Raw genomic sequence first — 57,671 nt, forward strand, 5'->3', positions numbered from 1 at the left:
CACAAATGGAAGACGTCCAAAGCCGTCGACGCCGCTTCTTCCCGTCCATTTATTAATGCCCGATCCGGCGCCGCCATTGAACTTGAGCTGGTGATCTTTGTTGATTCCAGTGTTGTTATTACCATTATTGTTGTTTATGTTGACGGACTTATCATTGTCACCGTTCACGACCCAATAGTCGAACAGATTTACCGTGGTGCCGGTGGGATTCACCGTCTGCACGGTGTGGTTGCTAAAGGGAACCGCTTGATCGGCCGACGCACTCGTCGCGCCAAACATGAGCGCGCACGCTGCCAGCGGGACAGTCAAAAACCTCAGGACACGCTTTGCGGTATTGGTTTTCTTGCCAAAAGGCTTTAGTATTTCTCGAACTCTCGCGCACACGCGATTCATGAAGGCCTCCCCAATCCATGAGGACGGCAAGAAGCGGCTCATTATATGTGTCGTCCTCCTCATCGATGTAAATATACGCCCCCCCCCCCGCGCAGAAACGCAAGGCGGGACATCGCTATACAGTTAAAATTGTAACAATTTAAGCGACCCGAAATCCAACATCAGGTTGCCACTTAAGCTCAAAACTAACCATTCGCGCCCCACAAGGTAGCTAATTTGGGACGGAGCTATTTTGGCTACTTGGCCAAACCGGGCTCCCGGGGCAGTCTTTTTGGGACGGAGCTGTGCCACGGAAAGGGCCCATCTACTACGTTTAGGTCGCAGGGGTCGACCATAGCCGACTTTTTCGAAAATCGGCAAGCTCTCTACCTGCGGTTTTCTTTTTGTAAATTCCGGGATGGTCGAGGGTGGCCGGTTTAACGTAGTAGACGGCCGCATTTCGTGGCGAACGGTCCGACCCAAAGCAGCCAACCTCGAATGGACATTCTCGAAGTTGCGGTGGAATACGGACTGAATTGGCCCCTTAAAGGCAAAAACACTCCGTATTTCACCGCAACTTATAGGGAGATAGGTTTTAGAGGCGGCCGAGGTCGTAGGCTCGAGCGGCTGCCTCGCCGGCACAGATGAGGTTGGTTGTGGCTTCCTGGGGGTCGAGCGCTTGGTCAAGGGGCATGGGCCTGCGGCAAACCGGCAGAACCAAGTCGATACCCTGTCCATACACCGCATCCAGGTTGTCGGCACGACCGCCCACGACGGCGACCACCGGCTTGCTATATCGCTTCGCACGACGGGCCACGCCCACCGGCGCCTTACCGGCGGCGGATTGCTCGTCCATATTGCCCTCGCCCGTTATGACCAGATCGGCATTGCGCACGCACTCGTCAAACCCAATCAAATCGAGCACCGTCTCCACGCCCGAGCGCAGCTCCGCACCGAGCGCCAGCAGCGCGGCACCCAAGCCACCCGCCGCGCCCGCGCCGGGCACGCCGAGCACCGAGCCAAATGCCCGTGCGCCCTCGGGTGTGCGCAACAACCCCTGAGCCCGCGCCCTAGCAATCGCCGCATCGAGCAGGCGGCCATAGCCGACCATCCATCCGTCGTACCCGCGCAGCGCCTCGACGTCACCCGTCGGCAGGCCTTTCTGCCCGCCAAACACCGTCAGGGCTCCTCGGCGCCCCACGAGCGGATTCTCAACATCGGAAAGCACCACGATACGCACGCCATTCAGCGCCCGAAGCGCTGGCGCCAAATCGATACTCACCACGTGTTCGAGACCCGCAAGACCGGGGGCGATATTGCAGCCACACTCGTCGACAAGATGCGCGCCCAGCGCCTGCAGCATACCGGCGCCGCCATCGTTGGTAGCGCTGCCGCCCAAGCCAATATAGATAGTCTTTGCCCCAGCACGGACCGCGCGAAGCATGAGCTCGCCCACGCCATAGGTCGAAGCCGCGATCGCCGCCGATTCCGTGCAGGGCGAATACCCAATACCCGCCGCCTCGGCCGTCTCAACTACAGCCGACTCGTGCTCGCCGTCCACCAGCATCCGGGCAGACACGCGATCGCCCAAGGGCCCTGCAACCTCGCAGGTCAAAAGCTCGCCGCCGCGCGCGGCGACGGCATCGAGCGTTCCCTCGCCACCATCTGCCAGCGGCAATGTGCACACATCGGCATCGGGCCAAGCGCGGCGTACACCCTCGACAACCGCCGACTCCGCCTGTGCACTCGAAACGCTGCCCTTAAAGGAGTCGATCGCCAGCAGCACACGGCGGGGCCGGCGGCACGCGACACCAAAATCGACCGCCTCAACGGCAATATCTTCGGCACACGTGAGTGCCTTGGCATGAGCGGCATGCGTCTCAAGATCGGCCCCACAACCGCAGACAGCACCATCGGTGTCACGCAGCCCACTAAAATAGCCGCTCAACACCTCACGACACTCGTCTGCCAGCACGCCGGCGGTCACATTAAACCGATGGTTCAGGCGCGAATCGGCATTGAGGTCATACAGCGAGCCCACCGCGCCCGCCTTGGCATCAGCCGCACCATACACGCAACGCCCCACGCGCGCGTTAACCATAAGCCCCGCGCACATGCAGCAGGGTTCGAGCGTCACGTAGACCGTACAATCGGAAAGGCGCCAACGCCCAAGCGTCTGAGCGGCGGCGCACAGGGCCAAAAACTCGGCATGTGCCGAAGGGTCCTGGTCGAGCTCACGGCGATTATGCGCCCTCGCGACAATCTCGCCCGCACGCACCACCACAGCACCAATCGGCACCTCGCCCACTGTCGCAGCGGCGCGCGCCTCCGCCAGCGCCTCGCGCATGAACTTCTCGTCGATTTCGGTGATCGTCATCGTTCGCCTTCCCTGTTGCAAATTCAAAACGATGCTATCATTACGACTCACGGAGAGATGGCAGAGCGGTTGAATGCGGCGGTCTTGAAAACCGTTGAGCGCGAGAGCGTTCCGGGGGTTCGAATCCCCCTCTCTCCGCCACCTTAGTGATTCACCGGCGTCATGGTGCGCTCAAACAGCGCATCGACCACGTCGGCCATCTCGGGTCGACGCTCAAGATCGTGGCCCGATTCCCACCAATTTGTGAACACTCGAATAATGCCACCGGCGATAAATTCCGATGTCGTCTCAAGCGAAACGGGCGCCAGGGCGTCTTCGGCAAGCGAGCTCATCACGCGCTCACGGATGGAATGCGCGATGCGGTCGCAAATCATGCCGGTCAGCATGCCCGACATGCTGCTCGCCAAAAGGTTATCCATGAGCTGCTCATGCGCCAGTACCATATTCATGGCATCGTCAAAGACCTCATGGCGAAGCGCCTGTACATCCACAAGCGGCTCCGCGTCCGCTGCGTCGGTCTGGTTTTGCGGCAAGCCCGTCATAAGCTCATCGATATAGAAGGCAAAATAATCGTTTTTATCGCGAAAATGCTTATAGAACGTCGTGCGGCGAATCAGGGCCCGGTCGCAAAGCATGGCAACCGTCAAATCCTCAAACCGATACTCTTCCAAAAGCTCGGTAAAGGCGTCGAACAGGGCACGATAGGTTTTCTTGATGCGAAGGTCCATCCGTATCGCCATCCTCAAGGCGTAGACAGCATTCCGTAATTTGTCGCATATCTTACACCTGTACCAACCGTTCGATATTGGCGCCCCCTCCCTGGTTGAAACAAAACGCTTACCGGAAAGTTCGGCACCGCCAAAGGTTGCGGGTATACTAGATACGTTATACCAACAACGGCCGGCGCAAAACGCCGCTGCCATTCGAAACGGAGACATCATGCTTCCCGTCATCATCGGTATCGTTGTTGTCGTTGTGATCGTCTGCGCCATCGCTGGCATCTACAACAACATGGTTACCAAGCGCAATCGTATCGATAACGCCTGGCAGAACATCGACACGCAGCTGCAGCGCCGCAACGACCTGATCCCCAACCTGGTCGAGACCGTCAAGGGCTACGCCAAGCACGAGCAGGACACGCTCGCCGCCGTGATCAACGCGCGCAACACCGCCGTAAGCGCCACCACCCCCGAGGCCAAAATGGAAGCCGACAACGTGCTGACCGGTGCGCTGCGCCAGCTCTTTGCCGTGGCCGAGGCCTACCCCGACCTTAAGGCGAACACCAACTTTATGCAGCTCCAGGCTACGCTCGAGGACACCGAGAACAAGGTGAGCTACGCGCGCCAGAGCTACAACGACTGCGTGCTCAGCTACAACAACGCCATCCAGACGTTCCCGGCCGTTATCTTTGCCGGCATCTTCCAGTTTAAGGAGCGCCAGGGCTTCGAGGCCGCCGAAGCTGCCCGCCAGGCACCGACCGTCAAGTTCTAACAGATCCGCAGCGTATCCTTAATCGGGTATATGCATAAACCGTCCCGTCGAATGCATACTTCGGCGGGACGGTTGCTTTTTGCCCACAGGTACCCCAGAGGGCGGCGTGCAAATTTTGGAGTTTTCAGCATCCTGGAGCCCAAAGGAACAGGAACGGGCCCACAAAACCGCGTTGAAAACCCTGATTCTGAGCCCTCAGCACCTCAGGGATCACTCATTTTCTACAGGATGCGGCTCACGGCGCCTGACTTTCGCCCAAAATCCCGTATGCATGCGCACCCGGCTGCTGAAAACTCCCAAAAATGTACGCCCCGTCCCACCCCAGGCGAGCGGCAACCGGAAAACCGCGCACGCACCTCTTCCTGGTGCGGGTTTTCCTACAGAACTGCGCGGGGTCACTAGGGCCAAGCTCCTTATGGAGCCCACACCCAGGCGCACTCCGCAGGATGAAAGAACCCCCGCCGCACGTAGTGCGCAGCGGGGGTTCTTTCATGTCCGAGGACGCGCCGGAAAGGAAGGTCGCCCTCGGGCCGAACATACAAGACAGCTTACGCGACGGTGTAAACCCAGTTGTGCTTATCCTCGACAGCACCAGACTGAATACCAGTCAGGGTCTCGCGAAGTTTCTTCATAACAGGGCCGATCTCGGTGCAGCCAGCCGGGAAGGTCACGGTCTCGTCGGCACCATAAACCTTGTTGTCAATCTCGCCGACCGGGGAGATAACAGCAGCGGTGCCGCACAGACCGCACTCGACAAAGGTGCCGGCCTTGACCTCGGCCCACTCGACGGGACGCTGATCAACGGTCATGCCCAGGTCCTGAGCGACCTGAACGAGCGAGCGACGGGTGATGGAGGGCAGGATCGAGTCGGTGTGCGACTGAGGAACAACGAGGGTGCCGTCCTCTTTCACGAACAGGACGTTGGCGCCACCGGTCTCCTCGACATAGGTGCGAGACTCGGAGTCAAGATACAGGTTCTCGGCATAGCCCTCGCGATGGGCCTCCATCGTGGGCTTAAGGGACATGGCGTAGTTCAGGCCGGCCTTGATGTTGCCGGTGCCATGCGGGGCTGCACGGTCATACTCGGAAACGCGCAGCTTAACGGGCTTAAGGCCGCCCTTAAAGTACGGACCGACCGGAGTCACGAGAATGCGGAACGTGTACTCAGGAGCAGGAGCCACGCCAATCACGTCACCAGAGCCAATCATAAACGGACGCACGTACAGGGTCGCACCGGAGCCGAAAGGCGGAACCCAGGCGGCGTTGGCAGAAACGACCTGCTTGACGGCCTCGACGAACTTGTCCTTGGGGAACGGCGGCATCTCGAGGCGCTGGGCAGAGTTATACATGCGCTCAGCGTTCATGTCGGGACGGAAGCAGACGATGCTGCCATCCTCGGCGGTGTAGGCCTTCAGGCCCTCAAAGACCTCCTGGCAGTAATGGAAGATGCCGCCGCACTCGGAGACATGCATGGTGTGGTCGGTGGTCAGGCCGCCCTCGTCCCACTCGCCATCCTTCCAATGAGCCTCGTAGCTGTAATCGGTCTTCATGTAGCCAAAGCCGAGGCTACCCCAATCGATATCCTTCTTCTCGACAGTCATATGTCGCTCCTTACATACACAGTTGCATACTCGCGAACCCGCACGCAAGGACCGAGGCCGACCGTGTCGCAACGTCGCACGCCCGGAGCGTAGAGCCGGACGGGACACGCGGGCAACATCGAAGCCGATGGCACGTCGATTCGCATGGACGAGATTGTACTCCGCACGCGCGTCGGATAAAACGTTTTTCTTTAACTAACTAAAGTATTTTCATTTGACCGAAACTAAAGAGGCCCGCCACCGTAAACGGTGACGGGCCTCAGCGACGCGATTTGTGCGCCAGCTCGAACTACGCGTTCTGTTTGCCCAGCTTAGCCTTAACCAGGCCGACTACAGTCGGGATGATCGAAACGGCTACGATGCCAATGATCAGCAACTCAAAGTGCTCCTGCACAAAGGGGATGCCACCAAAGAAGTAGCCCAGCAGTGTAAAGACCGTCGACCAGGTAATGCCGCCCAGCACGTTGTAGATGACAAAGTTGCGCCAGTGCATGCCGCCCATGCCGGCAATGAAGGGCACAAAGGTGCGGATAAACGGGAAGAAGCGGCCGAGGAAGATGGCCAGGTGACCCCACTTGTCCAAGAAGTCCTCGGACTTTTTGATACGCTCGGGCGTCATGGCCTTGACCTTGCCCGAAGCGATGATCTTTTTGCCAAAGAAGTGACCGATCATAAAGTTGCACTGGTCTCCCAGGATGGCAGCAGCCCATGCTACGGCCAGCAGGGCTACGATGTTAAAGCCACCGTTATGGGCAAAGAAGCCCGAAGCAAACAGCAGTGAATCGCCGGGAAGGAACGGGAAGAACACCACGCCTGTCTCAACGAAGATAATGAGGAACACGCAGCCGTAGGCCATAAGCGGGCCGGCGGCGATCCAGCTGGCAATCGCGGTGCGCGGGTCTTTGAGTAGCTCGGCGATAAAATTGATGAAACCCATGAAGTAAAACCTCTCAGTTGTGGGCGCGGATACGTCCAAGTTGACCAGTATACGGTTACGGTGCCCCCTCGTGCGCAACCCCACAAAAGCATGACTCCATTACCAGCAAGTTTGCATAACTGACACCTGTCATGCAAAGCCGCCAAGATTATTCTTCCTAATCCCTAGCGAATCGCTATACTTTATTGAATCGCATTGCCATGGCGCTAAGGGAGGGCGGCCGGTGAGCTTTATCAATACCATTCGCGAGGACATCAAGACCGTCCAGACGCAGGACCCCGCCGCGCAAAACGGTTTGGTCATCTTCCTTTCCTATCCTGGCCTGCACGCCAAGTGGAACCACGTGCCCGAGCACTGGCTGTGGGAGCACGGTCATCGCTCGCTCGCCCGTGTGCTCTCGCAAATCACCCGCCACATCACCGGGGTCGAGATTCATCCCGCTGCACAGATCGGCAAGCATTTCTTTATCGACCACGCCATGGGCGTCGTCATCGGCGAAACCACCATCGTGGGCGACAACTGCGTGCTCTACCAGGGCGTCACGCTTGGCGGCACCGGCAACGAAACCGGCAAGCGCCACCCCACCCTGGGCAACAACGTCACCGTGGGCACGGGCGCCAAGGTGCTCGGCAACATTCGCATCGGCAACAACGTCAAAATCGGCGGCAACTCGGTTGTCGTCAAGGACGTGCCCGACAACTGCACCGTCGTGGGCGTACCGGGACGCATCATCAAGCGCAACGGCTGCCGCGTGTTCGAGGAGAGCTTCGACGCCAAGCAGCACCGCGAGTACATGCCTGACGATGCCGCCGAGCAGTCCGCCCTCAACCGTCAGGGCATCACCGAGAACGCCCGCCGCGTCAAAGAACTCGAGCAAGAGGTAGCCGAGCTCAAAGCCCTCGTTGCCAAACTTGTGGACGAACGCTAGACGCGGACGGCCAATGACAACATTCACGCCAGCGCAAAGGCGCGCCAGGGAATCTATCCCCGGCGCGCCTTATTTCCGATGCGACAAGGGGGCCGTCCCCATGTCGCATTATGCGAACTGGCTCAGATAGAGGTCGGCGTAGGCGCCCTCGGCAGCCAGCAACTCCTTATGCGTGCCCTGCTCGATAATGTTGCCGTGATCCATGACCAAGATCAGGTCGGCGTCCACGATCGTCGACAGGCGATGCGCGATCACAAAACTCGTGCGCCCGCGCATAAGCGCATCCATAGCACGGCCGATGGCGAGCTCGGTACGCGTGTCCACGCTCGACGTCGCCTCGTCCAGGATGAGAATCGCCGGGTTGTTGAGCAGCACGCGTGCGATGGTCAGCAGTTGACGCTGCCCTTGGCTAATGCTCTCGGCATCGTTTGCCACCCGCGTGTCATAACCCTGCGGCATGGTGCGCACAAAGAAGTCGACCTGCGCGGCGCGCGCAGCCGCCACGATCTCGTCGCGCGTCGCCTCGGGACAGCCGTAGGCGATGTTTTCGGCAATCGTGCCATCGAATAGCCAGGCGTCCTGCAGCACCATGCCAAACTGCTGGCGCAGCTCGCCGCGGTCCATACAGCTCGTGTCCACGCCGTCGAGCGTAATGCGCCCGCCATCGATCTCGTAAAAACGCATGAGCAGGTTGATGAGCGTGGTCTTGCCCGCGCCCGTGGTTCCCACCACGGCGATCTTCTGGCCCGGCTCGGCGGTAAACGACACGTCACGCATAAGCGACTTGTCGGGCGAATAACCAAAACGCACGTGCTCAAAGGAGACACGGCCCTCAATGCGACCCGGCAGCCTGGCAGCATCACCCGGCAGCGGATCAGCTTCCATCTCGGGCTCATCGAGCAGGTCGAACACGCGCTCCGCACTCGCCAGCGCGCTCTGCAGCGAGTTGAAAGTGAACGACAGCTGCGTCATGGGTTCGGACGCCCCGTAGATAAACTGGAAGAACGCCTGGAACACGCCGACGGTCATGTGGCCGGCGACCAGCATGCTGCAGCCCACCAGCGCGATCACGATCTGCGCCAAACGGCCGATAAAGCGAACCGCAGGGCCGACGGCATTGATCATAAAGTCGGCCTTGGTACTCACGCGCGCTAGCTCCCTCGAGGCCTCGTGCACCTCGGCAGAGCTCTGATGCTCGCGGTTGAATGCGCGAATCACCAAACGGCCTGAATAGCCTTCCTCGACCGCGCTCGTGATTTTGGACACCCACTCCTGACGCTCGCCCGTCACATCATGCGTTCGGCGCGAAACCACCTTGGTCACCAGCAACGATACCGCCGTAAAGCCCAAAAAGACCAACGTGAGCTTGACGCTATAGACAAACATCATGATGATGGCACCCGTCACGGTACCGATCGATACCAGCAGCTGCAGCAATCCGCGCTGCATACTCTCGGACATCTTGTCCAAGTCATTGGTCGCGCGGCTGACCACTTCGCCGGGGCGATGCGCGTCAAAGTAGGCGAGCGGCAGGCGGCTGAGCTTCTGCGCGATGCGGTTGCGCAGACGCAGGTTGAGTCGCTCGGCGACGCTCGACATCAAAAAACTCTGCAGCGCATAGAACGATCCGGCGGCTGTCCAGATCAAAAAGTAGACAAAGATGGTCTTACCGCACTGATCCCAGGTGATGCTGAAGGTCGTTCCGCTGGCAAACGCCACCTGTATATGGCCCCACAGCTCGTCGATAACATGAGCGCTATATGCCGGCGCGGCGGTGTTAAAGATGACGTAGAACACAATGCTCGCGAATACAATATAGAAGCGCCAATGGTCGCCGGCGGCCTCGCTCCACAAGCGGCGCACCGTCGCCCAGGTATCCCGGGGCGTCTCGTCCTCTTCTTCGTCGTCCACGTCGCGCATACGCTCTGCCTCGGCACGGGCGCGCTCGTCCTCGGCACGCTCGTTTTCCTCGTACAGCGCCTGGCGACGAGCCTCGCGCTCGGCCGCGGCCCTGGCGGCGGCATTCAGCTCGGTCGACGCGGCAGACTGCTCGACCGCTTCCTCGGCCGCGTCCACAACGACGGCATCGATAGCGTCGCTGCGCTTCTTGAGCTCCTCGGTCATGCTACTCACCTCCCTTCATCTGCGATTCCGCGATGGCGCGGTACACCTCGCAGGTTTCCATAAGTTCCTCGTGCGCGCCCAGGCCCACGACCTCGCCATCCTTGAGCACGATAATCTGGTCGGCATGCAAAATCGTCGAGATGCGCTGCGCGATGATGAGCACCGCGGCGTCGCGCGTCTCGTCCTGCAGCGCATGGCGCAAGGCCGCATCGGTTTTAAAGTCCAGGGCCGAAAAACTGTCATCGAAGATATACAGATCGGCATGCTTCATGAGCGCACGGGCGATTGCCAGACGCTGGCGCTGGCCGCCCGAAAAGTTCGTACCGCCCTGGGCAACCGGAGTATCGAGCCCCTGCGGCTGATCGAGCACAAAGGTGCTCTGGGCAACCTGCAGCGCATGAAGCATGTCCGCCTCGGTCGCATCCTCGTTGCCAAAGCGCAGATTGCTTGCCACGGTGCCCGAGAACAGCCATGCCTTCTGCGGCACATAGGCGATGCGCCCGCGAATCTCATCTTGCGAAAGCTCGCGCAGGTCGATGCCGTCCAGGCGAATGGCGCCCTTGGTGGCATCGTGGAAGCGCAGCAGAAGCTTTGCCACCGTCGACTTGCCCGAGCCCGTCGAGCCCACAATCGCGGTCGTCTGACCGCGACGACAGGCAAAGCTCAGGTCGCACAGGGTGTCCTCGTCGGCGTCGTCAAAGCGAAACGACATGTGGTCGAACACGGCAACAGCATCCGCATCGTCCTCGGAGGCAGGCGTCCCGTCACCCAGCGTACGCTCGCCGTCCACGATGCTCGGCTCAATCTCCAACACCTGCTGCGCACGGTTCAGGCACGCGGCAGCACGCGGAAGCGTCAGCACCACCATCTGGGCCATCATCACAAAGAACAGGATCAGAATTGCATACTCCAGCACCGCCGAGATACTCGCGATCTGCATGGCGTGGGCGCCCACCCGGTTACCGCCCACCCACAGCACCGCCACCTCGGCGATGTTCATCAAAAAGAAGCTGGAGCTGTCAAGGCCCACAAACAGGTGGTTGACCTTTATGGCGTTGGCGGCGTAGTCGCTAAACACCTCGTCCAGGCGCCGCTCCTCGTGATGCTCTTTATTAAAAGCACGAATAACGCGCACGCCCACAATATTCTCGCGCAGCACCACGTTCATGCGGTCGATAAAGCCCTGTAGGCGCATAAAAATCGGTGCCGCATTGGCAACCGTAAAGACCGCCGCAACCAGCACGATCGCAACCACGACGCCCAGAAGCACGCCCATAGCCGGATCGATAAACCAGGCGAAGATGATGCCCGCCACCGCCAGGAACGGCACGGGCAGCACCAGCTGAATCGTCTGAAGGACAGCCTGTTGAATCACGTTGATGTCGTTGAGTGAGCGCGTGATCATCGATCCGGTGCCAAAGCGCTCAAAATCGCTGGCAGACAGCTCGAGTGATTTGTCGTAGACGGCATTGCGGATGTCGCAGGCCACGTTAGCCGCCAGACGCGCCGAAAGATAGCAGCCCAGCACCGTGCCGCCGCTAGCCATGCTCGTCGCGATAAACATGTATAGGCCGTTGCATAAGATGTAGTCGACATCGCCCGTGGTAATGCCGGTGTTGACCATGTTCGCCAGCATCGTGGGAACCAACAGCGTACCGACGTTATCCACCAGCAGCGCCAGCAGCGTCACTGCGACAAGCCCTCGATAGGGCTTCAAAAACCTCATTAACAGTCGCACGACTCACCCTCACCTTGATTCTCGGCAGCGATATGCTGCTTAAAGACATCGCACTCATCGCCGAGCGCATGGGAAAATTTTTCGATGAGGCGCATGATTTCGCGCTGTTCCCAGGGCTCGAGCACTTCGAAAGCCTGTTGCTCGGCTTCTTGCGCCGGCAGCGCATATTGCTCGGCAAACCGCATGCCCGCTTCGGTCAAACGCACAACCTTGTTCTTACGGCTGCCTTCGGCAAACTCCAACGTTGCGAAGCCCCGCGCCGTCAAGGTTTTAATTGCCGAGTTGATGGTCTGCTTGCTGTAGAACCATTCGCTTGTCAGACGGCTTACGGCAATACTGCCGCCTGCCGTGCTGGTATCGACGAGCATCCAGTAAGCGCAGTCCGAAAGGCCGCAGGCGCGCGAGAACTCCGAATAGATATGGTCGAGTCTATTGAGCAACCGGTCGAAGTCGACCGGCGTAACCGCACTATTCATCTATCCCACCATTCGATTGTCCGATTTTTGACCAATTTCGTGTCTCTAGATTAGTCCGAGCTTTGACTATCGTCAACAGGTTCTCCGCAAATGCCTACGCTTTTATGGCCTATCGGCAGAAAAAGACCGCCGGCGCGGGGGCGGCGCCAGCGGTCACGTGAAAATCGGATTTCATTGCCTGTTAAGCGGCGACAGCCTCGTAGACCGTAGCGCCCGAGAAGCTATCGTGCAGGCTTTTGCCGCAGATCCAAGGCAGCTCGACGACCTCGCAGAGCGTGTTGACCAGCTCGGAGCAGTCAGTAAAGTGGCCCTTATCGTTGAGGGCCTCGCAATCCTGAACACGCCAATAGCCATCGGTGTGCGTGATGTAGTACTCGTGACCGTCAATCGTCACAAAAGCGCGTGTCTTGGAACGCAGCAGCTTCAGAAATCCTTCGAAATCGGTCTCGACGACATCTCCAGCCTGGAACATGATAGTTACCTCCTGGCCCGGCGCCACCACGGCGCGTTGATAAACGTTGGTACTTCTTTAGTAAAACCTTTATCAGAGGCTATGCGTTCGTCATTTAGGCAAGTGGTAAAAACCGCAGGGCAGACGGGATAAAACGTTTAACCATCCCATTGGCTTGTCACATTTTAAAGGTACTTTTATGCAAACCAACTTACCCAATTGGAATCTATCCTTTTGCCGGGCAATTGACCGTCTATCGTTTGAGCCCGACGGGTATGAACGAGGCATCTGCAACGCCACCGCAAGGAGACACCATGGAGACTATCGAAGCACTCATTCACCGCCGCAGCTGCCGCAAATACAGCGATCGTCCCGTCGAGGCCGAAAAGCTTGCACGTATTATCGAAGCCGGCCAATATGCACCGAGCGGCATGGGCCGCCAGCCGGTGACGTTTGTCGCCGTCACCGACCCCGCGACCATCGAGCGTCTCTCACAGCTCAACGCCCAGGTCATGGGCAGCAACAGCGACCCCTTCTATGGCGCCAAGACCGTTGTGGTGGTGCTGGTTGACCGCAGCGTGCCCACACATCTGGAAGACGGCTCGCTCGCCATGGGCAACTTGCTCAACGCCGCCTATGCACTGGGTGTCGATTCGTGCTGGATTCACCGCGCGCATGAGGTCTTTGACTCGCCCGAGGGCCTGGAGCTGCTGGCCAGCTGGGGCCTGCCCGCCGACGGCAGCCTGCGCGGTGTCGGTAACTGCATTCTGGGCTATGCCGAGGACACGCTACCCGAGGCAAAGCCGCGCCGCGACAACGTGGTGTATGTTAGGTAATTTGTTCCGCCGTTCTACCGAACGGCGGAACAAATTAGTCGACCGGGTGGTAGAAGGTGTCGACGACCGTCTGTTTTACGTTGTCTTGGTCTAAGTAGAACTCGGCAAAGGTGTCGCCCTGCTGCATGGTTCCCTGCAGCGTCACAACATCAAACGAGGTCAGGCCGTGCTCGAGCATCGTGGTCGCCAGATAGCTAAACTCATCGAGGCCCAGATTGGTCCACGTATAGTCGCCCATCGTCTGGTACAAGTTAATCAGCACAGCCGGATTACTCTTGGCGCTGTTGAGCACCTTGGCCGCAAACGCCTGCACATAGCTCACCTGACGTGCCGTACGATCGAGCGACGAGGTCAACTCCGTGGTATCGCGCCACTGCACATACTTTTCGGCCGAGATTCCAAACAGCGTCGTCTCCTGCCCCTCAACCGCTGCCGTGCCCGGCACGGTCTGTGTCGGCACGAGCGTCACGCCGCCAATAGAATCATTGATAGGCGCCACGCCCTCAATGTTGAGCGTGTAGTAATAGTCGACTGGGATATTGTCGAGCACACGTGAAGCGGCTGCCGCCGTCAGCTGCGAGGAATTATCACCGTCGGTACCGTAGGCAAACTGCAGGCAGAGCTGCTCGGTCACCTGACCCGAAAACGAACCACCCGCATACGTATCGACGGCAACCATGCTGTCGCGCGGAATAACGATGCCGCGGGCCTCGCCTGTATCGGTATTAAGGGCTACAACCATAACGGTATCCGACTGGCCTTCTTTGGCGCCATCATCAGACGCGCGATTATCGAAGCCGATAAACGCCACCGTAGCCATATGCTTGTTGAGTGCATACTTCTTGCCGTTATAGGTGATGGTGTCACCTTTGGCCTTAATGACCTTTTCGGTCTTTTCCTCGATCTTCTTTTTGCCTTGGTTCACGCTGTGGTTCACAAAGCCCCAGCCGGCAGCAGCAATCGCGCCGATCACGAGCAACACAATCACGAGTGTGCGGATGCGGCGACGACGTTTGATGCGCTTAATCGACTCCTGGGAACGGCGACGGCGCTGCGGTGGCGCCTCATCGAGCGAAGGCCATTCGGTATCATCAGCAGGCTGCGGTATATCATCCGCAACCTGCGCCGAAGTCTCGGCCTGGCCCACGGTTTTGCTCGACGCCCCATTTTGTGTGTCAGATGCCGAATCGACATCGGCACCCTGCTGCGCGCTGGCAGGCTCCGCCACATCGGAAACCTGTTGCTGGGAAGTGTTCTCCTGGCTATTTTCGTCGGGATCCACCGCATCGATAAAGTGCTTGCCACGGGGGTTCATGACTATTTTGTCTCCTGGTCGTTTGTTAACACACCGCTCACAATATAGCGCGAGTTGCCCTGCGAGCTATCGAGCATGCAGGTGCTCAGTTGCACAACCTTGCTATCCGCATCAAGCGCAATACCTTCCCGTACGTTTTTGAGGAGCGCGTCGGGATTGCAGACGGTATTGAAATACTCCTGGCGCACAGCGGGATCGGCAAAGTTAAATGAGTTGAGGATATGGCGATCGTCGTACTGGTAGGCCGAAACGATCTGGTACGTCAGGATATGACCGGGCGTGTAGATGAAGAACTCGGTGTTCTCGTTAAAGAAGTCCGCATCCTCAAAATTATGCAAGTTATGGAACACGCCGCCGTTCACGTGGCCGTAGGTCACCGTCACGGGATCGCTAAAGTCACGCGCATTGGCCATCTGGCTAAACGCGGTGCCATACGGGTCGTACTTACCGTCCTTGTCGTGATCCAAATAGAACAGGTCGTCGGTTGCACTCTGCAGTAGAGGTGTGTTGATGTCGGCTCCCGGAATATAGAGCCAAGCGTAAATGTCAGCGTTTTCTTTGATAAGCGAGGCAAAGTCGATGGGATTGTCTGCCAGCTCCCTGTCCTTCGATTCGACCTTGGTAGCAGGCTTGCCCGTTGCACTCATCTCCTGCGCGCGCTGCTGCTCCAGATGGTTCATATAGAGTACGTAGCCGCCGCAGCCGACTGCGATCAGTAACAACACCACGAAAACGCCCTTGAGTATCGTGGCGCGACGCTTTTTGTCCGAGTCGTCCATATGCTGAACGTCCATATACTTGCCCTCTGGCTGCTGTGCCATGGTGTTCCCTTACCCTGTAAATCGGCTAAAAAAAGGACCCGCACAAGTACGGGTCCTCAAATCTTACGGTTGAAACCGTATGCGTACTAGTTGTTCTTGCGAAGAGCAACAAAAGCGCAAGCGGCACCAGCGGCGGCAAAAGCAGCCACGGCGGCAACGGCGGTGGTGTTCACGCCGGTGGCCGGGGACTTAGCGCCCTTGTCGGCAGTCACAGTCGTGCTAGCGGCAGCAGAGGCGCCACTCGTGGGCTGAGCAACCAGAGAGATGATGCAGAGCTCGTCCATCGTGAAGGAAACGTTGCCGTTGGCGTCGGCGGTAAGCTCCTTCACATCCTTGGAACCAGAATCATGCTGGATGTAGACGGTCACCTTGGCGCCAGCATACTGAGAACCAAGAGCAAAGGTGAAGTTGTACGGGCCGCTCGTGTTATGGTGGGTGACTTCAAAAGAAGCAACCACATTGGAACCAGAGGGGACGTTGTTGGCGGCAGTACCGGTACCGACAACATTAAGCCATGCATCGCTGCTGGTGACAACGCCGGTAGCATTTGCGGTCACGCCATTGGACGTGACAGGCTGGCTGCTAACCTTCTCGGGGCTGTTGGCGGCGAAAGCAGCCACGGGCAGAGCCAGGGCAAGAGCGAGCACGCTCAGTGCTGCCATGAATCTCTTCTTCATGTTGGGTACTCCTCAACTTGCAGCTTACGAATTTTCAAATTTATAGTAGTATATCCCTTTTCTGCAAATTGTAACTAAAGAGCTCTACATGAAACGATTTTGCAGATTTTTGTTCGCCTATAGCTCAAAACGGCACCTAGCCGTGACTATTTTATGTTCCGTCAGGTCTATGCCGTTTGATTTGGAGCCGAATTCGCCCCGCCATCACTCGCCTGTGCCGCTCCCTCTGCTTTTTGTTCGCCTTCATCCTTTTGAGCATCGGCAATGGTGGCAGCGGCTGCGACCATGCCGCGCTGGGGCGCGACGCCCGTCTGGGTCTGAACGCCCTCGACAACTTCTGTGCCTGCATGCGCGAGCTCGGGCGACTTAAACATTGCGTCCAGATTGGCCCCGCCGCCGGCGTAACCGAGCGCCGCGAGCGCGATGACAATCACCGCGACAACGACCGCGATCGGAACATAGCGATGCCAGCCTGCGGGATTGAGGCCGCTACGGCGAGCAGCGCCACGGCTAATGTAGCCGAGCGTTCCATCGTGCTTGAGCTTTGACCCCACCACACGTTTACGGCCCCACAGCGATGATTCGGCCTGCATGGCCAAGCGAGCGCTTGCCGAAGGATAACCATATTTAGTGCGTTTGAACGAGCCGTCGAACCCCGAGGCGCTTTTGCCCCACGTCCGTGAAGTCGTGCGACGGTTGACCGGCGCCGCGGGCTTTCGAACCCGATTTGTTTTTGAAGTCTCCGCCATACTCCCCGCACGCCGTAACACAGTCGAAACAATACTGCTTTGGACTGTATCACACGCGCCGCGCGCGGTCACGGGCGCCTCGCTTAACGGTCGTCGTCCTTCAGCAGGCGCCACAGGGTCGTACGGCTTATGCCTAGCACTTCGGCAGCTCGGGTCCTGTTGCCGTGAAGGTGACCTACGACCAGCCGCGCGATATCGCGCTCGGTATCGGCCAGTGGGCGCAAGATATACAGATCGCTATCGAGCGTCGGGGCACCAAAGGTCGCGGTCTTGATAACGTCCTCCTGAGCGAGCACCTCCTCCGCCACCGCCCGCTCGGCCGTACCCATCCTCACTAATATATAAAGTCGTTCCGAAACCTCACGAAGCTGTAGATAGTTACGGGGCCACCGATAGGCATCGAGTGTCTTTGCCGCCGCGGACGACAAGGCAGGTGTTGCCGTCTCAAACATATCTGCCAGATATTCCAGATAGCGCGCAACCTTTTCCGACGCGCCGCCCTGCTCGGCAATCGCCGGCGCCACACTCACTGCACAGGCCAGACGCTCGGTTACAAAAGCAGCCTGATCGCTTTCGCCGCCGCCTGGCATGTCGTTTGCCGTCAACACCACATGGCAACGAGTTGCGAGCGCCGTGTCGATCATTGCGGACACGAGCTCGCGCAGGCGTTGGGGGCCAACGGCATGCCAGCCGCCCATGCAAAGTGTCAGCCCCGTTTGGAATAGCGGCGATTCGGAACTTTTGAGCAGATGGCGCCAACCGCGATCCGTAAGCTCATCGAGCGCAACGGACACAAAGGGCTGGTCGGCATAGGGTCCATCCAGGTACAGGCGTTTTGCAATCTGATCCTGTCCCGCGCCCAGCTCGCCCTCGAGCATAAGGGGCACTCCGCGCGCATAGCTCTCCCGTACGGGGGCAGCGACCGCTGCCGCGTTTTCGACGATGCCGTACGCGCTCGATTCGTAGCGGGCCTCAACTTCGTCGGCGTTGAGCCACTCGATGCCCGCATGCGCCGCGGCGGCGCGCACCTCGCGGACCACGATGACCCAAAGGCCCCCGCCCTCTTTATCGGTGGGGCGAACGGTCAGGCTCAGGCGCGTACCCGCACACCCCATAACCAGACGCGCGCCGTCTCCTATGCGGTCGAGGCGCTCAGCGACAAAAGCCGCCACATCCCGCTCAAGCGCCGCGTCATTCATGGTCGATATCGCGACGTCCCCACGCGCATCGATTGCCAATGCCGAGGCCCCGGCAGCAGCTAGGGCATTGGTCAAGATCTTCAGCTTGGCATCGCTATCCATGATTTGCCCCTGTCCGCTGCGACGTACAACCGCCGACGGTCGCACGACCGAGTGTTTCAAAATTGAACGATATTGCTCACCAAACACTATAGGGCAGAAAGCGCCGTCCTGCGAGTATAGGTGTTGCCCCGCATCGCCATCCTGGCGGGGCGATAAGAGCTCTTCGGGATCTATTAACCTGCGGACAAGCCATACCCGCAAGAGCTCCTATCGCTCCACCGCGAGGATGCGGCCACCAGCAACCAGCACGTAAATGGGCTACTTCTCTACCAGATTCCCAGCACGTGCTGCATTCCCAAACCCATGCACGCAATGCCAATCCAGCAGCAAAAGCCCAATGCGATGGGCTTGCCGCCTTTTTTGACCAGCTCGACGATATCGGTATTAAAGCCAATAGCCGCCATGGCCATCACGATAAAGAACTTCGACAGCTCCTTGATGGGCGCCGTAACGGACGCGGGAAGCTGAAACACTGTGGTGACCACACTCGCCAGCACAAAGAACAGCACAAACATGGGAAACGCGCGCTTAAGGGAGAACGTGCTTTTGGCGTCGCCGCCGGCCTTGCGCGCCAGATGCATCTGCCAGCATGCGAGGACCAACGTGATGGGGATAATAGCCAGCGTCCTGGTGAGCTTGACTACCGTAGCGCTCTCGAGCACATTGGCGCCGGGATGCATACTGTCCCAGGCGCTCGCCGCAGCCGTTACAGACGAGGTGTCGTTGATAGCGGTACCGGCAAACAGGCCAAAGCCCTCGTTGGTCAGCCCAAGCATGCCTCCAAGCGTTGGAAACACGAGCGCCGCGATAACGTTAAACAGGAAGATGACCGAAATAGCCTGGGCAATCTCGCGATCGTCGGCATCGATGACGGGCGCGGTCGCGGCGATGGCGGAACCGCCGCAAATCGACGAACCCACACCCACAAGCGTCGCGATCTTGCCCGGCACGTTCATAACGCGGCAGAGCACAAAAGCGATGATGAGCGAGGTCAAGATCGTAGCCACGATAATCGGCAACGACTGGGCGCCTTTGGACAGAATCTGCGAGAGGTTCATGCCAAAGCCAAGCAGGATAACCGCGTACTGCAAGACTTTTTTAGACGTATAGGTGACGCCGGCGGCGAGCTGTTCGCGACGATTCTTGGGAAAGACGAGCGCCAGAACCATGCCAAAGAGGATGGCAAATACCGGCCCACCGACCACCTCAATCTGTTTGCCGAGCAACGACGCAGGGATGGCGATGATCAGGCAGAACAAGACACCCTTCCAGCGCTCGCGTACGATATTTACCAGTTGCATACGGGATTCCTTCTTTCTATTTCACGTTTGCGACGGCTTATGATACGGCAACATCGAGCACAGCCATACGCAAAAACAGACTAAGATGCCGCAATAGTTCTCGGGCAACAACCGAATTACCCAGCGCGGAGAGCTGATTCGCGGCATAATTAACAACTGACATATGAGTGTGATAGAACAGTTGCGAGGCACTATGGAAGAATCGATGCACGTCGGCGAGCAGGAAACGAGCCTACAGGACCAGTCCTACCACACCATTCGACGCAAAATAGTCTACCTGGACTACAAGCCGGGCGAAAAGCTGGGCGTCAAGCAGCTTTGTGACGACCTAGATATGGGGCGCACCCCTGTGCGCGAGGCACTGGTGCGTCTGGCGCAAGAGGGCTTAGTGCGCACCGTGCCCCAAAGCGGCACCTATGTCTCGCCCATCAACCTCACCCTTGCCGAGAGTGCCTGCTACATTCGCGAACACCTGGAAAAGCAGGTGATTGTGGAGTGCTGCGCCCGTGCCACCTCGGTAGCCATCGAGCAGCTCGACCGAGCCATCGCGCTGCAGGAAAAAGCCATGGCCGAAGAGGACCGCATCGGCTTCTTTTTAAGCGACAACCTCATGCACCGCATGATCTTTAGCATCGCGTGCCGCAGCACCGTGTGGTCGTGGCTCGAGGCGACCAATGCCGACCTGGAGCGCTTCCGCTGGCTGCGCGCCGCTACGCAGGCGCTCGACAATCAGGAGATTGTTAACGAGCACAAGCAAATCCGCCGCGCCATCGCCGGTCGCGATCCTATCGAGGCAAGCTTTTTGGTCAGCAAGCACCTGCATATGATGTTCCGCAACCAGACCGAAGTCCTGGACCAATATCCCGAGTACTTCGAGACCAGCAAGCTCCGCTAACCTGCCAAAAAGGGACAGGTTTATTTTGGCAGGTTTTATCTGGGCAAATGCAACAAGGCCCAGCTCCGCTGCAACGAAGCCGGGCCTTAGTTGTTAGGACGTAGGAACTCGATTACTCTACTGTGACACTCTTGGCCAGGTTGCGGGGCTGGTCAACGTCGCAACCGCGCAGGATGGCAACCTCGCGGGCGAGCAGCTGCAGCGGAACGCTCGCCGTGATGGGACTGAATACGTCACGGACGGCCGGCACGCGAATGATGCAGTCGGCGATCTTGTTGATTTCCTCGTCGCCCTCGGTAGCAACGACGATGACCTTGGCGCCGCGCGCCTTGCACTCCATGAGGTTCGACACCGTCTTGTCGTATGTTGCGCTTTTGGTTGCAACCGCGATGACGGGAAAACCCGGGTCGATCAGCGCGATAGGGCCGTGCTTCATCTCGCCGGCAGCATATGCCTCGGCATGCAGGTAGCTGACCTCCTTGAGCTTGAGCGCGCCCTCATAGGAAATGGCGGCGCCCATGCCGCGACCCACGAACAGTGCAGACTGCGCGTCCTTGCAGACAAGCGCGGCCTCGTGCACGGCCTCGGTCTGCGTATCCAGGATCCACTGGATCTGCTCGGCCGTATCGGAAAGCTCGCGGAACAGCATGCGCGCCTGCTTGGTGGTCAGACGGTACTTAACCTGCGCCAGCAGCAGGGCCAAAAGCGTAAGGCTCACGACCTGACCGATGAAGCTCTTGGTCGAGGCAACTGCAATCTCCTTGTTAGCCTTGGTGTAGATAACGCCGTCGCTCTCGCGCGCCACCGGGCTGCCCAGCACGTTGGTGATGCCAAAGACCTTGGCGCCCTTGATGCGCGCATCGCGAATGGCGGCAAGGGTGTCGGCCGTCTCGCCCGACTGGGACACGGCCACGACAAGCGTCGTCGGCGTGATGATGGGGTTGCGATAGCGGAACTCGCTTGCCGCCTCGACCTCGGTAGGAATACGAGCCCAACCCTCAATAAGGTTCTTGGCGATAAGTCCGGCATGGTAGCTGGTGCCGCAGGCAATCACATACACGCGGTCGATATCGTTGAGCTCCTCGAGCGAAAGGCCCAGCTCGTCGATATCGAGCTCACCGGCGGGAGTCATGCGGCCCACCAGGGTATCACGCACGACGCGAGGCTGCTCATGGATCTCCTTGAGCATGAAGTCGGGATAACCGCCCTTTTCGGCCATATCCAGGTCCCAGTCGATATGGGTAAGCTTGGGCTCAATCACGTTGCCAGCCTCGTCGGTATACTCGACGCCTGCGGGCGTAAGCTTGGCAAACTGACCGTCTTCGAGCACCACGACATCGCGGGTGGCATCGATAAGCGCAATCACGTCGGAGGCAACGTAGGAGCCGGTTTCGCCGACACCGACCACAATCGGGGAGTCCTTGCGGGCCACGGCGATCACGCCGGGCTCATCGGCAGAAACGGCGGCCAAACCATAGGCGCCCACCACGTGGGTGCAGGCCTCGCGCACAGAAGCCATCAGGTCGTGTGTCTCGGCATAGGCCTCTTCGATCAAGTGCGCAAAGACCTCGGTGTCGGTCTCGCTCTTAAAGTGATGGCCGCGGCCCTCCAGCTCCTCACGCAGCTCGGCGAAGTTCTCGATGATGCCGTTGTGGACGATGGCGATGCGACCGTCGCAGCTGGTGTGGGGATGGGCGTTGACAACGGAGGGCTTGCCGTGGGTAGCCCAGCGGGTGTGGCCGATGCCGCAGGTGGCGTCGCTGTCGACATTGGTAAGTTCGCTCTCCAGGCCCGCGACCTTGCCCACGCGGCGAATGACGTCGAGGTGAGCCGCCGTGCCCTCGCCCACCTCGAGCGCGACGCCCGAGGAGTCATAGCCGCGATATTCCATGCGCTTAAGGCCCGTGACAAGGATGTTCTTTGCAATATCAGAGCCGGTGTAGCCGACAATTCCGCACATAGGATAAATCCCTTCGCTCGCGTGACTGTAAAACGTCCACGCACAAGGGGCGCTGAGACGTATAACGTTCGAGTATTGTACTCACGCAAGCGCAAGCTGATATACCAGAAGTGGTATCTCAACTTAGATACCACCCGATGCACACACGTTCGGCCGGTCCAAACCGCCACAAAGGTGCCTGTCCCCTTCGTGGTGGTCGCGTTGGCAATAGCGTTTCCCCAGATAAAACCTGCCAAAATAAACCTGTCCCTAATTGGCAGGTTTTGACACCCTAGGGGCGGGCGATGCTACAATCTGGCTTGTACTTGAAACGCATCAAAGGGGCCGCTATGGCAAAGGTAAAAATCAGCGACGTCGCGCGCGAGGCAGGGGTCTCGCTGGGCACGGTATCCAACGCGCTCAACCATCCCGAAAAGCTGCGCCCCGAGACCCTCAAAATCATCAACGAGACCATCAATCGCCTTGGCTACCTGCCCAACCAAAGCGCCCGCCAGCTCGCAGGAGGCACCACTAAGTCCTTTGGCCTGGTCCTCCCCCGTCTCGACCACGGCTTCTCGCTCCAAATTGCCAGCGGTGCCCATAACGAGGCCCGCAAGCACGGTTACGACCTGCTTATCGCCAACGCCGATAACGACGATATTCTCGAAGACCATTACCTGCGCTACTTTATGGGCACGCAGATGTCCGGCGTCATGGTTCAGCCCATGGCATCCCCCGATTGGCACCCCGCCATGACCATGATGCCCGTGCCGATTGTCCATCTGGACATCCACTGTTCCGAGCCCGGTTACTACGTGGCCGCCGATAACGAGGCACAGGGGCGCATTATCGCCGAGCTCGCCATTGCCCGCGGCGCACGCCATATCACCGTTGTGGGCAGAGCGGCATTTATGCAGCTCACCCTGCGCGTGCTTGGCATTCACAAGGCCCTCGCCCTTCATCCCGACATCAAAATTGAGGTCATTGACGCCGGAGAATGGAATACCGCAGCCGACGGCTACAGTATCGGCACTCAAATTGCCGAGCGTTCCACCGATGAGCGTCCGGATTTTGTCATCGGCCTAACCGACGTATTGGCCTCGGGTGTTATCTCGGCGTTGATCGACAAAGGCATCTCCGTCCCCAAGCAGGTTCGCGTGGCCGGCTGCGACGGCAACCCGCTTGCATGGAGCGGGTCGGTCCCGCTCACCACCGTGGCACCGCCGGGTTACGAAATTGGCCGCAAGGGCGTGCAGCTGCTCGTGGAGCAAATCGAGAACAAGGCGCCGACAAAAACCAAACGCGTCCGTATCGGCTCCGCCGCACGCACCGTCACCGAGGTCACAGCCGCCGAGGACATCAACCGTCAGGAACTCGTGCGGCCGTTCCTCTTAGAGCGCGCCAGTACCCAGGCGAGCAGCCAAGCCGAAGCCACCGCCATCAACCTGGGCGCGTATCTATAGCACGTCGACCAGTATGCCAAAACGCAGCTTAAGCAAAAGAGGCCCGGCCATTGCCGGACCCCTTATGCTTAAGCGTAAATGTGGGCAATTGCCCGTTTCAACGCCGCAGCTGTCTAGCGCACAGCCTTGACCGCCGCCGTCAGGTCGAACAGCGTATCGAGCACGGCCTCGCAGCCATCCACCACGTCCTGCGGCAGCGGCACAATGTCGGGGACGGCAAAGACATGGCAGCCGGCCGTGATGCCAGAGACGCAGCCGTTGCGCGAATCCTCGACCACAGCGCATTCCTCGGGGGCAAAGCCCGCGCGCTCGCAGGCAAGCAGATACATCTCGGGGTCGGGCTTGCCGTGCACGACGTCCTCGCCGCAGGTCACCGTCTCAAACTTGTCAAAAAGACCGACCATCTTAAGGTTGCGCTCGGCCGTAACGAGGCGCGACGACGTCGCTAGACCCACGTGATAGCCCGCCGCTAGCAGCTCGTCTAGGCACTCAGCGGCGCCGGCCTTAAGCTCCAAATCGGTCTTGACCATCTCGTCGCGAATCTCCTTGTGGCGAACATAGATCGCCTCGGTGGTTTCATGGCTGCCGTAATGCTTATCAAGGATGTCCATGACATCGGGCAGCGTGCGGCCGATAAACTGATGGATCAGCGCATCATCAATCGCGACCCCCAGCTCGGCAGCGCCCGCCTTCCATGCCTTGATGCCCAAACGCTCGGTATCGACCAGCGTTCCGTCCATGTCAAAAATTACAGTCTTGATCATATCGGTCCCCTCACCGGATTGCATTACGGCCACTCTAGCTTACTTTACAAACTTGTATATGACGTATATAGCATATTGCACTATCGTTACATAGGCAGAAGTCATATGACGAGCAGTCCGATAGGATTATAGTTTTCGACCGAGTACTCAATGGTAAGGATTGTTTTATGCTTTCAGACACTACCGCACCTGCAAAGGAGCTTCAGGACAAACTCGCGGCGCTCGAACAGCTGCTTTTGGCATACGGACGCGTCGCCATCGGCTTTTCCGGTGGCGTCGACAGCAGCTTTTTGGCCGCGGTCTGCGCCCGCATCATGCCTGCCAGCACGCTTCTCGTTCACCTCACCACGCCGCTCATCGGCACGCCCGAACAGACCTCGTTTGAGCGATCCGTTGACAGGCAAACCAATGAGGGACCGCATTTTAAGCTCCCCGTGCTCAATCTTTCGGTCGATCAGCTGCAGCTCCCCCAAGTAGCCTGCAACGACGCCAACCGTTGCTACCACTGCAAACACGCCGGCTTTACCGCCATCGTCAACCACGCTAAGTCGCTCGGCTTTCCCACCGTCATCGATGGCAGCAATGCAAGCGATCGCGGTGACTACCGTCCCGGCATGCGTGCTGCCATAGAGCTCGGCGTACGCTCCCCTCTTATGGAGGTCGGCTTTACCAAGGACGAAGAGCGCGAGTTGTTGCGCGCATGGGGCTATCCCGTTTGGAACCTGCCGGCGGGAGCCTGTCTTGCCACGCGCGTCCCCACAGGCGAGGAGCTTACGCACGAGAAGATCGATTTAATCCGCGCCTGCGAGGACTACCTGCACAATCTTGGTCTGGCGCAGGTTCGCGCGCGCTTGGTCGGCGGCTGCATGCGTATCGAGGCCGCACCCTCAGATGTCGCCAAGATTGCCGCCCTCGGCGGTGCTACCGTCAATGCCGAGGGCAAGACCCCGCTGCCCGTCGCCATCGAGTCCGCGCTGCGCGAACTGGGCTGCAGCCACATCTCCCCCGAAGTCACCCCCTACATCCACGGCAACATGAATCAGTAACCTGCCAAAAAGGGACAGGTTTATTTTGGCAGGTTTTATCTGGGGAAACACAAACAGGGCCGCGACACCTCTATGGCGTCGCGGCCCAGGACATCTATGCCAGTACGTATTGATAAGTGTCTCCCATGGGCACAAAGGTGACCGGCAAGTCTGCACCAGCGTCTCCGAGCGCAGCGGGCAACCATGTCGACATGTATTCCATGCCCGGCTCTTCGCCGTTAAAGTGACCCATATGGATGGCACATTTCCCCTGACCGAGCATTGCGGCGTCGCGGATGTATTCACTCACCGTAAAGTCGATAAGCTCCATCGCCAAAATGCAATCGATGTCATCAGAGTCGATATGGGCAATCTCGTCGTTATCTCGGCCCATAATATGCATCGGAATCTCGACGTTACCCACCAAGGCATCGCCGTCGCCGATCAGGCGCGTTCCATTAAGACCGAGCTTGAGGACAAGCATTTTCGCCAAATCGCGCGCCGGCATTGGATCAATCCGATAACTCATAAACGACCCATCCGTCGCATATTCGAGCCAGCCCATTTTTGCTGCGAATCCGTAAAAGATGCCGTCGACCATCGAGCCGTCCGAGGCGAGCGGAACGCCCGAGTGGATATAGTCATGGCAACGCCAGACCGCTCCACCCCAATCGTCAAGCAAGGCGCACTTTGCCTCAAAGGTCTCGTTCCCCGCGACCACCTCACGGCTGTCTCCGTGGTTCCAGAACAGCGCCTCGTGCGGAACAATCAGGTTGGCGCCAAGCTCCTTGGCACGGCGAATTACCTCCGCCGTAGCCCAAATGCATGTAACGATTCCGGTACATTGCTGATCGATGTTGCCGTAAAGCACCCGATCGCGCGTCGTCGCAAGCTCGATGGGCTTACCGGTAAAAGCATCGATGCCGCCGCAATAGTCCTGGATAGCTTGAATAGCCTCACTGATAAGCATATGTAACAACCCCTTCGACATAATATGCAGGGCGGCAGCAAACATACCGCCCTGCGGAATCATCTATAGGCGGCATTTTTTGAGCTGAACCACCTATATGCGACCGCTTTTCTAGCGCTCGGAAATCGGACCGTTCTCAAGCTCATCCTCACTAAAGCCAAAGAACCAGGCAACGGCAAAGCTTACGATAAAGCCAGCTGCCGAAGCGATGGCGGCACAGATCAGGTTCTCATTGCCACCGCCGACAAACGTCATAATATTAAGCACGTTTGAAGCAGCACCAGCAAGATAGGCATTCACATGCAGAGCGATCGACCCGGCACCGGCGACAAATGAACCCGCCATGCAGGCAATGAACAGCTTACGATAGCGGAACAGCATGCCATAGATGAACGGCTCGCCGACGCCTCCAATGAGCTGGGCGACAAGATAGCCGGCACATTGTCTCTTTTCCTCCTTGTTACGGAGTTTGAGCCATGTCGCAATCTCCACTCCATAGGCAGCCCACAGCGCAACCGTAGCAGCGACCATAATAAAGCTGTCAGAGCCCGTCGACATGAAGTTTGCAATGGCAATCATAATGACCGCGACATGCATGCCCGTAATGACCATGGGCAACCAAATTGCTGCAAGCAAGCCGCCACCAATAATCGCCGCGATGCCACCCTCGGCGCCGAGGAACCCAAAGATTGCAGCCAGGCCGTTGCCGCACAAAGAGCCAAGAGGGGCAAGCAGGCAAAGCGCAAAGGGGACAGTCAGAGCAAGCGTGCAAAGCGGCGTAAACACCGTAGTAAGCGAATCAGGCATATGCTTGCGCAGGAACTTTTCGAAGACGGACATCAAGGCCACTGTGAGCAGAACGGGAATGACCGTCTGTGCATAGTTTTCAGGCACGCAGGGGATGCCGTAGACGCTAAAGGCTTTTCCCTCGGCTGCCATTTGCATAAACGTCGGTTCGATAAGCACACCGCCCATAAAAGCACCGTACATAGGCGTGGCGCCAATGTTCTTGGCGGCCGAAAAGCCCAAGAAGACTGGTATAAAGTAGAACGTCACGTTGTAGAGCATATTGAGCAGGATATATAGATCGCTCGTATCCGCAATGAGATTGAGCATCGTTGGCCCGAGTACGACGGCAACGGTTTTGAACATGCCCGAAGCGAGCAGCAATGGAATCATCGGAACCATGGAGCCCGAGAGGTAGTTAAGAATCGCATTGCCAACGGCTGCCGGAGTAAGCGGTGTTTTGACTCCACTTGCGTCGAGGTTCTCGTCGATACTCTCCTGCTTGGCCAAGCCGCTCATCGTGATGAGCTCGTCATATACCTTAGGCACGTTCTGCCCAATAATCACCTGGAACTGCCCGCCAGATATTTGAGCGCCGATGACGCCGTTTATTTTTTTAACAGCGTTAATATCGGGCAATTCCATATCCTTAAGGTTAAAACGCAGGCGCGTCATGCAGTGGGCTGCAAAGGTGATGTTGTCTTTGCCACCCAGCGCCTCGAGCACATCGGCTGCGATCTTCTTATTGTCAGCCATATCATCTTCCCTTTCGAACGATCCGGTTCCTTCCTCGCTGCGCGCGCGAGGAGACAAAGCGGACGGTGGCCTGCCGCCCACATGGAAATATTCGATTGTTGAGGGAAACGGCGTAAAGACAAAAAGCTCCAAAACGAGACATCGACAGGTCGCCCTGTCTTTACGTCACGCTTCGGAAGCTCAGCTCTCGAATAACACCTTATGTCGCGCCAAGGTTATCAGCTCCGCCATGAGGACGGCAGCCTCACGATGTTCAGAATACCGCGAACGGTAGATTTTCATCCTTAAGCGGTAAAGAAGCCATCTATTCGACCGTTAAGGACCCGTCTCTCATATTGCCGGCATAGACCCGATTGACATGAAGCATAAGGTACACCTTCTCTTCGGGCACGACGGAAGCTTGATAGGTCTCCTCAATGAGTCTGGCCATCTTCTCGACGCAAGCCGCCACGGCCGGATGCTCATCACAGAGGGGCTGATAGAGTGCCGCATTGTCGGTATTGAGCGGCTCACCGGTGCGAACACGCTCCAGCAAATATCTCACATGGGTGTCATAACGCGCATAGTCGAAGGCATCACGATCAACAGAGATATCCAGGTCTTTCTCAATAATCGTTACGAGTTTCTCAATCAGGCGCTCCTCGCGGCGCACGTCATTTGACTTTGCTTTGCTCGAACTTGCCATCACGCTGTTAACGATGCAGAGTGCGATACCTGCCCTCTCCCCGCGCGGCATAAACACGCCGAATTCGCGTTCTATGCCAGCGTGGGCGAACGTGGCGATTTTGAATTCAACGGGATATTGCTGCTGCACGTCGCAAGAAAGCGGCATCTGAACATACATGTGCTCACGACAGCGCTTAATGGCAAAGCTAATGTGATCGGCAAGCGTAAAAGGAAGGTTCGCCGACAACTCGCGCGAAATGTTGGCGCGCGCGACATCGGCAATCTGCGCACTAAATTCCATTACCTTGGGATCGATCTCGTTAAGAAGTGGCAGGTAGCGTGCATCAACGTTGTAAAACGTGCGCTCAATCTGCGCAAGTGAAACCTCATCGGGGCCGTCAGGGAAACCAATGCCTTTCCCCAGCGCCACAAGCTCGGTTCCCTTATCGTTGACAAGCAAGGCGGCATTGTGATTGATACGCTTAACGATCCTCATGATGCCTCCGAAAATAGGCGCAGCCGAAGGGCAAGCGCAATGAATTCCAGTTAAGATGGTTCGCCTCGATTATTCCACGCAACGTCACGCGAGACAAGCAAACCCGAGCCCCACAACCTGCCAAAAAGGGACAGGTTTATTTTGGCAGGTTTTATCTGGGGAAACGCAAACAGGGCCGCGACACCTCTATGGCGTCGCGGCCCTTTTCCTTGGAGAAGGATCGATTGATTGAACGGGATGACCGTTCTAGTCTTCGAGTCCGCTATTGATGAGCTCCGCAATCTCAACGGGATCGGTGCTCGCGCGCACCTTGTCACGGAGGCCGGCGTCCATCAGCATCACGGCAGCCTTGGAGAGCAAGCGCAGATGCGTGGTTCCAGCCTCGCCGGCAGGCACGTACAGCGCGAGCGCAACATCGACGGGCACCCCATCGAAGCTCGGCCATTCAACGGGCTCGGCCAGTTTAAGCACGGCAACGCCCGGCGTGTGGATCGCGTCGCTTTTGGCATGCGGAACGGCAAAACCGGCGACAAGGCCGGTCTCGGCCTCGTTCTCGCGAGCAATAAAGGCAGCCTCTACGGCAGATGCGTCATCGGCAAAACCGAGCTCGATGGCCTGCTCGGACAAATAATGCAGGGCGTCCTCGCGCGAGGCGGCGGTATACCCGATCGTCACTTGGTTGGCAGATACAAATCCCATGGAAACCTTCCTTACAACACAGACCTGACCGCAGCTTCGATACCGTCGGCGTCCAAACCGTACTCGTGCAGCAAATCGACCGCAGGGCCGGACTCGCCATACACATCGCGCACGCCGACGCGTCGCATCGGCACCGGATGCTGTTCCGCGAGTACCGAGGCCACGGCCTCGCCAAGACCGCCGATAATCGAGTGCTCCTCGGCGGTGACCACGCGACCGGTCTTCTTGGCGCTGGCAACCACCAGACGCTCATCAAGCGGCTTGATCGTGTGCATGTTGATGACCTCGGCGTCAATACCATCGGCAGCGAGCGCCTCGGCAGCTTCAAGCGCCTCGGCAACCATGAGGCCACAAGCGATGATGGTCACATCGGACCCCTCGCGCACGACCACGCCGCGACCAATCTTGAACTCATAGTCCTCGCGGTCGTTGATGACCGGTGTTGCCAGGCGGCCGAAACGCATGTAGACCGGCCCCTCAAATTCATACGCGGCGCGCACGCAAGCGCGAGCCTCGATGTCATCGGCGGGAACGATCACCGTCATACCCGGGATCGTGCGCATGAGCGCGATATCCTCGCAGCACTGATGCGTGGCGCCGTCTTCGCCGACCGAGATACCCGCATGTGTGGCGCCGATTTTGACGTTGAGGTGCGGATAGCCGATGGAATTACGAACTTGCTCGTACGCGCGGCCGGCGGCGAACATGGCAAAGGTGCTCGCAAAGGCGACGTGGCCCGTGGTTGCAATGCCGGCGGCAAGCCCCATCAAGTTGCTCTCGGCAATGCCGGCGTCGTAGAAGCGCTCAGGGTGCGCAGCCTTAAACTTGCCGGTCTGTGTGGCGGCGGCCAGGTCGGCATCGAGAACCACAAAGTCATCGTGCTCATTGCCCAGCTCGACAAGTGCCTCGCCATAGCTAACGCGCGTGGCGACTTTCTTGACGTCTGCCATTAGAGCTCCTCCCCTGCTGCTGCGAGCTCGGCCATGGCCTGCTCAAACTGTTCATCGTTGGGTGCCTTGCCGTGCCAGCCCACCTGGTTTTCCATAAAGGAAACGCCCTTGCCCTTCACCGTCTTGGCGATAATGGCCACAGGCGAGGCACTCACTTTGCGAGCCTCGGCAAAGGCCGCGGCAATCTGCGCCATGTCGTTACCGTCGGCGAGCTCAATCACATGCCACTTAAAGGCACGGAACTTGTCGGCAAGCGGCATAGCCGAGTTAACTTCGTCGATACTGCCGTCAATTTGCAGGCCATTGTGATCGACGATAGCGACGAGGTTATCCAGGTCGTGGTTGCCGGCGAACATGGCCGCCTCCCACACCTGCCCCTCCTCGCACTCGCCGTCGCCCAGCAGCGTGTAGACGCGGTAGCTGTCACCCCAGTGCTTTGCAGCGAGTGCCATTCCAACCGCGGCGGAGATACCCTGACCGAGCGATCCGGTAGACATGTCAACGCCCGGCGTGTCATTCATATTGGGATGGCCCTGCAGGCGGCTGCCGATATGACGGAGCGTCTCGAGCTCCTCCTTGGGAAAGAACCCGCGCTCGGCGAGCACGGCATAGAGTGCCGGAGCGCAATGTCCCTTGGAGAGCACAAAGCGGTCGCGCTCGGCGCGGCTCGGATTCGCCGGGTCGACATCCATTTCCTCAAAGTAGAGGTAGGTCATAATGTCGGCGGCGCCAAGCGACCCTCCCGGATGCCCCGACTTGGCGGCATGGACGCCCGTGACAATACCGCGGCGAACCTCATTGGCAATCTTGGCCAGTTCCTGATCGGTCATGGAGTTTCCTCTCTTGAGCACGCCGGCCCGGCATAACAAATGCTGGGCCGGCAGAACCATCGTTACTGTGCCTCGACGACCTTTTTCCAGTCGGCCTCGAACGAGGCAAGGCCCTGGTCGGTCAGCGGGTGATGCAGGCATTTCTTAAGAGCGGCCATGGGGACGGTCGCAATATCGGCACCGAGTAGCGCCGCCTGGGTCACGTGATTGGGCGTGCGGACGGATGCGGTGATGATCTCGACGGTGTCGTCGACGTTCTTACCGGTCCAGTCATAGTTCTTGATGCAGGTCACAACGTTGTCGAGCTGCGAGATACCGTCCTCGGCGATGTCATCGAAGCGTCCCACAAACGGGCTGATGTAGCGGGCGCCGGCGTTGGCGGCCATCAAGGCCTGCGTCGGCGAGAAGACGAGCGTCATGTTGACGCGCACGCCCGCATCGGCCAGCGCGCGGCAGGTGGCGAGGCCGGCCTCGCAGACGGGGAGCTTAACCACAATGTTGGGAGCCAGGGCGGCAAGACGCTTGCCCTCCTCGATCATGCCCTCGGCAGTAGTCGCGGTAGACTCGGCAGACACGGGCAGACCCTCGCAGAGCTCGGCAATCTTGAGCATATGGGGCTCAAAGTCGGCGAGCTTACCGCCGGTCTTGGCGTACAGGGACGGATTGGTGGTGACGCCGGCAAGGCAGCCCCAGCTCTTGGCCTCGGCGATCTCGTCAAGGTTGGCGGTATCGATAAAGAACTTCATGGTACAAACTCCTTCGAAGGAATCCAAACTCAAAAAATAGGACAAAGGGGATGTCCCTTTGTCCTATGTGCCGGGCCTGCAGCTGGGACATGCCCCAGGCCCGGCGTCGTGTAGGAAAAGCTACTTAGTCCTCGAGAGCCTTCTCGATGCGGCTCGTGACGCCCTTGAGGTTAAGACCGACGACGTACTGCTTAATCGGGCGCTTGATGTGCTCGATCACAAAGCGCTTGCCGTCGATGTCCTGGGCAGCGAGGTTGCGATAGAGCTTCTCGACCTGCTCCTTGACCTCGGGATCGTTGAACGCGTAGTGGCCGGAGACATCCAGAATCTTCAGGCTGAGCTCGTCGTCGGCCAGAATGTCGTCAACCTGCAGGTTGACATCATCGCCGGTCATCCACTTGCGCCAGCGCTCGGTCTTGATAGCCTTGACCAGCAGCGTGTGATACAGATCGGAGGGATCGTCGCACAGGCCGTTGTCGACCAGAATCTGCTCGGTAGCGCAGAGCTTGAGGTAGGCGCGGGTCTCCTCGGTGCCGTACTGAGGGGCGACATTGGAAGCCGTCACGTGAGCCGGAATGTGCTCGAGCAGCGTCGCGTCGTCCAGGTAGTCGGCGTTGTGCTCCTTCAGGCCCACGCCGTAGCGCTTTGCCATGTCGGCGAGCTCGCGGGCGTTCTTAAAGTTGTAATGGCCAACCTGCTCAGTCCAACGGGTAAGCGTGCCGGTCTGGCCGACGATAAAGGTGGGCATGGGGCAGCCGCGCTTCTCGAGCTCGGGCTGCAGCTGAGAAATGAACTCCTCGTACTTATCGGTAGAGGTCAAGCCGCCATTGGTCTCCTCGGTACCGACCTCATAGGCGACCTCGGGCAGGTTATGCTCGCGACGGTACTGCTCAAGGTAGTCGATAAGATCGATCGTGCGGCGAAGCACCACGTCGAGCGGAATAACCTTGCCGATCTGATAGGGATCCTTGGTGGGGTCGACCATCAGCAGGTCAAAGCCCGCCTCCATGTCGGCGACGAAGGACTTGCGGGCGAGCTCCATGGCCTCGTCCTCGGGCAGGTGGGCGTTACGCTCCTCGTCACGCTGCCACGGACCGCCGTGATCGCGGCACAGGTAGTACGGGCCGGTGTAACCCACCTCGTCGGCAACCTTCTTGATGTCGGCGGCAAAGCGCTTCTGGTCCCAACCGTTGACGTAGCCGGCGCCCATCTCGTCCATATCGACCTGGTTGCGGCTGGCGATAAACATGGGCGGGAAATCCTCGTCCTTGGCAAGCTCGAACACGGCCTGAATCAGGTTGGGGCTCATGGGGCCAATGCCGACCATGGTTGCGTGATCGCCGCTATCCTGCAGCTTGAGCATGCCCTGAACGGCCTGGCGGATGGTGAGGTTGGACATTTTGTTCTCCTTCTCCAGAGGATTTTTGACAAAAGTTCCCTGGGACCCAGATGCGGGCCCTATCAGTACGGATGGATTTTGTTGTGTAGGGGCGGTTGTGCGGAGTCAAATCCATCCCTCCGCACAACCGGAGTCCTTAAAGGTTTACTTGGCCTGCTTATCGAGCGTGGGCTTCATGGCAATCAGGATTGCAGCGGCGACCACGGAGCCAATCACGATGTCCAGGCAGAACAGCGCGACATTGTTGGTGGCAAGGGCGACAATAAAGCCACCGTGCGGGACGTAGCAGTCGATACCCTGGAAGGCGGCAAGCGCCGCACCCACGGCAGAACCGATGCAGATGCCGGGAAGGGTGTGACCGAGATCCTTGACCGCGAAGGGGATAGCGCCCTCGGTAATACCGATGCAGCCCATAAACAGTGCGGAGATACCCATCTGACGGTCAGCGTCATCGAACTTGTTCTTGGCGATGAGCGCAGCGAGGCCGCAAGCAATCGGGGGAATGGCGACAGCGACGCGGAACATACCGTTGGGGCCGTAGATGCCGGTTTTATTATGTAATGGCTTAGTGTTATTGAAGACTTATTTACTCACTGTAATCATGTTAGCACACCGACCAAGGGTTTCTATGAGTCCTTATTTGTTTGTCCGTGCTAGATATTTGACGGTGACTTTGATGGGACTTTCATCTTGGTGTCGAACTCCACGACTCTGTCATCACCTTTAAGCCACTTGCAACCACAGGATAACAATAGTCGCTGTCATCACGAGCAAACCGCTTGCGTCCACCCTTTGGCAATAGTCGCTGTCGTCACGAGCAAGCCGCTTGCGACTACCCACGCGGAGTTAAACAATAATTGCAAACTGAAGCTGCAAATCCACCCGACAAGGCTCTTTTATAAAACCCATTGTTTAGACGACCAGCAATCTCATCAGGCTCTCACCTTGAATAGTTTCCCAGCCAATCTGCGTGACTGCCTCCGACAGCTGTCTATCATGCGTAACCAACAGTAACGCGCCAGAGAAACCGCTCAGCATCTCCTGCAGCGCCTCAATAGAACCCACATCAAGATGATTCGTCGGCTCGTCGAGTACGAGGAGGTTGGGATTCGTAACAAGCTGTTCAGCAAGCATGAGTTTGCGGAGTTCGCCAGGACTCAAATCGTCGCCATCGAGCAGTTTGTCAGGGTCGGAGTTCAACCGCGCCACGATGGAGAGGATGCGACCTTTCGTCTCCTGGTCCTGGTCTCGGAGATGCCTCAGTGCTCGCTCGCGTTCCTCTGGCCCGACGTCCTGGGGAACGTACGCAACTTTGACATTATCAGGAACAGATTCGATGACGCTTCGTACCACCAGGCTCTTTCCCGTTCCGTTCGCACCGGTCAACACCACGTGATCCGTTGGCGAGATCCAGAGCTCCGGCACATCTATCGAGAACTCGCCAGCAGACAGTCGCGATGCCTCCAAGTGCGCCACGCAACTTGAGCGCGCAGCGACGCCGAACTCGCCGATACGATGGTCGTATCTTTTCGAGACGGTTTTCTCAGAAAGCTCTGCCTCGGCCTTTGCGAGCCGCCCGCTCATTTTGGACGAGAGCTTCCCTGCAACGCCGTCCTTTCCAGAGACTATGGCGCGTCCGATCTTCTCCCGAGCGTCGCTGTCTTTTTTGCTCAAGCCGCGCTTGCTTCGCTTGCCCTTCTGACGTGCCGCCTCTTCGCTCCTGCGCTGGGCTTCTGCCTTCAGGCGCTTAGCTTCACGAGAGGCTTGCTCGCGATCCCTCATCGCAGAGGCGCGTTCGCTCGCCGCCTGGTCGCTTGCCTTCGAGTACCCGCCGGGGCGCATGGTCCAACGCGCGCCCTCGCACATGAGGCTCTGGCCCACAAGGCCATCGAGCAGATCCCTATCGTGCGAGATGAGGATGCCGATGCCGCTGAAGGAGGCCAGCGCCTCCTTCACGATGTCGCGCGTGGCGGCATCGAGGTCGTTGGTCGGCTCATCCATGATGAGGACATCTGGCTGTGCATAGAGGGCGCACGCGATCTGGAACCGCTTCTGCTGACCGCCCGAGAGCGTGTCGTAGCGCCAGAACCAGTCGTCTTCGATGCGGAGCAGCGCCCTTGCCCGTTGCGCCTCCTTGCCCCAATCCGATGCGAGATCAAAGAGCTTGTCTGGCTCTTGGGTCGAGTCTTGCTCGCAATACGACGCGAACAGATTCGGGCTCACCGTCCCGGAATCGGGTGTAATAACGCGGGCGGCGATACGGGCGAGCGTGCTCTTCCCGCATCCGTTGTCGCCGATGATGCCCGTCCATCCCGATGGGAACGTGGCGCTGACGTCTTCGATGGCTGGCGATGCCGTACCGGGGTAGGTATAGCTGATGTGAGTGAGATTCAGTTGCATGGCGAGCTCCTTTGAGAGGAGGTCGCGCAGGGGCCAGGCACGCGATGTATGGATTTGGAACGAGAAGGCACTGAAGCGATGCGGCACCCTGAAGCGCGACCGGATGTACAGAATGGTCGTATGGGGTACCCGAAACGGGCATCGCTAGTTCTTCATCTAACCTGACCTAACTCGAAGCGGCGCTTGCCAAAGGCCCCGCTGGATGATTGATATCTAGGATTATAGCATGGTAATCAGGTGGCAACTCGCCGGCGCGCCCTTGGCTCGTCGCTTCACCCAAGTGCTGATTGGTGCTGAGAGCGGAGAGACTGCGTGGCACTGCTCCCTCTAGCTGGCGCCTGATGCTGGAAAGCATCACACAGAAACGCCTGCCCTTCCCGCAACCCGCCAGAGCATGGCCGAAGGCGGCGGTTGGCACTGCAGCCCCCTCCCGTGTTATCTTTATTGAAGATAATTAAGAAGGTGGTGCACGATGTGCAGAACATACCCGGGAACGGAAACGAAACACAGAACCAACTCATAACAGCGACGCAGCAGCCCTCGAGTCCCGTGGCCCTGAGCGCAGACGTCGAGATGCTGCTCGAGCGCTTTTTAGTCGAGGCCGAGCTGGCCGAGACCACGAAGGAGACCTACCGCAGGACCCTGAGGGGCTTCTTCGCGTGGAAGGAGGAGCGAGGGATCACAGACCTCGCCAGGGGAGACATCCTCGCCTACAAGCAGGACATGCTGGCGAGGGTGCGGCCCTCGACGGCGAGCACCTACCTCACCGCGGTCAAGAGCCTGTTCAAATGGCTCGAGTCCGTGAGAGCCTACCCGAACGTGGCCGCGGACATAAAGACGGTCAAGCTAGTGGGCAACATCCACCGCAAGGACGCGCTGACGCCGGCGCAGGCCAAGCGTGTGCTCCAGGTGCTGAAGGGCGACACGCTGCAGGCCAAGCGCGACTTCGCGCTGGTGAACCTGCTCATCAGAGTCGGCTTACGCTCGGTGGAGGTCACGCGAGGCCGTCTGGGTGATTTGCGCAACAGGGGCGATCAGACGATTCTGCTCGTCCAGGGCAAGGGCAGGGTCGAGAAGGACGCGCTCGTGGTGCTGACCGATGCGACTCTAGGACCCATTTACGACTACCTGGCAGCGCGCAGGTGCGAGGGGTGCGAGGTCGTCGGGGAGGACTCGCCGCTGTTCGCCAGCCTCTCCAACAAAACATATGGGAAGCCGCTGTCCACGCGCAGCATACGGCAGATTGCGAAGGAGGCCCTGCGCGCGGCGGGGCTCGACAGCGAGAGGCTCACGACCCACAGCTTCCGGCACAGCGCGGTGACGTTCGCGTTGCTGGGGGGCGCCAGCCTGCAGCAGGCCCAGGCGCTCGCAAGGCACACGAACCTGACGACCACGATGGTCTATGCCCACAACGTCGACCGCGTGAGCCAAGCTCCGGAGCGTTTTGTCGACGGCCTCCTCGACGACTAGGAGGCCGGGGCCGCGTCATGCGAGGGGAATGCCCGAGAGGTCGCTCCCCAGCACCTCCAGGTACTCCAGCAGCTGCTGGTACTTGCCTCGGAGCAGCAGGAGCTGTCGCTGGAGCTCCGCGTTCTCCTCCTTCAGCTTCCTCGATTGCTTCCTGCTCTTGTCGAGGGCGATATCGAGGTCCTGCAGGCGCGACTGCGCCCTCTGGAGCTCCCTTGACAGCCTGGTTATCTCGGCGTCCTTGTTCAGCTCGAGGTTCCCTTTCTGGCTTACCTTTGCGAGCGGCCTGAACTGGCAGACCTGGTTCTTCGCCAGGAGCTCCTTGACGTGCTGCTGGCTGAACGTCCCCGAGCTCAGCCCCGTTAGCGCCATGAGCTCCTTCTTGGTGACGATGCGGTGGTCCTCTTCGATTTCGTCGATGGCTCCCTGGATGAGGGCCAGCGTCTTCTCCCTCTTCGCCGCGTACATCCTCTGCATGTTCTCACTGGGCTGCTTCATCAGAGACCTCCAGGTCCTCGCCGCTAATCGCGTTCAGCACGCGCTGGATCAGCGTCTTGTATGCGTCTATCCAAACACCGCAGAGCTCCGCGAAGACATCGTTGCCACAACTTAGAGCCTTCTCCTGCTTGCTGCGCCAGTCGTCGAGCTCGCTTTGATAGTAGTCGAGGTCGCCGGCGTCGGGGACGAGGTAGCTGCAGCGGAGGCACCTCGACCTGTCGGCGCTGCAGCCCCTTGCGTCCGAGCACAGGCCGATCCTGTGGACCCTCTTGGCGAAGGGCTTCGACAGGATCCTGTCGAAGCGGGCAGGGTCGTCTGTGTTGATGATCCTGCCCCTGAACACGACGGGGTCGTCCTTGCGCAGGTCCTTGACGGAAGTGTGGGTATAGCTCTGCTCGATCATCTTGGTGTTGTGGTGGGCGGTGAGCGGCAGCAGGTCGATGGCGCGGAAGAGGCCCGAGTTCATGCGGTCGCTGACGGCGTTGTGGCGGAACTGGTGCGTCGTCGGGGAGTAGGGCTCGCCGTGCTCGTCGACGATTCCCCTGCACTTGCAGAGCCGCGAGAAGAAGCGGTTGCAGCTTCCAAGGTTCTTCGGCTTGAATGCCGACCCGTGAGTCCTATAGCATCTCTCCCCCGTCTTCGGGTCCCTTATGAGCCTGTAGGCCCGCGAGGTGAAAAGCCACCTTGCATTCTCGCCGAGGTGCGCCAGCACCTCGTCCCTCTGGGCTGCCACCAGGTCGACGAGGAGCTTCCCCATGCCCTCGTACCTGACCTCGATCAGCTTGATGTCGCTCGGGACGTAGGGTCCCGACTGCTTGAAGGACGGGATCGTCAGGGTGTAGGTGTCCGCGTCGAGCCGCTTCAGGCACCTGACCGTCATGCTGAGGACCTCGGTGGCGCGGTTGGGGATCAGGCGCAGCATCCAGTAGATGCACCTGTAGACCAGCGGGATGCCGTCTTTCATGAAGATGACGTCGAGCTGGCCGGCCACCTCGTCGGGGATGTACTTGTCCTCCTTCTTGACGTAGGCGGGGGCCCTCTCCAGCACGAACCTCTGCATGGCGGAGCTGATGTCGGTGAACCCCGACTCCCTCGCGAATGCCTCGAGAGCGTGCCAGTAATGCAGGCGCTTTCTCAGGGTGGTCTTCCGCTCTCCCGAGAAGAGGTAGGCATAGAAGGAGGCGAGCGCCTCCGGCGGGGCTTCTGCGAAGCTCTTGCAATCGTCGGGGATGAAGTCTGCGCAGTGCTTGATGGACATGCAGATGTCTGAGCTGATGGCAGCGGGGTCCCGCCCCTTCACGAGCCTCGTCAGCGCCCATCTCTTGGCCTCCTTCTTGAGGTGTTCGTTCGAGATACCCGTGAAATATATGTTGCGCGAGCTCGGTTTGACGTTCTTGTCGGGCTTCACCTTGTCGGCTTGCCAGACGTCGTCGCTGAAGCTCGAGGCAGAGCAGTAGTCTGAGAGCATCTTGGCCGCCTGCTCGTCGGTGACGGACACGGCGTTGGAGAGGACGACCGGCTCGAGGGCCGCGGACCCGGATGTGGGGAAGAGCAGGCTGTCAGGCATGTTGCGTTCCCTCCTCAATGGCGTCGAGCACGGCCCTGTAGCGCTCGTTCAAGGCCCTCTCCTGCGCGTACTCGGTGTAGCCCTCGTACTCGTCCATCGGGATGTCCAGCTCCGCGTACTTGGCCTCGAACTGCGCCAGCAGCCTCGACGAGTCCTCGCAGAGCTCTTCCCAGCGCCCCTGGAAGGCCCTTCCCGTGCACAGTTTGGGGCAGGACGCGCAGCTGATGTTGCCGAGGTCGGCGCACCTGCCCTCCGAGGGGTGTTTGGAGCACACGCCCAGCTCCACGTTGCGGCGGTTGGTGCAGAAGTCGACGTAGAGCCAGCGGCGCTCCTCCTCCGTGTACAGGTCGAGCCTGCCGCTCTCGATCAGGAGGTTGAACTTCTGCTGGAAGAACTCGCTGTTCAGCTCTGCGAGCCTCCTCATCCTCACCTCGGCGTAGACGCGCTCGGTGGTTCTGTGGTCGACGTGGCCGAGCTGCTTTTGCACGTCTGTAAGCGTGGCACCCGACGTGATGAGCTCGACGGCGACCGTCTTGCGCGTCTGCCTGGAGCAAAACGTGTCGTAACTCTCGTCGATCGACTGCATGCCGTACCGCTCGAGCAGCCTGTTGATCGCTCCGTTGAAGGTCGTCGCGGGGAACTCGGTCTTAACCCCGTTGGTGATGCAGAAGAAGAGCGTCTCGACCCCGTACATCTCCCTGAGGGCGGAGGTCTCCTCGATGTAGGCCTCGATCTCGCCGTGCAGCTCTGGCGAGATGACGGCGAAGATCTTGTCGCCGAGGCGCCGCTTGATCCTGGATGCCGCGGTCTTGGGGGACCTCGCCCTCACCTGCGGCATGCCGCTGGCGGGGTCCTCGGCCGTGATGTCCTCGACGCGGATGCTCTTGATATCGGAGAGGCGCCACCCGGTCTCCATCGCGAGCTTGAGCATCAGCTTGCAGGCGCTCGACCCAAGCTCGTCGACGTGCTCCTCGAGGAACACCAGGATGTCCTCGGGGATATCCGGGGTCGCCCTCGAGTAGTCAGAGCCGCTCCTGACCGTCAGGTTCGCGGTCGGGTCCGTGTCAAGGCGCCCGCGAGCGACGAGGTGCCGGAAGAACCTCCTGCAGCTGGTCAGATGATGCTTGAGCGTGCCGGGTGCATAGCCATCCTTGCTCATATGCGAGAGCGCGGCGAGGACATGCAGCTCGCCCACGTCCTCTGGGCAGGTGATGCCGTATTCGCCGACGAGGAAGGAGAGCACGGTTAGCAGATCGGCCATCGCAGCCGGGATGCGCGCCAACGCGCGATGGTCAGAGCTCGCGCGCTGGCATGCATCCTGGTAGAGGAACCTCAGATACTCCCTCGCATCCTGCTGGAACAAACCCGTCCCGTCCAGCACGGAGAAGTCGAGCCGCCTGCCTGAGAACGTCTCCCCCTTGGGGAAGTAGAACCACACCTCCGACTTGTCGCTGGCCACCTCGTCGGCGTTGCCGTCGAACATGAACCTGCGCAGGCCGGCGATCTTGTTCTCCAGGTGCTCGTCAAAAGCGTTTGCGAGGGTGGGGGTCTGCCGCACCTTCTTGAACGCCGCGAACTTCCTCACGTCCTCGTCTTCCAAATGCTCCTTGAAGTCGCGACGGAATCTGTGGAGGGGCAAGATCGGCCCCCTCGGAGAGTCGGGGGCCAGGTACCTGCCGGCGAAGAACGCATCGTATGCGCCCAGGAGCTCCTCGAAGCTGACGCCGCCTGGCAGTTCCGGTGCCGGCAACTGGGAGTCACCTGCGACAAGCAGTCCAGCAGGGACGGAGCTCTTGTCAACCCGCACAGCTTTCTCGTCGTAATAGGCGCGTTCCTCCGCGCTGAGATCTAGGAATTCATATACGGCGGTCCGGTTAGAGGTCGTAGCGTACGCAGCGTACGTGTAGGGCAACATCTCCCTAGCGATTACTTCATGCAGCCTGCGATAGTCCCACCGCTTGCCGTGCCCCCTCGCTTTGCGCTTTCGGCACCTCCCGACAGGGCGCCAGGAGAACCCGAAGATGTACGCGGTCAGGCGCGGGTAGGTGAAGTGTCGGTAGTTGCGATCGGACAGCCCCGAGGCATACTTCTCTGCCATGTCGCGCACATACGCCGCGAACTCCTCCTCGCCGACCTCTTCGACAACGCAGTTGTCAAACCACTGCAAGAAGTTATTGCGGGAAAGGCTGCAGTACTTCTCGATAAACTCCCTGCGGATTTCGACGAGGGGTTCACGTCGTCTGACGGCCTCGACGGCGCGGTCCCCGATCTGCACCGGGAAGCGGTGATAGGTGTAGAAGCGCTCCATGTACGTCTCGCCAAAGATACGTATCAGGGGGTTAACGCAGTCCCTGACCTGGTAGGTCAACCCGGTTATCACCTTGCAGAGCTTCTTTATGCCGGGCTTTTCCCAGGCTTCCTCGTCCTCGTGCATGGAGACGAGCACGTCGAGGAAGTAGTCGCTCAGCTCCTCCTCCGAGAACATGGAGGTCAGGGCAAGACGACACAGGGTCCCATAGCTATATGTCCCCTTCAGCGACTCCTCCAAGCCCTCGCAGGAGGGCAGCGGCGTGCGCGACTCCACGCAGGCGGCCAAGGCAGCAAAGTCGCTCACCGTCGCCGTGTCTGCGACATGGGTGTAGTTGTTGCTGCGCTTCGCACCCCCGGAGTTGTCCCTGATGTGCTCGAGCGCCTCCTCAGGTTGCCTGATCATCGGCGCGCCTCTGTTCCTTGGCTGCTTCGAGCCTCTTCCAGTTCTCGACGGCGGTCACCCTGTCCTGCCTGTTCTTGTAGGGCTCGGCAGACTCCATGCTCTTCCAGCCCATGATGTCGAGTATCTGGTTGTCGGTAAGGGAGGCGGGGTCGAGGGCCTGCTGCCTGAGGAGCTCCTCCATCTTCGTGCTCCTGCCGGAGTGGGTGCGCACCTTGGCGGGGTCGAGGCCGGCGCGCTTGGCGGCGCGCTTGATGATCTCGAGCGCGTTGTGGTAGGCCATCGGCTTGCCGAAGCTGCCCTCGCGCTCGCGCAGGTTGAGGAAGATCTCGGTCGGTATGAGCGACCCCGAATCGATCAGCTTCCCCTCGACGGCGCTGCGCTCGTTGTAGAGGTACTCCTCCAGCAGTCGCCGCGAGCGCTCCGACAAGACGCAGACGCGCCCCTCGCCCTCGCGCCTTCCCTTGCTGCGGAAAAGCTTCAAGGTGCCCTCGTCTGCGCGGTAGAGGTCGATCTGGGCGGAGAGGATCTCGTCGATGCGAAGGCCGTCGAGCGAGAGGGAGAAGACCGCCTTGTCGCGGTAGGTGCGGAAGTTGCTGAGGATTGCGTCGACCTGCTCGTCCGTGTACCACTTCTCGTAGTCCACAGGAGGCTTTCCGCTGGCGAAGGACGTCTCGGCGACATAGCGCGGCGACGTGGTCATGATTCCCTGGCCGTAGAGGAAGGAGTGCGGGTTCTCCCCGCTTCGCTCCTCTGCGACCTCCATCTTGATGTCTTTGCCCTGGGAGCGCAGGAAGGTGTAGAAGCTGGCCACGACCGTGTAGTAGCCCCTGACGGTGAAGCCGGACCTCTTTCCCTCCACTGCGCCGACGAACGGGATGACGTTTCCGAACTGCAGGAAGCGCAAGAAGCCGGCGAGGTGCTTGGCGGTCGCGTCGGCGTAGCCGATGTGCCAGCAGTCCTGCAGGTAGTTGAGGTACTTGCACAGCTTGTAGGCGTACTGCCTCGCCGTCTGGGGCGAGCCCATGCTCATCTTGTGGAGGAACTTGTTGGCCCAGAAGGGGTAGGCGTCCGGATGGTTGATGATCCAGCCGTCCATCGTTCCCCCGTCGGCCTTCGGGTAGAGGCATTTTTCAACGGCAAACTTTTTTTGTCACCTGAACAAACATCAATTCACTGGATAACGCTTAGTTAAACATCACAATAAGTGCTCGACCTATCAACGACTAAAAATAAATCTTAGTATCTGAAATACATAATAAAACTTGGCAGGCCATGATGGCCATGGTAAAGGTCGAAGCGGTCTTGTTGACGGGACCACCCATATCGAAGGCGGTCATAACGCCAATGACCAGGCCCAGGACGACGGCGGAGCCGCCCTGCAGGCTACCGAGCACGCTGGTGAGCCAATCCATCACAAAGCCAAGCGGCGTGGCCAGGATGTAGATGTAGGCCATGCCCAGGACGAGCGAGGTCAGAATCGGGATGATCAGGATCGGCATGATGGTCTGGATGGTGTTGTTGACCTTCCAGGTCTTCATCCAGCGGACAAAGTAACCGCAGATGACAGCCATGATCATGGCGCCCAAGAAGCCGGTCGAAACGCTGTTGCCACTCGGGGTGACGACGGCGTTGTTGACCAAGTAGCCCAGGACAAAACCGGGGGCAAGCGCGGGCTTGCCGGCCATCGAGTACGCGATGTATGCCGCAAGCACCGGAATCATCATAGAGATGCCGGCCATACCGATGGTGTTAAGGCTCACCATCAACGGGTTGGTGACCTCCATGCCGTTAGCACCGGCAGTACCGGATGCCAACGAGAAGGCGAGGAACACGCCACCGATAACGACAATGGGGATAAAATAGGAAACGCCGGTATTGAATGCATTGAGCAGCGTCTTGCCAGGATCGGCAAAGATAGACTGCTTGGACGCCGGTGTCGGGGCCTGCGGGGCAGCGGAGACGGCCTTCTTCTCTGCCTTGGCCTCGGCCTTGGGCGCGTCAACGGCGCCACCCGTCGCCTTGATAATCTCAACAGCCTGGTCGATGATCTTGGCCGGATCGGCGATCACATCGGAAGTACCGACCTTGAGGAACTTGCCCTCGGCCATCTTCTGCTCAAAACGGTCCTCGTTCTCGACACCCACGTCGACGGACTCCAGGACCAGGTCGGCGGAGTCCACGTCTTCCTGCGTGAGCTCATTCTCGATACCCAGGCCACCCTGAGCCTCGACCTTGCACTCGATGCCACGGGCGGCGCATTCATCCTGAATCGCCTTCTGGGCCATATACGTGTGGGCGATACCCACGGTACAGGCGGCAACGCCTACGATCTTCATTGCTTCCCTCTTTTCATAGAGTTGCGTGCGCAAGACACCGTTTGCGGAGGCCTCCGGAGCATCCCCTGCCGTTTGGACTTGCTGTCTTTTCGACAAGACCAATATAAGTGCTCATTTTTCTTAATACCAGCTTATTTCGGTAAACGCGCAGGTCAGAGCGTTGGTTATGCAATTTAGTTATGCGTTTAACCAAAAATGAATCCTGCGTTTTTGATCTCTTTTTTAAAAGTCAAGAAGTATTTAGATTTCTCGGTAGACGGCAGGCTTGCATAACCGCCACGAATTTCGGACCCCACGGATACGGTATTGTTGCATACTCATAAAAGGGCGAAAGGACAGGCAGAATCGTGTGCCCGCAACCCGAACGTGAACCACCGCGCCAAACAACGCAATTTGTCGGAAGGAGTCGCTGTGACCAAACAGCGCGTTACGATCGCAGACGTCGCCCGCGAGGCGGGAACTTCAACAGCCAGCGTCTCGTATTACCTCAACGACAAACGAGACAAGCTCAGCGACAAAACGCAGGCAAAGATCGCGCGCGTTATAAAGGAGCTGGGATACGTCCCCAACGCCCAGGCGCAAACACTCACCGGCAAACAGACCCGCGTCATCGCCATCATCATCTTGGATAACACCAACAAATGGGCGGGCCTCGTCCTCAACGGTATGGAGCAGGTCATGCTCCCCGCGGGCTACCAGACGGTTGTTTGCACGAGCAACTTTAACCCCGAGACCGAGCTCATGTATGTCGACAAAATGCTCTCGCTGGGCGTCGATGGCTTTATCATCCAGCCCACGGCAAACTTCAAAGCCGTGCACGACCGCATTAGACGCGCCGGCAAGCCGGTCGTCTTTTTCGATGCGGCCATCTATAGCCCAGGTACCAGCTGGATCAAGACCAACCTTTACGACGGTGTGTACAACGCCACGCAGGTACTCCTCGACGCCGGTTACGAAGATTTCTTTTCCATTGCCGCCAACATGACCGAAATGCGCACCCGCATGGAGCGTTTTCAGGGGTATGCCGAGGCGCTGGCAGCGAACGGACAGCTCTACAAAGCGATTTCCATCGACCACAACAAGCCGTCGGTCAGTGAGCTTACCGAGTACTTTAAATACAAGCTCAACCCCGCCAAGCGAACCCTTATCTTCGTGCAAAATCAGTGGGCACTTCCCCGTGTCTACAAGGCCCTCCAGCCCATGGCCCATCTGCTTCCGCAGCAAATCGGCCTTTTGGGACTCAACTGCGAAGACTGGACCAACCTCACCACGCCGACCGTCTCCACCATCATCGAGCCCGTCGACCAGGAAGGCAGAGAGGCGGCCGAGATGCTCCTCGCGCTACTCGATGGCAGCAGCACGCCCGGTGAGCAGCGTATTCTCGAATGCAAGCTCAACTGGCTCGGTTCTACCTCGATCTAGCCATACGTCAAAAATGAGGCAAATGAATCCGTAGCGTTTGTCCCAAATCTTAAGTATTTGTTCGATAGAACGCCCCTCGGCGGCTCCTGCTAGACTGGTAGACTCCCAACCGTCCGTCCAGGAGTCACCATGTCGCGCAAGTCCGCCTACAAGCAAGCACTTTCTATCGGCACCGCTGTGGTGCTGGGGTTTGCGCTGTTTACGGGATCGCTCGACGGGGCGCCCAGACTGCTCTCGCCGCAAAGTGATGAGCAGGCGGTAGCCCTGGCCGAGAAGCAAGACGAGAGTCCCAGCCGCACCGACGACGAGGCAGACCTGGTTGCCCGACTCGAATCGGGAACAGCGAGCTCCTCGGACTCTCAAAAAAGCCAGGACGCTGGCGATGGCTCCGATTCCGCCGCAACCGGCACCGGTGACGACACTTCCACAGATAGCCCCGCCACCCCCATCGACGAGGTCGAAAACCCCAATCTCGACCGCGCCCGCGGCGTATACCTCAGCAGCATTCCCGACTACGCGGGTAACCCCTATGTTGCCCTGCGAGCCGACAGCACGCACCCGTTGGGCACACCATCATTCACGCTCGATGAATACGAGCGCGCTACAGAAGAAGGTTGCTTTAAGAAGTTCTCCAAGCTCGACAGCCTGGGCCGCACCCGCAAAGCGCTCGCTTGCGTGGGCCCCGAATCGCTCGGTCAAGGCGAGCGCGGCGATATCTCGCGTATCCATCCCGCCGGATGGCGCCAGCAGCGCTACGACTTTATTCCGGGCCAGAGCCTCTACAACCGCTGTCACCTCATCGCCTGGTCGCTCTGCGGCGAAAACGCCAACCGCAAGAATCTCCTCACCGGCACGCGTTATCTCAACGAAACGGGCATGCTGCCATTTGAGGAGCAGATTCTCGGCTACATCCGCGAGACGGGCAACCATGTGCTCTACCGTGTCACGCCCATGTACAACGAAGAGGAACTCGTCTGCCGTGGCGTGCGTCTTGAGGCGCAATCGGTCGAGGACCACGGCAAGACCCTCTGCTTCCACGTGTACTGCTACAACCTGCAGCCGCATGTGCAGATCGACTACGCTACCGGCCGCAATCAGGCCTCGGGAGACTAGCCCCGAGCCACGACAAGAACCGGTTTGCAACCCCCCAGGGATCAAAAAGGGCCGCCTGGATTGCCCAGAGCGGCCCTTGCATCGGCATGTATGTTACAGGCAACGCCCAACGCTACTTGGCACGGCCCTCCTCATAGCGCTCGACCAGCTTGGCCTGAACGTCATAAGGCACCTGCTCATAGCCCGCAGGCTTCATGGTAAAGTCGCCCGTGCCGCGCGTGATGGAGCGCAGACGCGTCGAGTAATCCGTCAGCTCGGCGAGAGGCGCCTGAGCGATGACCACGGTGTCTCCGCGCTCATCGGTCTCCATACCCGTCACGCGACCGCGCGAGGCCGAGATGTCGCCCATCACGGCGCCGGCGTAGCTCTCGGGAATAGTCACCGTGATTTCCTCGATGGGCTCCAGCACCACCGGGTCGGCGTCGGCGCATGCCTTGCGCAGGCCGATGCGAGCCGCCGCGCGGAACGCCATCTCGTTGGAGTCGACGCTGTGATACGAGCCGTCGTACACAGCCACGCGAATGCCCGTAAGCGGGTAGCCGGCAATGATGCCGTCCTTCATGGTCTCCTGAACGCCCTTGTCCACGGCGGGAATGAGCGAGCGCGGAATGCGGCCGCCTACGACCTCGTCCACAAACTCATAGCCGTCGCTCGTACCGTCGGGCCCAATGAGCGGCTCTACGCGCAGCCAGCAGTCACCATACTGGCCGGCGCCGCCGGTCTGCTTCTTGTGGCGGCCCTGGGCAGTTGCCGTGCGGCGAATGGTCTCGCGATACGGGATGCGAATCGGCACGCTCTTGGCCGCGACCTTGGTACGGTCCTCAAGACGATTGAGCAGGACCGAAACCTGCGCCTCGCCCACCGCCGAAATGATGGTCTGGCCGGTCTCCTCGTCGCGGTCGATGCTCATGGTTGGATCGGCCTTGCATGCCTTCTCGATAAACGTGTAGAGCTTCTCTTCGTCGCCGCGATTCTCGGCCTCGATGGCGATGCGGTACTGCGAGTTGGGGAACTTAAACGCCGCAGCCTCGACCTTGCCGGTAATCGAGAGCGTATCGCCCGTCTCGGCCGCCAGCTTGGGCGCCACGATGATATCGCCGGCATAGGCGTGACCGACCTCGGTCATGTCGCGGCCGCACATCACATACAGGTGAGCCAGACGATCGCTCTTGCGGGTGCGCGCGTTGATCAGCTCAAGGCCCGGCTCAAGCGTACCCGTCAGCACCTTGATGAAGCTGATGCGACCCTGCTGAGGATCGGCCAGGGTCTTAAACACAAACGCCACCGGGCGGTCATCGTCGCTCGAGATCTTGAGCGAATCACCGTCGATGAGCGGCATTTCACCATAGTCGGTCGGCGCCGGGAAGTACGTGGCGATGTCGTCCATCAGCGAGTTGACGCCCTGCTCCTTAATGCAATCGCCCGCAAAGACCGGCACAAAGATGCGCTCGGCGATCGCCTTCGACAGCAGGCCTTCAAGCTCCTCCTGCGTCAGCGTCTCCTCGCCTTCCAAGTACTTCATCATCAGTTCGTCGTCAGCCTCGGACACCAGCTCGCACAGATGGTCATGGGCCTCCTCGGCCTGGGCACGATACTCCTCGGGAATCTCCGACTCAACGGCTTCGGCGCCGTTGCAATGGCGCGCCTTCATGCACACCAGGTCGATGATACCGTCAAAGTCCTCGCCCTCGCCCCAGGGAAGGGTCACGGCGCCCAGGCGCGTGCCAAAGCGCTCCTGCAGCAGGTCCATCGTGGTCGCAAAGCTGGCCTCGGAGCGCGACAGGCGGTTTACGAACACCGCACGCGCCAGACGCAGGTCCTCGGCGGCATACCAGAGCTTAACCGTCGTAGGCTGCGGGCCGGCCTCGGCGTCGACCACAAACAGAGCCGTCTCGCAGACGCTCATCGCGGCAAAGGCGTCGCCGATAAAATCGGGGTAGCACGGGGCATCGAGCACATTGATGCGCGCACCCTTCCAGTCGATCGGCGCAATGGTCGTCGAGATGGAAAACGCACGCTTGACCTCTTCGGGGTCATAGTCGAGCGTGGGCTTGGTGCCGTCGTGGCCGCCCAGGCGGGCGGTCTTGCCGGAAAGGTGGAGCATGGCCTCGGCGAGTGAAGTCTTGCCCACCCCACCTTGGCCTACGAGCACCACGTTCCTTACATTACCGGTCTTGGGAGCACCCATGATGACCTCCTTGCAGGGCCGCGCGCAATGCGCGATGCCAACGGGGAGAGTTCGCGGTCGATGCCGTCCCGGGAGCAGCATGGTCGGCAGCCGATCCGGCTCACCCTCCAAATGTCCTATGCCACCACCCTACCCTCGCGGGCGACTGTCCATGCACACCTTTCGGCGCACGTATGAATACGGGCGGCGAGAGGAGGGGGCAAACGCCTGAGGCGGTTATTAAGCCCCATAGGCGCAAATAAAAATCGCCGCAGGCCATAAGACCTGCAGCGGTTTCGCCTCAATGTCTACTTGAGCCTATCCCTCGATACGGCTCAGGAACTCGCGTGTGCGCCGTTCGCGCGGATGACCGATAACCTGCTCGGCAGGACCCTCCTCGACAATGCGACCGCCGTCCATAAAGACCACGCGATCGGCAACATCGCGCGCAAACTGCATCGCATGGGTCACGATCACCATCGTCATATTCTGCGCGGCAAGGTCTTTAATGACACGCAGCACCTCGGCCGTTAGCTCGGGATCGAGTGCCGAGGTCGGCTCATCGAAGAACAAGATCTCTGGATCGAGCGCCAAGGCGCGCGCAATACTCACACGTTGCTGCTGACCGCCCGAAAGCTCGCATGGCACCTTGTTCTCGTTGCCCTTAAGCCCCATCTGCGCGATCAACTCACGCGCACGTGCTTCGACCTGCCCGCGCGGGCGCTTGAGCACGCGGATCGGAGCGTCGGTAATGTTTTTCATCACGGTATAATGCGGGAACAAATTGTAGTTCTGAAACACCAGGCCAAAGCGCGAGCGCGCCTGCTTGGGCACATCGCCTTTCGCATACACCGTACCCGATCCCGCATCCGTCGCAACGGCTAGATCACCAAACGAAAGCGAGCCGCCGTCAAGCGTCTCGAGCAGCGTGGCGCAGCGCAACAGCGTTGACTTACCGCCGCCCGAAGGTCCGATAATCGCCACGACCTCGCCGCGCTTTACCTCGAGCGAGATATCCTTGAGCACCTCATTGCCACCAAACGCCTTGCGCGCGCTCGTTATATTCATTACCGTTCCGGACACGGGAACCTCCATGTGTTTGAAAAGCACGACGGAACAGGCTAGTCGTGGTAGTAGTCAAGTCGCTTTTCGGCGGCGCCCAGCAGCATCTCGACCACAAAGTTAAAGACCCAGTAGATCAGTGCCGCAATCGCAAACGGCACCATGCTCACTTGAGAGGCAACCAGTGCCTTGGCCGTCGAGAACATCTCCCCCACGCCGATGGCAAACGCCAGCGACGTGTCCTTGACCAGCGTGATGATTTCGTTGCCCATCGCCGGCAAAATGCGCTTGGCGACCTGCGGCATCACAATGTACAAAAACGTCTGCAGGCGTGAGTAACCCAGCACCTCGGCGGCCTCATATTGACCACGCGGGATAGACTGCAAACCCGAGCGATAGATCTCGGCAAAGTAGCCGGCATAGTTGATGATGAATGCCACGACGCACGCCGTCCACTTGGAATCGGGCGTGAGCGAAATACCAAAGACATAATACGGAGCAAAGTAGATGGCAAACATCTGCAGCATGAGCGGCGTACCGCGCATGACCGAAATGTAGATGCGCGCAATCCAACGCAGCGGCGCGATTTTGCTCATGCGCATAAACGCCACGGGAATTCCCAAGGGAATCGAGCCCAACAGCGTGAGCACAAACAACTGCAAACTGACCAAGAAACCCTGGCCAAGCATCTGCATCATGACCTGAATAGACAACCCAAGCTCTCTTTCACAGCAACAGAACAGCAGGTGTTAATTGAAATAGGCACAGTGCCCAAGATTGCGAGCGACAAGCCCGACGAAGCGTACTTTGGTACGCGAGGAGGGTTGGAGCCGCAAGGTTGGGTGCTGTGGCTATTTCAAAACCCAGTTGTCGAAGGATAGACCGTAGCTCGCATACTTGTCGCACAGGTCCTTGACTGTACCGTCCTCATAGAGCGCCTTAAGCGACTCGGTCACGGCGTCGGCCGACTTGGTGTCGCCCTTTTTAAAGCCAACGGCGTAGTGCTCGCTGGACAGCGGCTTGTCAAGTTGCGTATAGGCATCGGGCTTGGCGGCAAGCTGATACTGGGCGATCGAAAGGTCGCAAGCCACCGCATCGACCGCGCCGCTCTCGAGCTGCATAAAAGCCGTGTTGTACTCGCCGATGGTATCGAGCGTGGCAAACGTCGCCGCCAGATCCTTCTGGTCACCCTCTAGCACATCCTGCGCGGCAGAATCGGTCTGGGTAATCACGGTCTTGCCGGCAAGGTCGTCCCAACTCTTGATGCCCGCATCCTTCTTGACCACCAGCACCTGCTCATTGAGCATGTACGGCTCGGAGAACGTGTAGTCGTCCTCGCGGCCCTCCATGGTAAAGCCGTTCCAGATGCAGTTGATGGCGCCCGAGTTGAGCAGCGTATCCTTGGCGTCCCAGTCGATGGCCTCGTACTTGACCTCCCAGCCCTGCTTATCGGCAACTGCCTTGGCCAAATCGAGATCAAAGCCGGTGTACTCGCCATCGTCGCCCACAAAGCCATACGGAGGATAGGACTTGTCAAAGCCCACCACGAGCTTCTTAGACTCCACAGCGCCCTTGGCGTCCTTTGCCGCAGCAGAGCCGGCAGTGGAACCCTTGTCGGCACCACCGCCGCAGCCGACAAGACCAAGGCCAAGCACCGTGGCGAGCGAGCCGGCTAGACCAACAAACTGACGACGAGACATATCGGTATTCATGGTATTCCCCCTTGATGGCGCTTTAGTTAAGTAAAGTGATTCATGTAACGCCCAGAATCATACACTTTACCTTGATAGAGTACAAGGGAGAAGTTGCCCGGCGCGGGCGGGGAGCGGCGCGTAATTAAGTTTCCTGCTCTACAGTCCTGCGCAAGACGGAAAGCACATTAAGTGCTTTCCTTTGCGTGCGGAACTCGCGATAAACTTAATTACGCGCCGCTCCCCGCCCGCGCCGGGCAAACGTCGTTGGACTTATCACTAACGTGAAGTGGACGCTTGTATATCGTCTGCTAGCTTGGCACGGTACAATGCTTTCAGATTTCAATTTATAAATTAGTGGGGTTACTTCATGGCAGAATCTCGTGCGGAGCGTAAGGCTCGTCGTGCTTTGATCGAGGCGGCTGAGGGGTCGGAGGAGAAAAAATCTTCCAAGAAATCCAAGTCGTCTCAGGATGCGAAGGGTAAGTCGGCCAAGGGCAAGGCTAAGACCAAGCGCCCCAGCTTTCGTCGGAGCGAGGATAAGGCGCCTCAAGCTCGTTCCAAGCGCTCGCATAATGAGTCGTCCCGGTCCGCTCATAAGGCCGTTGATCCCAAGTCGCCTTGTTCCATCATGAAAGCTTGCGGTGGATGCACGGCGCTCAACAGGCCTTATAAGAAGCAGCTGGCGACCAAGCAGGCTGCCATGGAAGAACTTTTTGCTGCTCTTTGCGAGCGTGAGGGCATAACCGTCGATCCCATTCGCGGTATGGACGTTACTCTGGGCGACCCGGGCAAATATCCTGCGCCGCGTGGTTTTCGCCATAAGGCCGCCACTCCCTTTGCCCCCGGCAAAGGGGGCGCTGTCCGCTGCGGCTTTTTTGAGCGCGGCACGCACAGAATCGTCGCTGTTCCCGAATGCCCCGTCGAGGCACCGGGAGCCCGTCAGATTCTTAACGGCATTGCGCGTGAGGCCGAGCGCCTGCACATTCCCGCCTTTAACGAGGACAAGCATCTGGGCCTGCTTCGCTATGCCGTCGTTCGCTGCGGCTGGCGCACCGACCAGATCATGATCACCCTCGTTACCGCCCAGCGCGACCTGCCGCATGCGCAGGAATTCTTTGAGGCCATCGCCGCACTCGATCCGCGTATCGTCACCGTCGCCCAAAACATCAACGGACGCCCTGGCAACGCCATCCTGGGTGAGGAAACCCACATCGTGTATGGCGCTGAATGCATGCGCGACCAGCTACTCGGCTGCGAGTTCGATATCTCCCCCACCGCGTTCTACCAGACCAACCCGCAGCAGACCGAGCTGCTCTACCAGCTCGCTATCGACGGTATGGATCTGCACCAGGGCGATGTTCTCATGGATGCCTACTGCGGCAGCGGCACCATCGGTCTTTGCGCAGCTAAAGAAGCTCAGAACAAGGGCATCGGCATCATGTTACTTGGCGTGGAGCGCAACCCGGCGGGCATTGCCGACGCACGCCGCAACGCCGAGCTCAACGGTCTTACCCGCAGCGCCTGGTTTATGGCCGACGATGCCACCGACTACATCCTAGATGCCGCCGACAACAACGAGCGCGTCACCGTCCTTTCCATCGATCCGCCGCGTGCCGGCTCTACCCCCGAGTTCCTCGAAGCCGCCTGCGCGCTTAGACCTCGCCGCATCACCTATATCAGCTGCAACCCTGTGACCCAAGAGCGTGACCTGCACCAGCTCCTCGACGGTGGCTATCGCCTGCTCAAGATCACGCCCGTCGACATGTTCCCCCATACCGACCACACCGAAACTGTAGCGGTCCTCGAGCGCCGCTAATCCACCGGTACAAGAAGGGGGCGCCCCGTCTGGGCCGCCCCCTTACTTGGTTTATGAACTCCGCTACATCCTCTTGCGCAGGTCACACACGCCGGCTGCCGCCATCTCGCGCAGTAGCGTCTCGCGGTCGCGCGTCACGATCAAATCCAGCGGAAAGTGAATCTCGTCGAGCATCTTGCGCGCTTGGTCGAGCTTACCAATTGCCATACCAATGTGCGCATCGGTCGAGACGCCAATCCCCACGCCCAGCTCGGCGCACCGCTCGGCAATCTTGCGGCACACGTCCCAATGCTCGGCATCCGCGCCATGCTCAAGACTGTGATTGTTGATCTCGATGATCTTATGCTTAGCCTTAGCAGCAAGCAACACCTCGTCGATATCGAACGGCACGCCCGATCGACCCGTATGCCCCAGCATAAACACCTTGGGGTGCTCCAGAGCATTGATATACATCTCGGTCGTCTGGGCCAGCGTCGCGCCTTCAGCGAACTGCGGATTATGCACGCTTGCAACCAAATAATCCAAATTACGCGTAACCCGATCGAACAGCGAATGCTGACGGCTGTACGAATCGCCGGCAATATCGAGCGTGACAGGAGTGTCCTCGCCAAACAGGCTTCCGTCCAGCGAAACGATATCGGCCTCGGCGCCACGCAGCACCAACACGCCGCTCCAAATGCGCGGCCATATATCCTGGTTGATAAAGAACTGGTAACTGCGCAGGTCATTGGGGCAAGCCGTAACCATAGAGCTCAGATGGTCGGCAGATCCAAGCACCTGCAGGCCACGCTCTGCCGCCCAGTACACATTCTCCTCAATGGTCGAATATGCATGCGCAGAGAACATCGTATGGGTATGAATGTCACAGGAAAGCAGGTAGGGCATCAGGTCTCCTTATCTGGTATGGCCGTCGCGTATATTCATTGTACGCATAGCCTTCGATAGTCGTAAAACCGCTCCATCCCAAAGACACAACGTCCACGACAACGGGGTCCGGTTTAACACCAAACCCCGTTTCACGTAAAACATTGTAGGCAGAGCGCTCTGCTTTTAACGATACTCGTCCGCCAACTGTTTCCAAGCTGGTAGCGAATTGATAATCGTTTCGTAACTCACGCAATAACCCAAGCGGAACCAACCCGGCATGCCAAAGCTATCCGAAGGCACCGCGAGCAACTCGTACTTCTTTGCACGCTCGCAAAAAGCGTTTGCGTCGGGCTCGAGCGCCTTCACCCACAGATAGAAAGCGCCGTCCGGCTCAACGTAGGTGTAGCCGTACTCCGCCAATGCGTCGGTGAGCGCCGTTCGGTTGCGAGCATAGGCTTCGACATCACTCGGCTCATCGATGCAGTCGATAATCACGCGCTGGAAGAGCGCCGGTGCGCACACAAAACCCAGTGTACGGGCGGCACCGGCGACGGCCGGCATAAGGCGAGCAGCCTGCGGATTGGTGTTGGGAACCAAAATCCAACCCACACGCTCACCCGGCAGCGACAGCGACTTGGAATACGAATAGCACACGACGGTGTTCTCGTAGATTGAGGGTACCCAGGGCACCTCGGCACCGTACACGATCTCGCGGTACGGCTCATCCGAGATGAGCATAATCGGATTCTCGGGATCACGCTTGGCATTGACCTCGCGCAGAACATTGGCCAGTCGCGTCAGCGTGTCGCGCGTATATACGGCACCGGTCGGGTTGTTGGGCGAGTCGATAATGACGGCCGCCGTCTTATCAGTAATCGCCTTGAGCACGTTGCCCACGCTCAGCTGGAACGTGTCTTCATCGGCGGGTGCCTCGACACACGTACAGCCGGCCTTCTCAATCCACACGCGATACTCCGGAAAGTACGGGGCGATAACAATGACCTCGTCACCGGGATTGGTAACAGCGTTGAGCGTGCAGGTGAGCGAAGCCGCCGCACCCACGGTCATAAAGACATCTTTACCCTCATAGCTCGTGCCAAAACGACGGTTGAGCGACTCGGCCACAGCGACACGACATTGCGGCAGGCCTGGTGCGGGCGTGTATCCGTGCAGTTGGTCGCTCGGCAGCTCCAAGGCCTTTTTGATGGACTCCGCCACGGCAGCGGGCGCCGGAACACTCGGGTTGCCCAGCGAAAAATCGAATACGTTCTCCGCACCGATCTGTGCCTTGCGTTCAAGTCCATAGCTAAAGATCTCGCGGATGATAGAGCTTTCCGCGCCGCGAGCAAACATGGTTTCGTTGATCATCTGTTCCCCTTTCGCATAGGCGGTATTGTACGCTTTAGTCAAGCAAAGTACCGCAGCAATGTTAATTGGGGACAGACTTAAATGCGTGAAAACGCTCATTTAAGTCTGTCCCCAATCAACAGATGGCCCCATATCGCTCAAAAAGCCTCCGCAGGTTTCCCCGCGGAGGCTCTCACGACAAAGACTACTCGTCGGCCTCGGTGTCGCCATCGGCCTTTTTTGTGTCAGCAGCCTCGACATCGTCAGCGCTATCGGATGCGACTTCGGCATCTTCCTGCATGGCCGCCTGCGCAAAAGCTGCGGCATCAGCTGCCAGCTCCTCCTCGCTCATACGAGGCGTGCGCTTTTTGGTCGGCACGCCGCCCGCCTTGGCGTTGCGCTCCTCCTTGGCTGCCAGAATGTCGCCCTCGCGCTCAAGGTAGGCATCCCAATCGTTGTCGAGCAGGGCGTTCACGGCGTCGCCTTCGACGGTCTCGCGCTCAAGCAGCACCTTCGCCATCAGATCGAGCTGATCGCGACGGGCATCCAAAATCTCAACAGCACGGCGATGGGCCTCACGCATGATGCGCTGAACCTCGATATCGATGCGGCGCGCCGTCTCCTCGGAGTAATCCTGGTGATCGGCATAATCGCGACCAAGGAACACCTGATGCTGCGCCTCGCCAAACACTTGCGTGCCCAGCTCCTCGCTCATGCCCAAACGCGTAACCATCTCGCGCGCCATCTTGGTCGCGCGCTCCAGATCGTTGCTCGCGCCCGATGTAATGTCATCGCACATGAGCTCCTCGGCAACGCGACCGCCCAAGAACACGGCAAGCTCGTCGAGCATCTCGTTCTTGGTCTTGAGGAAGTGATCCTCCTGCGGAAGCTGCAGCGTATAGCCCAGAGCCTGACCGCGGCTGACAATCGAAATCTTGTGAACCGGATCGGAGTGCTCCAGGATGTGACCCACCAGAGCATGACCGCTCTCGTGGTAGGCAATCGTGGTGCGCTCGGCTTCGGTCATCACGCGCCCCTTGCGCTGCGGTCCTGCAATCACGCGCTCCATCGATTCTTCGACCTCGTCCATCGAGATCACGGAGCGATGACGGCGAGCGGCAAGCAGTGCGGACTCGTTGAGCAGGTTTGCCAGATCGGCACCGGTAAAGCCAACGGTCATCTGGGCGAGCTTCTCAAACTTAACGTCCTCATCCATTGGCTTGTTCTCGGCATGCACGCGCAAGATCTGCTCGCGCCCCTTCACATCCGGGCGGTCGACCGTAACCTGGCGGTCAAAACGGCCGGGGCGCAGCAATGCCGGAT

The 57,671-nt window shown here is 59.1% G+C and carries 49 protein-coding genes and 1 tRNA gene (2 of these 50 cut by a window edge); 11 read left to right on the top strand and 39 right to left on the bottom strand.

Annotated features, from left to right (window positions below; genetic code table 11):
• Positions 1-309 carry the 5' portion of a Spy0128 family protein gene (locus tag ACTQXI_RS04150; protein WP_441548375.1) on the bottom strand. Its footprint begins 11,583 nt before the window's first position, so the window shows 309 of its 11,892 coding nt (coding positions 1-309); its start codon is at positions 307-309; the stop codon falls past the left edge of the window.
• 658 nt (positions 310-967) lie between these two features.
• Entirely contained in the window at positions 968-2,749 is a 1,782-nt protein-coding gene (gene tadA, locus ACTQXI_RS04155) for a tRNA adenosine(34) deaminase TadA (protein ID WP_441548376.1), read from the bottom strand.
• A 51-nt stretch (positions 2,750-2,800) separates the two neighbouring features.
• Between tadA and ACTQXI_RS04160 the strand changes: the two genes are divergently transcribed.
• Positions 2,801-2,890, top strand: a tRNA-Ser gene (locus ACTQXI_RS04160).
• 2 nt (positions 2,891-2,892) lie between these two features.
• Here the strand turns inward: ACTQXI_RS04160 and ACTQXI_RS04165 are convergent.
• On the bottom strand, positions 2,893-3,477 hold the full coding sequence (locus tag ACTQXI_RS04165) for a TetR/AcrR family transcriptional regulator (RefSeq protein WP_195838605.1): 585 nt from the start codon (positions 3,475-3,477) through the stop codon (positions 2,893-2,895).
• Positions 3,478-3,688: 211 nt separating this feature from the next.
• Here ACTQXI_RS04165 and ACTQXI_RS04170 point away from each other — a divergent pair, with 211 nt between their 5' ends.
• Complete coding sequence (locus tag ACTQXI_RS04170; RefSeq protein WP_427719860.1) at positions 3,689-4,240, top strand: LemA family protein; 552 nt, start codon at positions 3,689-3,691, stop codon at positions 4,238-4,240.
• A 548-nt stretch (positions 4,241-4,788) separates the two neighbouring features.
• On the opposite strand, the gene ACTQXI_RS04175 is transcribed toward ACTQXI_RS04170, so the two are convergent.
• Complete coding sequence (locus ACTQXI_RS04175; protein WP_427728837.1) at positions 4,789-5,841, bottom strand: branched-chain amino acid aminotransferase; 1,053 nt, start codon at positions 5,839-5,841, stop codon at positions 4,789-4,791.
• 289 nt (positions 5,842-6,130) lie between these two features.
• Positions 6,131-6,778: a VTT domain-containing protein gene (locus ACTQXI_RS04180; RefSeq protein WP_154517831.1), complete on the bottom strand. Its 648-nt coding sequence runs from the start codon at positions 6,776-6,778 to the stop codon at positions 6,131-6,133.
• Between the two features lie 223 nt (positions 6,779-7,001).
• Between ACTQXI_RS04180 and cysE the strand changes: the two genes are divergently transcribed.
• Complete coding sequence (cysE, locus tag ACTQXI_RS04185; protein WP_370450655.1) at positions 7,002-7,706, top strand: serine O-acetyltransferase; 705 nt, start codon at positions 7,002-7,004, stop codon at positions 7,704-7,706.
• A gap of 108 nt (positions 7,707-7,814) precedes the next feature.
• Here cysE and ACTQXI_RS04190 read toward each other — a convergent pair whose 3' ends face one another.
• From ACTQXI_RS04190 to ACTQXI_RS04205, 4 genes are all read right to left on the bottom strand, one after another.
• Positions 7,815-9,830, bottom strand: a complete 2,016-nt coding sequence (locus ACTQXI_RS04190; protein ID WP_441048908.1) for an ABC transporter ATP-binding protein — start codon at positions 9,828-9,830, stop codon at positions 7,815-7,817.
• A gap of 1 nt (position 9,831) precedes the next feature.
• Entirely contained in the window at positions 9,832-11,556 is a 1,725-nt protein-coding gene (locus ACTQXI_RS04195) for an ABC transporter ATP-binding protein (protein WP_441048907.1), read from the bottom strand.
• Positions 11,556-12,044, bottom strand: coding sequence for a MarR family winged helix-turn-helix transcriptional regulator (locus ACTQXI_RS04200; protein ID WP_441041392.1), 489 nt, complete (start codon positions 12,042-12,044; stop codon positions 11,556-11,558). The genes ACTQXI_RS04195 and ACTQXI_RS04200 overlap by 1 nt, the downstream gene beginning before the upstream one ends.
• Before the next feature lie 181 nt (positions 12,045-12,225).
• A complete protein-coding gene (locus tag ACTQXI_RS04205; RefSeq protein WP_441048906.1) occupies positions 12,226-12,516 on the bottom strand; it encodes a CDP-alcohol phosphatidyltransferase in 291 nt (96 codons plus the stop codon).
• A gap of 293 nt (positions 12,517-12,809) precedes the next feature.
• On the opposite strand from ACTQXI_RS04205, the gene ACTQXI_RS04210 reads away from it, so the two are divergent.
• A complete protein-coding gene (locus ACTQXI_RS04210) occupies positions 12,810-13,331 on the top strand; it encodes a nitroreductase family protein (RefSeq protein WP_441048905.1) in 522 nt (173 codons plus the stop codon).
• A gap of 34 nt (positions 13,332-13,365) precedes the next feature.
• On the opposite strand, the gene ACTQXI_RS04215 is transcribed toward ACTQXI_RS04210, so the two are convergent.
• From ACTQXI_RS04215 to ACTQXI_RS04240, 6 genes are all read right to left on the bottom strand, one after another.
• Entirely contained in the window at positions 13,366-14,646 is a 1,281-nt protein-coding gene (locus ACTQXI_RS04215; protein ID WP_441048904.1) for an LCP family protein, read from the bottom strand.
• A 2-nt stretch (positions 14,647-14,648) separates the two neighbouring features.
• Positions 14,649-15,467: a class B sortase gene (locus ACTQXI_RS04220; protein ID WP_441048903.1), complete on the bottom strand. Its 819-nt coding sequence runs from the start codon at positions 15,465-15,467 to the stop codon at positions 14,649-14,651.
• Positions 15,468-15,553: 86 nt separating this feature from the next.
• Positions 15,554-16,144 (bottom strand): hypothetical protein, encoded by a 591-nt coding sequence (locus ACTQXI_RS04225; protein WP_441048902.1) that lies wholly within the window; start codon positions 16,142-16,144, stop codon positions 15,554-15,556.
• Positions 16,145-16,311: 167 nt separating this feature from the next.
• Positions 16,312-16,737 carry a hypothetical protein gene (locus ACTQXI_RS04230; RefSeq protein WP_154517807.1) on the bottom strand — a complete coding sequence of 142 codons (426 nt, stop codon included), beginning with the start codon at positions 16,735-16,737 and terminating at the stop codon, positions 16,312-16,314.
• 239 nt (positions 16,738-16,976) lie between these two features.
• Positions 16,977-18,194: a helix-turn-helix domain-containing protein gene (locus ACTQXI_RS04235; RefSeq protein WP_441048901.1), complete on the bottom strand. Its 1,218-nt coding sequence runs from the start codon at positions 18,192-18,194 to the stop codon at positions 16,977-16,979.
• Positions 18,195-18,460: 266 nt separating this feature from the next.
• Positions 18,461-19,495 (bottom strand): YeiH family protein, encoded by a 1,035-nt coding sequence (locus ACTQXI_RS04240; protein WP_154517801.1) that lies wholly within the window; start codon positions 19,493-19,495, stop codon positions 18,461-18,463.
• 193 nt (positions 19,496-19,688) lie between these two features.
• On the opposite strand from ACTQXI_RS04240, the gene ACTQXI_RS04245 reads away from it, so the two are divergent.
• Positions 19,689-20,390, top strand: coding sequence for a GntR family transcriptional regulator (locus tag ACTQXI_RS04245; RefSeq protein ID WP_441016618.1), 702 nt, complete (start codon positions 19,689-19,691; stop codon positions 20,388-20,390).
• 112 nt (positions 20,391-20,502) lie between these two features.
• On the opposite strand, the gene glmS is transcribed toward ACTQXI_RS04245, so the two are convergent.
• Entirely contained in the window at positions 20,503-22,350 is a 1,848-nt protein-coding gene (glmS, locus tag ACTQXI_RS04250; protein ID WP_427728812.1) for a glutamine--fructose-6-phosphate transaminase (isomerizing), read from the bottom strand.
• Between the two features lie 329 nt (positions 22,351-22,679).
• Here glmS and ACTQXI_RS04255 point away from each other — a divergent pair, with 329 nt between their 5' ends.
• The gene (locus ACTQXI_RS04255; RefSeq protein WP_441048900.1) at positions 22,680-23,792 is read left to right on the top strand and encodes a LacI family DNA-binding transcriptional regulator; all 1,113 of its coding nucleotides are present in this window, start codon (positions 22,680-22,682) and stop codon (positions 23,790-23,792) included.
• A gap of 113 nt (positions 23,793-23,905) precedes the next feature.
• On the opposite strand, the gene ACTQXI_RS04260 is transcribed toward ACTQXI_RS04255, so the two are convergent.
• Positions 23,906-24,556 carry an HAD family hydrolase gene (locus tag ACTQXI_RS04260; protein WP_441048899.1) on the bottom strand — a complete coding sequence of 217 codons (651 nt, stop codon included), beginning with the start codon at positions 24,554-24,556 and terminating at the stop codon, positions 23,906-23,908.
• 167 nt (positions 24,557-24,723) lie between these two features.
• On the opposite strand from ACTQXI_RS04260, the gene ACTQXI_RS04265 reads away from it, so the two are divergent.
• Positions 24,724-25,602: a hypothetical protein gene (locus tag ACTQXI_RS04265; RefSeq protein ID WP_441048898.1), complete on the top strand. Its 879-nt coding sequence runs from the start codon at positions 24,724-24,726 to the stop codon at positions 25,600-25,602.
• A 94-nt stretch (positions 25,603-25,696) separates the two neighbouring features.
• Here ACTQXI_RS04265 and ACTQXI_RS04270 read toward each other — a convergent pair whose 3' ends face one another.
• The 10 genes from ACTQXI_RS04270 to ACTQXI_RS04315 form a co-directional block, all read right to left on the bottom strand.
• Positions 25,697-26,551 (bottom strand): Nif3-like dinuclear metal center hexameric protein, encoded by an 855-nt coding sequence (locus ACTQXI_RS04270; RefSeq protein ID WP_441048897.1) that lies wholly within the window; start codon positions 26,549-26,551, stop codon positions 25,697-25,699.
• Between the two features lie 111 nt (positions 26,552-26,662).
• Positions 26,663-28,093 (bottom strand): PTS transporter subunit EIIC, encoded by a 1,431-nt coding sequence (locus tag ACTQXI_RS04275; RefSeq protein WP_441048896.1) that lies wholly within the window; start codon positions 28,091-28,093, stop codon positions 26,663-26,665.
• Positions 28,094-28,397: 304 nt separating this feature from the next.
• Positions 28,398-29,255, bottom strand: a complete 858-nt coding sequence (locus ACTQXI_RS04280; RefSeq protein ID WP_441048895.1) for a PRD domain-containing protein — start codon at positions 29,253-29,255, stop codon at positions 28,398-28,400.
• Between the two features lie 246 nt (positions 29,256-29,501).
• Complete coding sequence (locus ACTQXI_RS04285; protein ID WP_441548377.1) at positions 29,502-29,954, bottom strand: PTS sugar transporter subunit IIA; 453 nt, start codon at positions 29,952-29,954, stop codon at positions 29,502-29,504.
• Positions 29,955-29,965: 11 nt separating this feature from the next.
• Complete coding sequence (locus tag ACTQXI_RS04290; RefSeq protein ID WP_441048894.1) at positions 29,966-30,904, bottom strand: transketolase family protein; 939 nt, start codon at positions 30,902-30,904, stop codon at positions 29,966-29,968.
• The gene (locus ACTQXI_RS04295) at positions 30,904-31,734 is read right to left on the bottom strand and encodes a transketolase (RefSeq protein ID WP_441048893.1); all 831 of its coding nucleotides are present in this window, start codon (positions 31,732-31,734) and stop codon (positions 30,904-30,906) included. The genes ACTQXI_RS04290 and ACTQXI_RS04295 overlap by 1 nt, the downstream gene beginning before the upstream one ends.
• Positions 31,735-31,796: 62 nt before the next feature.
• Positions 31,797-32,480: a transaldolase family protein gene (locus ACTQXI_RS04300; RefSeq protein ID WP_441048892.1), complete on the bottom strand. Its 684-nt coding sequence runs from the start codon at positions 32,478-32,480 to the stop codon at positions 31,797-31,799.
• A 124-nt stretch (positions 32,481-32,604) separates the two neighbouring features.
• Complete coding sequence (locus tag ACTQXI_RS04305; RefSeq protein WP_427719788.1) at positions 32,605-33,879, bottom strand: class II D-tagatose-bisphosphate aldolase non-catalytic subunit; 1,275 nt, start codon at positions 33,877-33,879, stop codon at positions 32,605-32,607.
• A 144-nt stretch (positions 33,880-34,023) separates the two neighbouring features.
• Positions 34,024-34,404 (bottom strand): hypothetical protein, encoded by a 381-nt coding sequence (locus tag ACTQXI_RS04310; protein WP_441048891.1) that lies wholly within the window; start codon positions 34,402-34,404, stop codon positions 34,024-34,026.
• A 387-nt stretch (positions 34,405-34,791) separates the two neighbouring features.
• Entirely contained in the window at positions 34,792-36,279 is a 1,488-nt protein-coding gene (locus ACTQXI_RS04315; protein ID WP_441048890.1) for an ATP-binding cassette domain-containing protein, read from the bottom strand.
• Between the two features lie 444 nt (positions 36,280-36,723).
• Between ACTQXI_RS04315 and ACTQXI_RS04320 the strand changes: the two genes are divergently transcribed.
• Positions 36,724-37,749, top strand: coding sequence for a tyrosine-type recombinase/integrase (locus ACTQXI_RS04320; protein ID WP_441548378.1), 1,026 nt, complete (start codon positions 36,724-36,726; stop codon positions 37,747-37,749).
• A 15-nt stretch (positions 37,750-37,764) separates the two neighbouring features.
• Here ACTQXI_RS04320 and ACTQXI_RS04325 read toward each other — a convergent pair whose 3' ends face one another.
• The 5 genes from ACTQXI_RS04325 to ACTQXI_RS04345 all read right to left on the bottom strand — a co-directional run bounded on the left by ACTQXI_RS04325 (position 37,765) and on the right by ACTQXI_RS04345 (position 44,860).
• Positions 37,765-38,244 carry a hypothetical protein gene (locus ACTQXI_RS04325; RefSeq protein WP_441032094.1) on the bottom strand — a complete coding sequence of 160 codons (480 nt, stop codon included), beginning with the start codon at positions 38,242-38,244 and terminating at the stop codon, positions 37,765-37,767.
• Complete coding sequence (locus tag ACTQXI_RS04330) at positions 38,228-39,811, bottom strand: hypothetical protein (RefSeq protein WP_441032092.1); 1,584 nt, start codon at positions 39,809-39,811, stop codon at positions 38,228-38,230. The genes ACTQXI_RS04325 and ACTQXI_RS04330 overlap by 17 nt, the downstream gene beginning before the upstream one ends.
• A complete protein-coding gene (locus ACTQXI_RS04335; protein ID WP_441048888.1) occupies positions 39,804-42,524 on the bottom strand; it encodes a tyrosine-type recombinase/integrase in 2,721 nt (906 codons plus the stop codon). The genes ACTQXI_RS04330 and ACTQXI_RS04335 overlap by 8 nt, the downstream gene beginning before the upstream one ends.
• Positions 42,508-43,620 carry a tyrosine-type recombinase/integrase gene (locus ACTQXI_RS04340; protein WP_441048887.1) on the bottom strand — a complete coding sequence of 371 codons (1,113 nt, stop codon included), beginning with the start codon at positions 43,618-43,620 and terminating at the stop codon, positions 42,508-42,510. Before ACTQXI_RS04340 ends, ACTQXI_RS04335 begins: the two co-directional genes overlap by 17 nt.
• Before the next feature lie 127 nt (positions 43,621-43,747).
• Positions 43,748-44,860 (bottom strand): fructose-specific PTS transporter subunit EIIC, encoded by a 1,113-nt coding sequence (locus ACTQXI_RS04345; RefSeq protein ID WP_441048886.1) that lies wholly within the window; start codon positions 44,858-44,860, stop codon positions 43,748-43,750.
• A gap of 411 nt (positions 44,861-45,271) precedes the next feature.
• On the opposite strand from ACTQXI_RS04345, the gene ACTQXI_RS04350 reads away from it, so the two are divergent.
• On the top strand, positions 45,272-46,282 hold the full coding sequence (locus ACTQXI_RS04350) for a LacI family DNA-binding transcriptional regulator (RefSeq protein WP_441048885.1): 1,011 nt from the start codon (positions 45,272-45,274) through the stop codon (positions 46,280-46,282).
• A gap of 129 nt (positions 46,283-46,411) precedes the next feature.
• On the top strand, positions 46,412-47,395 hold the full coding sequence (locus tag ACTQXI_RS04355; RefSeq protein WP_441048884.1) for a DNA/RNA non-specific endonuclease: 984 nt from the start codon (positions 46,412-46,414) through the stop codon (positions 47,393-47,395).
• Between the two features lie 112 nt (positions 47,396-47,507).
• Here the strand turns inward: ACTQXI_RS04355 and ACTQXI_RS04360 are convergent, their stop codons facing one another.
• From ACTQXI_RS04360 to ACTQXI_RS04375, 4 genes are all read right to left on the bottom strand, one after another.
• Positions 47,508-49,583, bottom strand: coding sequence for an elongation factor G (locus ACTQXI_RS04360; RefSeq protein ID WP_441548379.1), 2,076 nt, complete (start codon positions 49,581-49,583; stop codon positions 47,508-47,510).
• A gap of 297 nt (positions 49,584-49,880) precedes the next feature.
• Positions 49,881-50,630 carry an amino acid ABC transporter ATP-binding protein gene (locus tag ACTQXI_RS04365; RefSeq protein WP_441548380.1) on the bottom strand — a complete coding sequence of 250 codons (750 nt, stop codon included), beginning with the start codon at positions 50,628-50,630 and terminating at the stop codon, positions 49,881-49,883.
• A gap of 53 nt (positions 50,631-50,683) precedes the next feature.
• On the bottom strand, positions 50,684-51,322 hold the full coding sequence (locus ACTQXI_RS04370) for an amino acid ABC transporter permease (protein WP_117655765.1): 639 nt from the start codon (positions 51,320-51,322) through the stop codon (positions 50,684-50,686).
• 153 nt (positions 51,323-51,475) lie between these two features.
• Positions 51,476-52,336 carry a transporter substrate-binding domain-containing protein gene (locus ACTQXI_RS04375; RefSeq protein ID WP_441048882.1) on the bottom strand — a complete coding sequence of 287 codons (861 nt, stop codon included), beginning with the start codon at positions 52,334-52,336 and terminating at the stop codon, positions 51,476-51,478.
• A gap of 349 nt (positions 52,337-52,685) precedes the next feature.
• Here ACTQXI_RS04375 and rlmD point away from each other — a divergent pair, with 349 nt between their 5' ends.
• On the top strand, positions 52,686-54,134 hold the full coding sequence (gene rlmD / locus ACTQXI_RS04380; protein WP_441049312.1) for a 23S rRNA (uracil(1939)-C(5))-methyltransferase RlmD: 1,449 nt from the start codon (positions 52,686-52,688) through the stop codon (positions 54,132-54,134).
• A gap of 63 nt (positions 54,135-54,197) precedes the next feature.
• Here rlmD and ACTQXI_RS04385 read toward each other — a convergent pair whose 3' ends face one another.
• From ACTQXI_RS04385 to ftsH, 3 genes are all read right to left on the bottom strand, one after another.
• Positions 54,198-55,019: a phosphatase gene (locus tag ACTQXI_RS04385; protein WP_154517764.1), complete on the bottom strand. Its 822-nt coding sequence runs from the start codon at positions 55,017-55,019 to the stop codon at positions 54,198-54,200.
• 165 nt (positions 55,020-55,184) lie between these two features.
• Positions 55,185-56,369, bottom strand: coding sequence for a pyridoxal phosphate-dependent aminotransferase (locus ACTQXI_RS04390; protein ID WP_154517761.1), 1,185 nt, complete (start codon positions 56,367-56,369; stop codon positions 55,185-55,187).
• A gap of 184 nt (positions 56,370-56,553) precedes the next feature.
• A protein-coding gene (ftsH, locus tag ACTQXI_RS04395) for an ATP-dependent zinc metalloprotease FtsH (RefSeq protein ID WP_441049310.1) crosses the window boundary here: on the bottom strand, positions 56,554-57,671 show its 3' portion. 1,030 nt of this gene lie beyond the right edge of the window; the window shows 1,118 of its 2,148 coding nt (coding positions 1,031-2,148); its start codon lies beyond the right edge, outside the window; its stop codon occupies positions 56,554-56,556.

Source organism: Collinsella sp. LCP19S3_C9 (genome assembly GCF_052121575.1).
GTDB lineage: Bacteria > Actinomycetota > Coriobacteriia > Coriobacteriales > Coriobacteriaceae > Collinsella.

Excerpts from the sequence above, each read along its gene's own strand:
- tadA (WP_441548376.1), bottom strand. The coding sequence starts at position 2,749 with ATGACGATCACCGAAATCGACGAGAAGTTCATGCGCGAGGCGCTGGCG.
- ACTQXI_RS04165 (WP_195838605.1), bottom strand. The coding sequence starts at position 3,477 with ATGGACCTTCGCATCAAGAAAACCTATCGTGCCCTGTTCGACGCCTTT.
- ACTQXI_RS04170 (WP_427719860.1), top strand. The coding sequence starts at position 3,689 with ATGCTTCCCGTCATCATCGGTATCGTTGTTGTCGTTGTGATCGTCTGC.
- ACTQXI_RS04175 (WP_427728837.1), bottom strand. The coding sequence starts at position 5,841 with ATGACTGTCGAGAAGAAGGATATCGATTGGGGTAGCCTCGGCTTTGGC.
- ACTQXI_RS04180 (WP_154517831.1), bottom strand. The coding sequence starts at position 6,778 with ATGGGTTTCATCAATTTTATCGCCGAGCTACTCAAAGACCCGCGCACC.
- ACTQXI_RS04190 (WP_441048908.1), bottom strand. The coding sequence starts at position 9,830 with ATGACCGAGGAGCTCAAGAAGCGCAGCGACGCTATCGATGCCGTCGTT.
- ACTQXI_RS04195 (WP_441048907.1), bottom strand. The coding sequence starts at position 11,556 with ATGAGGTTTTTGAAGCCCTATCGAGGGCTTGTCGCAGTGACGCTGCTG.
- ACTQXI_RS04200 (WP_441041392.1), bottom strand. The coding sequence starts at position 12,044 with ATGAATAGTGCGGTTACGCCGGTCGACTTCGACCGGTTGCTCAATAGA.
- ACTQXI_RS04205 (WP_441048906.1), bottom strand. The coding sequence starts at position 12,516 with ATGTTCCAGGCTGGAGATGTCGTCGAGACCGATTTCGAAGGATTTCTG.
- ACTQXI_RS04210 (WP_441048905.1), top strand. The coding sequence starts at position 12,810 with ATGGAGACTATCGAAGCACTCATTCACCGCCGCAGCTGCCGCAAATAC.
- ACTQXI_RS04215 (WP_441048904.1), bottom strand. The coding sequence starts at position 14,646 with ATGAACCCCCGTGGCAAGCACTTTATCGATGCGGTGGATCCCGACGAA.
- ACTQXI_RS04220 (WP_441048903.1), bottom strand. The coding sequence starts at position 15,467 with ATGGCACAGCAGCCAGAGGGCAAGTATATGGACGTTCAGCATATGGAC.
- ACTQXI_RS04225 (WP_441048902.1), bottom strand. The coding sequence starts at position 16,144 with ATGAAGAAGAGATTCATGGCAGCACTGAGCGTGCTCGCTCTTGCCCTG.
- ACTQXI_RS04230 (WP_154517807.1), bottom strand. The coding sequence starts at position 16,737 with ATGCAGGCCGAATCATCGCTGTGGGGCCGTAAACGTGTGGTGGGGTCA.
- ACTQXI_RS04235 (WP_441048901.1), bottom strand. The coding sequence starts at position 18,194 with ATGGATAGCGATGCCAAGCTGAAGATCTTGACCAATGCCCTAGCTGCT.
- ACTQXI_RS04240 (WP_154517801.1), bottom strand. The coding sequence starts at position 19,495 with ATGCAACTGGTAAATATCGTACGCGAGCGCTGGAAGGGTGTCTTGTTC.
- ACTQXI_RS04245 (WP_441016618.1), top strand. The coding sequence starts at position 19,689 with ATGGAAGAATCGATGCACGTCGGCGAGCAGGAAACGAGCCTACAGGAC.
- glmS (WP_427728812.1), bottom strand. The coding sequence starts at position 22,350 with ATGTGCGGAATTGTCGGCTACACCGGCTCTGATATTGCAAAGAACATC.
- ACTQXI_RS04255 (WP_441048900.1), top strand. The coding sequence starts at position 22,680 with ATGGCAAAGGTAAAAATCAGCGACGTCGCGCGCGAGGCAGGGGTCTCG.
- ACTQXI_RS04260 (WP_441048899.1), bottom strand. The coding sequence starts at position 24,556 with ATGATCAAGACTGTAATTTTTGACATGGACGGAACGCTGGTCGATACC.
- ACTQXI_RS04265 (WP_441048898.1), top strand. The coding sequence starts at position 24,724 with ATGCTTTCAGACACTACCGCACCTGCAAAGGAGCTTCAGGACAAACTC.
- ACTQXI_RS04270 (WP_441048897.1), bottom strand. The coding sequence starts at position 26,551 with ATGCTTATCAGTGAGGCTATTCAAGCTATCCAGGACTATTGCGGCGGC.
- ACTQXI_RS04275 (WP_441048896.1), bottom strand. The coding sequence starts at position 28,093 with ATGGCTGACAATAAGAAGATCGCAGCCGATGTGCTCGAGGCGCTGGGT.
- ACTQXI_RS04280 (WP_441048895.1), bottom strand. The coding sequence starts at position 29,255 with ATGAGGATCGTTAAGCGTATCAATCACAATGCCGCCTTGCTTGTCAAC.
- ACTQXI_RS04285 (WP_441548377.1), bottom strand. The coding sequence starts at position 29,954 with ATGGGATTTGTATCTGCCAACCAAGTGACGATCGGGTATACCGCCGCC.
- ACTQXI_RS04290 (WP_441048894.1), bottom strand. The coding sequence starts at position 30,904 with ATGGCAGACGTCAAGAAAGTCGCCACGCGCGTTAGCTATGGCGAGGCA.
- ACTQXI_RS04295 (WP_441048893.1), bottom strand. The coding sequence starts at position 31,734 with ATGACCGATCAGGAACTGGCCAAGATTGCCAATGAGGTTCGCCGCGGT.
- ACTQXI_RS04300 (WP_441048892.1), bottom strand. The coding sequence starts at position 32,480 with ATGAAGTTCTTTATCGATACCGCCAACCTTGACGAGATCGCCGAGGCC.
- ACTQXI_RS04305 (WP_427719788.1), bottom strand. The coding sequence starts at position 33,879 with ATGTCCAACCTCACCATCCGCCAGGCCGTTCAGGGCATGCTCAAGCTG.
- ACTQXI_RS04310 (WP_441048891.1), bottom strand. The coding sequence starts at position 34,404 with ATGTTCCGCGTCGCTGTCGCCATTCCCCCGATTGCTTGCGGCCTCGCT.
- ACTQXI_RS04315 (WP_441048890.1), bottom strand. The coding sequence starts at position 36,279 with ATGCAACTGAATCTCACTCACATCAGCTATACCTACCCCGGTACGGCA.
- ACTQXI_RS04325 (WP_441032094.1), bottom strand. The coding sequence starts at position 38,244 with ATGAAGCAGCCCAGTGAGAACATGCAGAGGATGTACGCGGCGAAGAGG.
- ACTQXI_RS04330 (WP_441032092.1), bottom strand. The coding sequence starts at position 39,811 with ATGCCTGACAGCCTGCTCTTCCCCACATCCGGGTCCGCGGCCCTCGAG.
- ACTQXI_RS04335 (WP_441048888.1), bottom strand. The coding sequence starts at position 42,524 with ATGATCAGGCAACCTGAGGAGGCGCTCGAGCACATCAGGGACAACTCC.
- ACTQXI_RS04340 (WP_441048887.1), bottom strand. The coding sequence starts at position 43,620 with ATGGACGGCTGGATCATCAACCATCCGGACGCCTACCCCTTCTGGGCC.
- ACTQXI_RS04345 (WP_441048886.1), bottom strand. The coding sequence starts at position 44,860 with ATGAAGATCGTAGGCGTTGCCGCCTGTACCGTGGGTATCGCCCACACG.
- ACTQXI_RS04355 (WP_441048884.1), top strand. The coding sequence starts at position 46,412 with ATGTCGCGCAAGTCCGCCTACAAGCAAGCACTTTCTATCGGCACCGCT.
- ACTQXI_RS04360 (WP_441548379.1), bottom strand. The coding sequence starts at position 49,583 with ATGGGTGCTCCCAAGACCGGTAATGTAAGGAACGTGGTGCTCGTAGGC.
- ACTQXI_RS04365 (WP_441548380.1), bottom strand. The coding sequence starts at position 50,630 with ATGAATATAACGAGCGCGCGCAAGGCGTTTGGTGGCAATGAGGTGCTC.
- ACTQXI_RS04370 (WP_117655765.1), bottom strand. The coding sequence starts at position 51,322 with ATGATGCAGATGCTTGGCCAGGGTTTCTTGGTCAGTTTGCAGTTGTTT.
- ACTQXI_RS04375 (WP_441048882.1), bottom strand. The coding sequence starts at position 52,336 with ATGAATACCGATATGTCTCGTCGTCAGTTTGTTGGTCTAGCCGGCTCG.
- rlmD (WP_441049312.1), top strand. The coding sequence starts at position 52,686 with ATGGCAGAATCTCGTGCGGAGCGTAAGGCTCGTCGTGCTTTGATCGAG.
- ACTQXI_RS04385 (WP_154517764.1), bottom strand. The coding sequence starts at position 55,019 with ATGCCCTACCTGCTTTCCTGTGACATTCATACCCATACGATGTTCTCT.
- ACTQXI_RS04390 (WP_154517761.1), bottom strand. The coding sequence starts at position 56,369 with ATGATCAACGAAACCATGTTTGCTCGCGGCGCGGAAAGCTCTATCATC.